Source organism: Sulfuricurvum sp. PD_MW2 (assembly GCF_002633015.1).
Classification (GTDB): domain Bacteria; phylum Campylobacterota; class Campylobacteria; order Campylobacterales; family Sulfurimonadaceae; genus Sulfuricurvum.
In genome coordinates, this window is the sequence record NZ_NSIU01000013.1 from 1 (window position 1) to 53,326 (window position 53,326).

The window sequence follows — 53,326 nt, forward strand, 5'->3', positions numbered from 1 at the left end:
AAATTTATAAGGCTTTTTTTGAAATTTTCATCGTTTATCGTTCTTTCTTCTCTTCCATTAACTCTTTTTGGAGCTGAAGCACCTATCATCACTACTCTCAATCAAGATATGAATACAATAGAGCAATTGGCAGCACAAACGAATCAGAACAGTGACTATCAGCCATTTATTTTATCGATCTGGCAACAAAAGGAACTGATCGCCTTTGGAGCACACACCCTCAAAGACGCCATCATGCTTATCCCCGGTATCGATATGATGGGCGATACCATGAATAATCGTACCCCCGTCATCCGTGGATCAAACCCGTTAGCATACGGTCAGACCAAACTCGCCCTAGACGGGATCATTGTCAATGACCGAACGTTTGATAGCTATAACGGATATTTAAATTTTCCTATCGAATTAATCGAACGTATCGAAGTTGTTCGGGGGTCAGGAAGCTTTATAGAAGGGGTCAACGGCTATTCTGGGTCTATCAACGTGATCACTTATGCCAAAGATGAGAACAAACAACAAAACGGCACTCTATTTGGAAGTTTTGGAAGCGATAACTACCGACAGAGCGGCTTTGCATATACCCACCGTGAATCGCAATGGAGACTCTCAGGTGACTTTTTCTACCAAAATGATGATGCAATCTCTCCTATCGCAGTGACCGATAAATATAATAACAGAGGATATGTTCCGCTCAATAACCGTCAGGTCGCTTTCGGTCTTTCGTATCTCTATGAGAATTTTTATCTGAAAGGACGCTTCAACCATTTTACGACCGGAAGTGCATTTGGTAACTTGAATGCACTTCCAAATATGGAAGGAAAACAAACCTTACCCTCTTGGTTTATAGAGGGCGGTTATCTTATTAACGTATCCGATCATTTTACCCTCCAAACAAAAGTCGGTACCATGGAAGACGGTTGGCATAATGATTCTCGTTCATTACCTGCCGGAACCTATCTAGGAGTGACCTATCCAGATGGATACTGGGCTTATCTCGATTTTACTACTCGCCTTCGCTATGCCGGAGTATCAGCATCGTTTACCGGAATAAAAAATCATAAAATTTCTACCGGTTATACACAAAAATATGAAGACGTTATCAAGATGTCCTCCATCACGACCAATCGTACTACCGGAGGGCCTGATCTGGTCGATTATACACTCACAGCCCCTTTCATAGATGCAGGTTCTGCATGCCGGCATACCTACGAAGTCTATCTCAACGATACCATAGACATTAACGATGAATTGGCACTCTCCCTCAATCTGGGTGGAACAAAAGCATCCAATATCAGTTTTGAGCCCTATGCCAGAGCCGCTTTAGTCTATCAACCCTATCGTGAACATATTTTTAAATTCATGGTTGGAAACAGCTATAGGCTACCCTCGTTTCAAGAGCTCTACACCCTCAACAACCCAGCCCGTATCGGAAATCCTGCATTAGATCCTGAACATGTTGTCTCGTATGAAACACAATATCTGTATAAACCATCCCTTTCAACTACCTTTGGACTTAATTTATTTTATCTAACAAATACAGATCAGATTACCCCAAATACGGTAGACAAAGTCTATCAAAATATCGGACAGCGCAATATTCAAGGATTAGAGAGCGAATTTCGCGGAAACATTAATGACGATGCTATCGCTTATCTCTCCTACAGTTATATCCGAGGCGAAACGATCAAAGGGAGTGCTACAACAGATTTTCTCCCTTATGCTTCGACACATTTAATCAAAGGCGGAATATCATACGCCCTAACTGCAGAACTCAATGCAGCGATTATAGGGCGCTATAACAGTGAAAAGGAGCGCAGACCAGAAGATAGCCGAAAAAACTCAATGGAATCGTTCGCATCGTATGATCTTATCTTGGGATGGGAGGACAATAGCGGTTTTTATATCCAAGGCTCATTAAAAAATGTCAATAATGCTGTTTATCGCTACATATCTCCCCCTTCAACCTATGCGGATGATTATCCGATCGAGGGAAGAACCTTTTGGATTAGAGCAGGATGGAAGTTTTGATGCGAATTATTGCCATTCTCCTGATCACTGTTTATCTTGCATTTGCCAGCGATCCGTTAGTGATAAACGCACATGTACGGATGTTGCCTAAAATCATGGCTCTAGATACCCGTTTATCATCAAAGACCGATACGTCGAAAAAGATTTTTGCGGTTGTCTATGACGGAAACCAAAAATCTGAAGCACAGTCGATAGCCGATGCTATCAACAAAACTCATAATGGGAAAGTATCGACACTCTTATTTAACGCGATCTCTCTTTCTGCAAATGAACTTGTAGATAGAAGAGATATTGCTTTTGTGTATGTTGTTCAAAAAAGTAATCCAAAATCGCTCAAAAAGATTGCCGCATGGGGAGTTGAAAACTCGATACCGACATTTTCGTATGATGTTGCCGATTTGGAATATGGTATTTTAGGATCCATCGCAATTGAGCGTACCAGCATCATTTATATCAACAAAAAAAATCTCAAAGAGGGAAAATACCATTTTGATGAAGCTTTATACCAAATTGCGAGATTCGTAGAATGAATTATTTTAGAAATGCTAGGCTTTCAACAAAACTTTTTCTGTCGATGTTACTTGTCACATCCGTCATTTTCGTTACGATCACACTGGTCACTTTTTCGATTGTTCGAGATTTAACATTAAATTCTCAAAAAGAAAAAGCTTCATTGCTGATCGATACCGTCAATCCTGCCGTCTCTCTCTCCCTTTTTCTAGGGCTTAACGATCTAGGGGAAAAACTCTCTACTATCACCCATCGAGACGAAGTCGTTGAATTGCAAATTTTGGATATACATGGAAAAATACTGCTAAATTATCGCCAACATTCTCCTTTAAAATCATCCCAGATGATCAATGTTACGGAAAATTTAGTGGAACCTTCTTCCCTCAAACCGATCGGTTCGATCACCCTCACCTATTCGGGTGAAGAGTTCACTCAAACGATGAACCGTTTTTATACCCTATATGCCTGGATCGGTATCAGTATATTTAGTATTCTTTGGCTGATGATATTGTGGATCAACCGTTTACTCTTACCGATCACATTGATTGCACATAAAGTACGTAACTATAAGCCCGGTACAAAAATCACGTTCGATTTACCTTATACACAACGCGAATTTACCCATATCAGCCACTCTTTTGAAGTCATGCAAGAGAGCGTTATCAAATATTCTCAAGAGATTGAATCCATCAATAAAAATCTTGAAATGAAAATTGCGGAACAAACGCACAAAGCGACACGGCATCTTTACTATGATAATCTCACCTCTCTTCCAAATCGTATAAAACTGCAAGAAGATTTGCTAGAAAATCCTACCAATACAGTTGCCATTTTAAATATTGATGATTTTAAAGAGATCAATGACTTTTTCGGTATTGATGCGGGTGATTGGTTATTAACGCAAATCGCCCATTGGCTTAATGAGATGAAATTTAAACCCTACCGTATTGGAGGAGATGAATTTGCATTTCGTCTCAAAGAAGGGCAATCCCATATCGAATTTCAGTACGAAATCGAAAATCTTCTATTATCGCTCAATGAAAGACTATTTATGATCGCCGATGAAACGGTTCATGTCCGTGCTACCGTCGGGATCGCCATCGATAGTTCTAAACCTCTCATTCATGCTGATGTGGCACTCAATAAAGCTCGAAGCATGAAACGCCCTTATGCCATTTATGACCGTTCAGAGGGGATTGAGCAACAATACCAAACCAATATTGCGATGTCAGCTCAAATCCGACAAGCACTCGTTGAACATCGAATCGTATGCCAATATCAACCGATCGTATCTTCAAAAAGTGGTGCAATCGAGAAATTTGAAACACTTGTCCGTATTCAAAATGAAGACGGTTCATTGATACCGCCATATGATTTTCTGCCGATTGCGCAAAAAACGAAACTGTACCACCATATTACACAAGAAGTGGTCTATCAGGCATGTAATCTCTTTGCTTCACGGCAAGAACAGTTTTCCATCAACCTCTCTGGAAGTGATATCTTAGATCATAGAACAGTGATGACAATCGAAAACATTCTCCGCCAAACCGGCACAGCCGATCGGATTATTTTTGAAATTTTAGAATCCGAAGGTATCGAAAATTTCGAAGAAGTAGCAATATTCATCACACGGATGAAAGCCTTAGGAGCCAAGATAGCGATTGATGATTTTGGAACAGGTTATTCCAATTTTGAAAATATCCTCAAACTCAATGTCGATATTCTCAAAATTGACGGTTCATTGATAAAATCGATCGATCTGAATCCGCGTAATCGCATCGTGGTTGAAGCCATTGTCGATTTCGCCCACAAGATAGGGATTGATACCGTTGCAGAGTTTGTAGCCTCCGAAGAGATTTTACAACACGTAAAAGATTTAAATATTACCTATGCACAAGGATTTCATACCGGAAAGCCACAATTTTTAAATCAGTAACTGATGTAAAATTTAATCCTTGGCATGGTATAATTCGCAAAATTTTTACAAGGGCTGATCCATGTTAACCGATCGCGTCAATATACTCTCCGAATCGATTACCATAGCTATCTCTACGTTAGCGCAAGAACTCAAAGCACAAGGGAAAAACATCCTTAGCTTTTCCGCAGGTGAGCCCGATTTTGATACACCCCAAGTGATCAAAGATGCCGCTATCAAAGCGATTAATGAAGGTTTCACAAAATACACTGCTGTGGACGGTATCCCCGAACTAAAAGCAGCTATTGCACTTAAACTAAAACGTGACAATGCTCTAGAATACAAACCAAATCAAATCATTACCAATAACGGTGCGAAACATTCACTTTACAATCTCTTCGCGTGTACTATTCAAGCAGGTGACGAAGTCATTATCCCTGCTCCGTACTGGGTAACCTATCCGGAATTGGTCATGTACTGCGGTGGAAGTGTTGTTGAGATTATGACAGATGATTCAAGCGGATTTAAAATCACTCCGGAACAGCTCAAAGCAGCATTGACTCCGAAAACAAAAATGTTGATTTTAACCTCTCCTTCAAATCCGACGGGTGCGGTATACTCACGCGAAGAGCTTATCGCATTGGGCAAAGTTTTAGAAGGTACCAATGTTCTGGTAGCAAGTGATGAGATGTACGAAAAGCTGATTTATGACGGAGAATTTACTTCTGCCGCAGCGGTAAGCGAGGATATGTACCAACGCACTATTACCATCAACGGTCTTAGTAAATCGGTTGCAATGACAGGATGGCGTTTTGGGTATATGGCGGCAGCAAAAACTGAAATCATCCAGGCAACCAAAAAGCTTCAAAGCCAAAGCACATCAAACATTAACTCTATCACTCAAAAAGCGGCTATCGCCGGGTTGAATGGCGATGCGGATGCGGATATCGAAGCGATGCGTGTACAATTCAAAGCACGCCGTGATGAAGCCGTCAAATTGTTCAATGAGATTGACGGACTCTCAGTCCTCTCTCCTGCAGGTGCTTTTTATCTATTCGTCAATATCAAAGAAGTAAGTAACGATTCTATGGAATTTTGTAAACAACTTCTTGAAGAGCAAGGGATAGCCGTTGTACCAGGTGTAGGGTTTGGTTCAGAGGGGTATTTCCGATTTAGTTTTGCAACCGATATTGAAAGTATTCGTGAAGGTATCAAACGGATTGCTGCTTTCGTAGCAACAAAAAAATAATCCAATTTGGACTCTTTTTCCCTCTATTTACGGAGGGAAAAATCTTCGTTATTTAACCGCTTTTAGCGCCTCAATAACTGCATCGATATTACCCATCGGAATATGTACTTTCCACTCAGGATTTTTAGCATCGCCGGATAGCGATATACCAATACTGGCAACACTGTCACTTCCCGCCCCATATGGCTCATCCACTTTACTGATAGAAATAACACCTTTTTTTGTCCCTTCCAAAGGAACCTCTTTAATAATAGTAACGCCTGAACTCATAAAAACTCCTAATAGCTGTAGTTAAAAGAGTTTAGCCGATTTTCACTAAAGCAAGCTTAAAAAAGAGAGAATTAATTTGAACCTTGATTCGCAGCGTTACCATAAATAAAAGCATACATTTTTCGGTAATATCGTTCGTTGCGTGTACGATCTGTAGCGCTAAAGTGGTGATATCGTCCTAATGTCTCCCATGAATAACCAAAACTTTTAACCAATTTCGTCAAAATGGCATTTGCCTGTTCACGTGCCGTAGAATCTTCAAAATATTCATTGAGCATCGGGTTTGGATGATATTTATAATTAATTTGATAAGGGCCAAGATCAAGATTGACGATTCCGCCATCGATTAGGGCTTGTGCTTGTGCCGTACATTGTTCTGTCCCGCCACATTTGATAATATGTCCATTTACCGCAAAACCGGCTGCAGCTGCACGCTGTGCTTCATCGTCAGCATTGATACGAATCACATGCGGGTTGCATCGTCCCCCTTCTTGGAGACATTCACAGTGCTTTATAGCATCAAGAACAATGTCAGGCATCCGAATATCGAAAGAAGAATCACCATCAGCATATAAAAATGCTGTTGCCATGATTAAGCTTACCGCTATTTTTCGCATTCATTTGCCCCTTTTGCTTAAGATTCTAGTATTTTAGCTAATTTTGCCTGCATTTTCAGCCACAATTTATGTTCCATCAACGGAAAGCCGCTGTAGACCCCTTTTTGTATGATACTTTTTGTAACACCAGAGCGTGCTGCCAACGTCGTAAAAGGGGCAATACTCAAATGTCCTGCAGCAGCACTTTGTCCACCCATCACGACATTGCGTCCCAAGGTTGTAGAACCCGCAAGTCCGGATTGGGAGACCATGATTGAGAATTCGCCGACAACACAGTTATGACCTATTTGGACCAGATTGTCGATTTTTGAACCGCGTTTTATCAACGTCGAACCGAACACAGCACAATCGATTGTCGTATTTGCCCCAATCTCAACATCATCTTCCAATACAACATTACCATTTTGATAAAGCTTTACATGCTCACCCGTTTTTGTATGTGCGTATCCGAACCCATCGCTTCCGATCACACTGCCCGCATGAACCATCACCCGATTACCGATGACACAATCACGGTAAATCGTAACATTGGGGTACAAGACAACGTCATCTCCGATTACAGCTTCGGCACCGACATAAACACCGCTCATGATTGTGCAATTTTTGCCGATTTTGACCCCGTTTTCAATGTGAGCGGTTGGATATACTTTGCTCCCCTCACCAATGATTGGTTCGACAGTGCTGCTTTGAATCGGCTTGGAGAATTGTTTAGAAAGAAGAGCTACAGACATATACGGTTCATCCGATATGAGTGCGATGACACCGGATGGCAATAAATGTGCTTTAGCTGCGGGAAGGATCACGGCAGAAGCTTTTGTATCAGAAAGTTCTTTTTCATATTTGGAATCCGATAAAAAAGAAATTTCTCCCTCAACTGCGTCACGAAGGGTATTCATTCCATGAATTTTTGTTGTATCGCTGATCTCTCCACACCCTAAGAATAGTGCAATTTCGCTAAGTATCATATCTTTTATCTCTCTAATGCAACAGAGCCGCTGCGAACAATCTCTTTTGGATGAAACCGTTTGATCGCTTCGAGAAAATGGTTGACTCTCGTCGGCTCATCCGCAACCATAGCTATCATCGTATCACTTCCAACATTCACTATACGGCCATTGTACGCGTGTGTTAATGCTTCGATATCCCCCAGTGACTCACTCATCGGGATTTTGACCAACGCAATTTCTGTTTCAACCAAATCGGCATGTTCATAAACTTTGAGTACGGGAATCAATTTATGCAATTGTTTCGTAATCTGTTCAACAACACGAACCGACCCTGCGGTTACAATCGTGATTCGAGAATATTTTGAATCCGGAATCGGAGCAACAGTCAACGATTCAATATTGTATCCTCGTCCTGAAAATAATCCTACAATTCGTGAGAGTACACTCGCTTCGTTCATGACAATAACGGAAATAACGCGACGTTCTGTTTGTTCCATCATTATTTCTCCTTGTACTCTAACATCATATTAAAGAGCGATCCGCCTGCCGGTACCATCGGAAGAACGTTTTCGAATCGGTTTACGACAACATCGATGATTGCAACGACATTTTTATCGATCGCATCTTTAAGCGCGGCATCGAACTCCTCTTTGGTATTGACACGATACCCTACTCCGCCGAATGCTTCGGCGAGTTTAACAAAATCCGGTTGTGTCGAGAGATCGGTTTGTGAGTGTCGTTTATCGTAAAAGAGTGTCTGCCACTGACGTACCATCCCCAAGAAATTATTATTCAAAATGACATTGATAACAGGAAGTTTATACTCAACAGCCGTCATCAGCTCTTGAATATTCATCAAAATCGATCCATCACCCGTAATATTGATACTGACTCTCTCTGGATCTGCACGCTTCACGCCAAGTGCCGCAGGGAAACCGAATCCCATGGTTCCAAGTCCACCCGAGCTTACCCATTGACGAGGGCGGGTGAATGGATAAAACTGTGCCGACCACATTTGATGTTGTCCGACATCCGTAGAGATATTGGCATTATCACCCAAAAGTTGCCCGATACGTTCAATAACCCATTGAGGTTTTAAACGATCACCCTCTTCTTTATACGATAATGGATGCAATTTATTAAAATTAGCAATCGTATTGTGCCATGTCTCATAACGCTCAGGTTTGATTTGTTCTTTCGCCAAAGGGATCATCTGTTCTAAAACATTTTTGACATCACCGACAATCGGAAAATGAGCATGAACCAATTTAGAAACGCTTGCCGGATCGATATCGACATGAATAATCTGTGCATTTTTTGCAAATTCAGAAAGCTTTCCGGTAACGCGATCATCAAAACGTGCACCTAATCCGATCACCAAATCGGTTTCAGACATTGCCATATTCGCCGCATACGATCCATGCATTCCGAGCATTGAAATCAGCAATGGGTCATCGTAACGAAGCGTACCGCGAGCCATGAAGGTCTCAACCGCAGGGATTTGAGTCATTGTTGAAAATTCACGAACGAGTTCCGCTGCACCGGAACTAATAACACCCCCGCCCAAATAAAGGAGCGGACGTTTTGAGTGAGCAATCGCATCAATCGCTTTTTTAATCTGGCGTGCGTTCCCTTTTGTCGTCGGTTTATAGGTCTCTAATTCAACTTCTTTTGAGTAATCGAATGTCGCAATTTGTGCCGTTACATCTTTTGGGATATCGACATGCACGGGTCCCGGACGTCCAGTTCGAGCGATATAAAACGCCTCTTTCAAAATACGCGGCAAATCTGCTGCATCGGTCACCAGATAATTGTGTTTTGTACACGAACGGCTGATTCCGACGGCATCAATCTCTTGGAATGCATCGGTTCCGATCAATGACATCGGAACCTGACCACTGATAACGACCAACGGAATAGAATCCATATAAGCATCGGCCAAACCGGTGACTCCATTGGTGAATCCAGGGCCCGAAGTGATCATCGCAACCCCAACTTTTCCAGTTGCTTTTGCGTATCCTTCTGCGGCATGGACTGCCGCTTGTTCATGACGTGTCAATACATGCTGGAACGAATGTTGTTTATAAATCTCATCATAGACGTTCATGATCGCCCCGCCGGGGTAACCGAATACGACTTCGACTTCCTCGGCGATGAGTGCTTCGATAACCATCTGTGCACCGCTGATTTGCATGTCGTCTCCTTATTCAAAAAAATATTTTTTACTGTTCTTCGTGAGTATGGAACTGTAAAATGTCAAAAAATTGACGGATTATAGGAAAAAGAAGCTATAAATTACGTTAAATCGAGGGAATAATCTTTATATCTCTTGAAGTTTGATCGGTTCATTCTCCAAAAGGACAATCTCTTGTTCGGCAATCACTGTTTCATCGACTAAATCCGGAAATATTTTGCGTAATGAATCACGCAATTTGATAAGATTAACCGGTTTAAGCAAATACCCGCTTGCACCTGAACGGACAGCGTTTAGAACCATCTCTTCTTGACCATGCGATGTCACCATAATGATTTTTACATCTTTGTCTAGCTTTTTAAGCTCTTTTACGGCTGTAATACCATCCATCTCCGGCATCGTAATATCCATCGTTACCAAATCAGGTTTCAAACGCGTATAAAATACGATCGCTTCATTCCCATCTTTAGCCTCACCTATCACTTTATGCCCTAAGGCTTCAACCATTTTTGTAATATTTCGTCTCATTATCAGAGAATCATCAACTACTAATACTTTAAGCACAATTTTCTCCTTTAAACGGTCCTATAATAGTAAATTCTATGTTTCCATACGGGGTAAAAAGTGATGTAGTTATCATTCCGGTACCCTCCGTATTCAGAATCGATTTTGCATCCTCAATGGTTGAGGGTGGAGTTAATGTAACACCGTATCCTCGATTGGGAAAATCTGTAATCGAATGCCCGATAATTGTATTGGCTATCTCTCCGGCCGCACTTTCACGCAAAGCTAAAAATTCCTCTTTATCTATCTCGCCAAAGATAAATTTTTGCGTCAATTTATCGAGCAACAACTCATCGTACGTTGTATAGAAAAGACAATTAAGTGTTCCGCCGATACCGATAACCGTCGTATATTTTTTCAATTCAATTTTATTCACTGAATGAAATTGACCTTCACACATTGTTTTAATTTCCATTTCGTCATTTAAGAACAATTCAGCCCGATATGTTATGACAGATAAAAGTTGTTCTAAACATTCATCCTTTTTCACTACTGCCCTTATTTAATACCAATTTTTTGAGGAAAACACCAAGCAAGATTTGCAGTGATTTACAAATCTTGGTCATGTTTTCACCTAAAAAAATTACTATTGTTATATTTTAGTAAATTTTGTCTTGGATGAAGCTTGAAGTCTATGCCATAAACTTCTGGCAATTACACTTTGCACCCGCATCCACCAACCATTCCAATAACATAATTATCATTGACTTCGACCAGTTGAAATTCATGCTTACCGCAAAAGTGACCCTGCATATACGCTATTTGTGTTTCTGCAGCTTCAAGCGCCCCTTCTTTTGAATCAAACGTCGTTATTTGAGACATCTCCTCTTTTTTAGCGCAGCTGCATAACTTTTCAATGACAACGTGATGTTCCATGATAAAATCCTTCTTTATTTGAGATAGCAAATTTATTGCATATGCTATTCTCAATTGATTGAAATTTTAAAATTTTGCATTCGGAATGGGATAATTTTCAATCACAAAATCAATGTCTTTGTCACCGCGACCGCTTAGATTGACTAAGATAGTTTTATCTTTGCCTAGTGTTTTCGCCAATTTCATCGCATACGCTACGGCATGGGCAGATTCAAGAGCCGGAATAATCCCCTCTAATTGAGAAAGTTTATAAAACGCATCCACTGCTTCTTCATCATTGCATAATCCTACTTTGGTTCGACCGCTCTGTTTTAAATAGGCATGTTCCGGCCCGACAGAAGGATAATCGATCCCTGAACCAATAGAATAAACCGGGGCGGGTTCGCCATTGGCATCTTTTAGCATGATCGAATTAAAACCATGCATAATCCCCTCTTCTCCATACGTCAAGGTAGCTGCATGATTACCGAGTTCTTCTCCTCTTCCCAAAGGTTCTACCCCATAAAGATCAACGTCTTTGTCATCGATAAATGCAGAAAAAATCCCCATCGCGTTCGATCCGCCTCCGACGCAGGCAACCACGTTATCAGGAAGCTTTCCTTCCATCTCTTCAAATTGCTCTTTTGCTTCAAATCCTATCACCGACTGAAAATCTCTCACCATCATCGGAAACGGATGAGGACCGACAACCGAACCGATACAATAAATCGAATTGATCGGATCTTTGACGTACTCTTCAAATGCTGAGTCGACCGCTTCTTTCAGCGTCTTTAATCCATGGGTGGCAGGGACGACACGGGCTCCCAATATTTTCATACGGACAACATTCGGATGCTCTTTGGCAATATCAACTTCTCCCATATGAATTTCACATTCCAAGCCGAAATATGCAGCCGCAGTGGCAAGTGCAACACCATGTTGCCCTGCTCCTGTCTCTGCAATCACCTTCTTTTTACCCAAATGTTTCGCAAGAATAACCTCCGCCATACAATGGTTCAGTTTATGGGCACCGGTATGGTTAAGATCTTCGCGTTTCAAATAGATTTTTGCGCCGCCACAATGTTCTGTTAAGTTTTTTGCGAATGAAACAGGTGTCGGTCGCCCTTGGTAATGTTTACGAACGTATTTCAACTCATTGATAAACTCCGGCGAGTTTTTTAATTCGTTATACGCTTTTGCAATTTCTGCAAACGGCTCTTCTAATACTGGAGGGATATAGGAACCTCCAAATTTTCCGAAATATCCGTTTTCATCCGGATGAGTTTCTAAATAAGTATTTCCCATATAATGTCCCTTTTTCAATATTTTTTTAAAATGAGACCTTATTATATTTAAAAAAGCGATAAAAAAGCTTTTGATGGTTAAGAAGAAAATGGTGCTATAATTTTTCGATTAATTACACGGATAAGGTAGATATATGGAAAAGAAAGAATCTCAAAGTACTAAGAGTGCTTTGCAAATATCTGCCTTATATCTCGTGTTTGGGATGTTTTGGATCTATTTTTCCGACATGGGAATCTGTTTATTCACAAATGATTCGCATCAAATTTTATTGTGGCAAACCTATAAAGGCTTTTTCTTTATCGGAGTGACCGCTTTACTGCTTTATCTTCTTAGTTATCGGATTTTACATGATAGATATGTCGAATATACACAACGCCTTGAGCAACATAAAAACTCAGAGTTACGTATCGAAAAACAAGAAGCTCTACTAAAAGGATTAGTAGACAGTCTTCCGGATTCAATCTATGCAAAAGATCTAGAGGGACGGTATCTGGTATTTAATCATGCAGCAGGTATTACTGTCGGTATTGATGAAAAAAAGGCTATCGGAAAAACTGATTATGATCTTTTTCCGCCGGAAACAGCTGCTCTATTCGTTGAAAAAAATCAACCCGTACTTCAGAACGGTCAAATTTATCAGCATGAATCCATTATCACTACTGCTGATGGATACCGAAAAAGTATCTTGGCTACAAAAGGGCCCCTTTTCAATGATGAAGGAAAAATGTTTGCTATTTTCGGGATTTCGCGAGATACGACAAACGATAAAATGATTCAAACCCGCCTAGAACAACAAAATTCTCTGCTAAACTCCCTCATTAACGGTTCTCCCGATGCTATCGTGATCAAAGGACTTGATCGACGCTATATTGTCTTCAACAAAGGTGCGTATACCCTTTCAGGGATTGATACCAACGATGCAATCGGAAAAACGGCGGATGAGATTTTCCCCAAAGAAACTGCTGAAATTATCAAACGAATTGATGATGAGTTACTTGCAAACAACTATTTTGTCGAGCATGAAGAGACCATGCTGATGCCGAATGGAAAAACGCATGTCTATTGGGTCACAAAAGGGCTCCTCAAAACGCAAGATGGAGAGATTTTTGGTATTTTCGGAATTTATCGTGATATCACTGCTATGAAACATAATGAGCAGATGATAATCGATGAAAAAGAGCGATATGACTACATGGCACACCACGACCCACTTACAGGGCTTCCAAACCGCTTAAGTTTAATCGAGACACTCCAATTGAAAAGTATCGATACCCTTGATTCTCACTTTGCCTTGATGTTTTTTGATCTAGACGGGTTTAAAGAAATTAACGACTCGTTTGGTCATCGTTTTGGAGATCAGGTATTAATCCAATTTTCAAAGCTCCTAGAAGAAATTTTTCCAAAAGAAACATTGATTATACGGACAGGAGGCGATGAATTTGTCGTTCTATTAGAATCAAAATTTGATCATCACTCCATTCAAATGTATATGGGTAATTTACTGCAAATGTTAAATACCCCTTTTATCATCGACCAGATTGAAGTTTATGTTACGGTCAGTATCGGCATTTCACTCTATCCTGACGATACAATGAATTACGAAGAGCTTCTGCAAAAAGCAGATGCAGCGATGTATAAAGCAAAAAGTCTTGGACGCAATACCTACAGCTTTTACAACGATGGGTTGACGCAAGAAGTTTTGGAGCGAACCACTCTTGCTTCGAATCTCAAAAAAGCCTTATCAAATCGTGATCTTACTTTACACTATCAACCACAAGTCAATCCTTCTTCTGGTAGGATTATCGGTGCAGAAGCACTCGTACGCTGGAAAACAGAGGAAGGGATGGTTCCACCGTCTCTATTTATCCCGATTGCCGAAGAGCGAAGTTTAATTATTGAACTAGGTGATTTCGTCCTCGAAGAAGGATTCAAAGCCGCTGTGCAATGGACTAAAAACGGACTATTCAACGGTAGAGTAGCAATCAATGTATCAGCTAAACAATTGATACACCAAAACTTTTTAACACAAGTTGAAATTCTTTTGCATAAAACGGGATGCAACCCTTCATGGATAGAACTTGAAATCACCGAAAGTTCTATTCTTGAATATCCGGAAAAAATGATCACATTGCTCAGTGTTCTCAAAAGCAAAGGATTCAGAATCTCAATTGATGATTTTGGTACGGGATATTCATCACTCTCGTATCTAAAACATCTTCCGATCGATAAGCTAAAAATTGATATATCATTTATACGCAATATTACAATGGAACCTAAAAATCAAACCATTGTTAAAACTATCATTGCATTGGCAAAAGGGTTAGGTATGACCACCATTGCGGAAGGGGTTGAAACGATTGATGAGATGGAATTTTTACGTTTAAGCGATGTTGACTCTATTCAAGGGTATTATTACTATAAACCGATGGATCAAAATGCTATTGAATCACTATTTATGCAACAAAACACAGGTATGAACACATGAAAGATTTATATAAAGAACATATTGATATTACCAATGAAGTCAAAGAGAGCATTCAAAAATTAAAAGTGGTATTTCCCGCTGAATATAACCGAATCTATTCTGAAAAAGCCCGTTTGCATCAAATTGAGTTAGAACCCGATCAAGTCATTAGTTCCGAGATGTTAGATGAAAAAATGGTTCGTCATCTCATTACACTGTCACAATGCACTGATGATGCAATTCACGCCATTGAAACCGAAGATAAACACTTATTGGCAATGGTTCTTGCCGAAACAAAAGCCCTCCAAGAAGAGATTCATGAACTTCAAAAAATTGTATATGAAGACGGTTTAACCAAAAGCTTTAATCGAAAATGGTTTGAAGACACCGTATGCAGATCCGATCGAATTTCGATCCGTGACAGTGGTACACTCGTCATGGTTGATCTCAATAAATTCAAACAGATCAATGATCAATTCGGTCATGTCGTTGGTGATAAAGTACTTATACATATTGCGTTCAAACTCAAAGAGACCGGGGGACGCGTAGTACGGTACGGTGGAGATGAATTTATCATTATTTTTGATTCTAAAATATCTGAAGATGAAATCCGAGTCAAAATGGAAGCTATTTTATCCTATTGCAATCACGTCCATTTTAAAGTAGACCAAAATGAATTTAAAATCAATTTTGCGTATGGAATTGCTTCTTTTACTCATGGATCCAATATTGATCAAGTCATTGAAAATGCCGATAAAGCGATGTATTGCAAAAAAGCATGTACGCTATAACATAAGGACAAAAAAATCTCCCAAAAGGGAGAAGAAGGACGAATCAATGAAATTAACTTTCCCTGTGCAGGGAAAGAAGACCTTAACGAACAAGGTCGAAGAAGTAGTCGGTTGTAGCAATATTTTTGGTATCTTCATCCAATTGGTCAAGAACTTTGTTCGTGATCCAAGTGAGAAGATTTAACGCACCGTCATATCCGCTGATAGAGTAGCGGTGGAGATGATGACGGTCGAAAATCGGGAATCCGATATAAATCAACGGAGTTCCTGTATCGCGCATCAACTCTTTTCCGTAGCTGTTACCGATCATGAAATCAACCGGTTCAGTGAAGAGAAGTGAACGCATTGCCCACAAATCTTTACCTGCCCATACATGGAGGCTGTCTTTTGCCGGAGATGTATCAAGCAATGCTCTCATTTCAGCTTCCCAGCCGTTCGGTGCATTATGGCAAAGAACGTGAGTCGGCTCAGCACCCATCTCTAGCAAGAATGAAACAACACCGAGAAGGAAGTCAGGATCACCCCAGATAGCGAATTTTTTACCGTGCATGTACGGATAGCTGTCTTGCATTGCATCAACAAGGCGGCCACGCTCAGTTTTAAGTTTTTGCGGAACTTCAGTTCCAGTCAATTCAGCCAATTTCATGACAAACTCATCGGTACCTTTAAGACCGATCGGGTTAGAGCATCCACCTGAATGTTTCCAACGTTTTTCTACCATTTTCATGGTTTTAGACGTTGCGTATTTTTGCAATGAGATCGTTGCACTTGAATTGATACAATCTTTTGCGTCTTCTAGTTTTGTTCCGCCTTGGAACATTTCGTAGTTACCGGCAGGCATATCCCATTGATCAGAGTGGTCACCCAACATGATATAGTCTGTACCAAACGCTTCTACGATGCTTTTTACGGATCGGAGGCTTCCAATATACGTTTCAAAACCTGGGATGATGTTGATACGTTGTTTTGTCTCACCTTTTTGACCTTCAGTGAGTTGGCTCATGATACCGTGCATCATGTTGTCATAACCTGTAATATGGCTTCCTACGAATGAAGGAGTGTGCGCATACGGAACCGGATAATCTGTTGGAAGATACTCTCCTCCGTCTTCTTCTTTCGCTGCAAGGATAAATGCACCGAGGTCATCCCCGATAACTTCTGCCATACACGTCGTTGAAACAGCGATCATTTTAGGTTTATAGACTGCCGCACAGTTTTTAAGACCCTCTTTCATGTTCACCAATCCACCGAATACCGCAGCATCTTCAGTCATAGAGTCAGATACACATGGTGTCGGCTCTTTGAAGTGTTTGGTAAAGTAAGATCGGAAATACGCTACACATCCGTGGCTTCCGTGAACGTACGGCATAGTCCCTTCGAATCCGAGAGCAACCATGACAGCCCCGAGAGGTTGACATGCTTTTGCCGGATTGACGGTAATCGCTTCACGAGCAAGGTTTTTCTCACGGTAATCCCATGATTTAGTCCACTCAGCGATTTCATCTACTTTCGCAGGGTTGATTGCGAGCATAGAAGATTCAAATTGTTTTTTGTTTGCGAGTACTTCTTTGTACTCCGGGCGTTTAAACAGGTCTTTCCCGTTTACGATTTTTTCTACTTCTTGCATCGTCTCAACCTTCCTTTTCCCATGGTGCTTTACTGTGAGCCCATACAGGTGAATTAATAGCTAAATCCATATCTTGTGCGAAAATCGCGAATCCGTCGTATCCGTGGTATGGACCGCTGTAATCCCATGAGTGCATTTGGCGGTATGGGAGACCCATTTTTTGGAATACATACTTCTCTTTAATCCCTGAAGCTACAAGGTCAGGTTGAAGTTTTTTAACGAATGCTTCAAGCTCATACTCATTGACGTCATCGTAGATAACGGTTGAGCGGAAAATCTCTTCTTTTGTACGTTTGTAGTCATCATCATGAGCGAACTCATAACCGGTTCCGATTACTTCCATACCCAAATCTTCATAAGCACCGATAACGTGACGTGGGCGGAGACCACCGACGAACAACATTACTTGTTTCCCTTCAAGACGCGGTTTATATTTCGCGATAACCGCATCGATCATCGGTTGATATTTAGCGATAACTTCTTCACATTTCGCTTGGATGCTCTCATCAAAGAACGACGCGATTTTGCGAAGTGATTTAATAGTTTGGCTCGGTCCGAAGAAGTTATACTCTACCCAAGGAATCCCGAATTCTTTTTCCATGTGACGGCTGATATAGTTCATTGAACGATAACAGTGAAGCAGGTTCAATTTTACTTTTGGTGTCAATGCCATCTCTTTGAGAGTTGCATCTCCAGACCATTGAGCCACAACACGAAGACCCATTTCTTCAAGAAGAATACGGCTTGACCATGTATCACCACCGATGTTATAGTCTCCGATGATCGCTACGTCGTACTCAGTCGGTGTAACGTCGCTTGCATCGATGTGACTAAGATCGCCTTCGAAAACATAGTCACGGATCGTATCGTTCGCAATGTGGTGACCGAGTGATTGAGAAACCCCACGGAACCCTTCACAGTTTACCGGAACGATCGTTTTACCGATTTCTACCGCTTTTACTTTTGCAACAGCAGCGATATCGTCACCGATCAAACCGATCGGACACTCTGATTGGACAGAGATACCGTTGTTGAGTGGGAAAAGTGTTTCGATTTCATCGATACATTGACCCAATTTTTTATCTCCGCCGAAAACGATGTTGTTTTCTTGGAAATCCGAACAGAAGTTCATCGTAACGAATGTATCAACACCGGTTACACCGATGTAATAGTTACGACGACCCGCACGGCTGTATTGACCGCATCCGATAGGACCATGAGAAATATGGATCATGTCTTTGACCGGACCCCATACAACCCCTTTTGACCCTGCATAAGCACAACCACGTTGGCTCATGACACCCGGAACAGTTTTTTTGTTAGAGCGGACATCACCGCAGGTTTTTTGGTTTTCGTCATTCGGAGTACCGACACCAATGTGTTTTTCACGGTTTTTTGCCGCTTTCTCCGGATACGCTTTTAAGATCTCTTCAATGGCCGCTTTTTGTTTGGCTTCTAAAGTTTCTGGACCCATAATACACCTCTTCCTTACGCAACTTCGATGCGGAATTGTTCCATCGTATCGAGATTTTTGCACAATGCCATTGTTTCATCATCACCTGCATCAAGACGTTTTGAAAGCTCTGACATTTGGTAACGGTTCATGTAGATCATGTATTTTTGAGCACGATCCGGGTTCTCTTCTTTGAAATAGTGAACCATAGCTTTGAACAAGAACGTATTTTTGTTCGTGTAACTCAACCACATTTTATCTTTGTCTTTGGTACCCATCAACAATTTGATTTCGTTAACATCGCTAAGATCAACATCTGCCAATTTTTCAACTACTTTTTCATCCGGAACTTTATTCCCCATATCAGCTGGGAAGTGAAAACCTAAAATAAACATCTTGTCTCCTTTTTCTGTTGTTTTCTTTTCATTATTTAAAGATGTTACAGGTCATAGAACACTATGACGACCATTGAAGATCCCTCAAAAGAGGAATCTCCGGGGTTACACTATTACGCTTCGTGAGCTGCTTTACCAACTTGTGATTCATCAACTTCGTCTTCAAGACCAAATTCTAGGAGCAAGTCTTCGAGTTCGTCCATACTGACCGGAGTCGGGATGATTTTCATATCGTTATAAACAATTTTACGAGCAAGCTCTTTGTATTCACGAGCTTGGTCAGAGTATGGGCTGTATTCAACAACCGTCATACGACGCAATTCAGCATGTTGAACGATGTTGTTACGCGGTACGAAGTGGATCAACTGAGTTCCGATACGAGTTGCAAGTTCAAGTGCAAGATCGTATTCGCGGTCTGTCATACGTGCGTTACAGATAAGACCTGCAAGACGTACTCCACCAGTGTTTGCGTATTTCAAAATCCCTTTAGAGATGTTATTCGCTGCATACATCGCCATCATCTCACCTGACATAACGATGTAGATCTCTTGTGCTTTACCTTCACGAATCGGCATAGCGAATCCACCGCAAACAACGTCACCAAGAACGTCATAAGAGACGAAATCCAAACCGTCTTCATCGTATGCGCCCTCTTCTTCGAGAAAGTTAATCGCGGTAATAACCCCACGACCTGCACAGCCTACTCCCGGTTCTGGTCCGCCAGACTCGGTGCAGTTGATCCAGCCGCCCGGAGTTTCACGGTCAAACAAACCTTTACCCCAAAGACGTGCTTGCTCCATCTCAACATCTTCAATAGTTCCCATTTCTGCTGCCAGAGAAAGAATAGTATCTTGTGCTTTCTCATGAAGAATCAAACGAGTTGAATCCGCTTTTGGATCACAACCAACGATCATGATATTTTTACCGAAGTAATGTGACATTGCTGCCAATGTATTTTGAGACGTGGTAGATTTACCGATCCCACCTTTTCCGTAGAACGCGATTTGACGCAAGCTAGCTGATCCAGCCATGTTAACCCCTTGTTTTTGAACTTCGCTGTAACTGTTGCAAGGGGTGTTCTATGGTTTTTTACGACAATTAGCGAAACAAAATGACAAAATGGCATTTCGGTGACAAATTTGTAGGAATGTGAGTTGCAGGGGGGAATATCTAAACTCTATTTGGAATGAAACAATTGATTTTAATGTAGATCAAAACTCTTTTAAAATCAATGTTTCAATAGCATCCAGTGATGCAGGCGGGTAATAATAAAAACCTTGTATCGAATCAATACCGCAATCGCGCAAAAATTCCATCTCATCTATGGTCTCAACCCCCTCAGCCAACACTTCCAGGCTCAATCCCTTCGATAATGCGATAATCGCTTTTACGATCGTTTGATTTTTCGGCTCTCGTGTGATATTACGGACAAATGAGATATCGACTTTTAGTTTATTGATCGGTAAGTTTTTGAGATAGGACAAAGAGGAATAACCCGTTCCAAAATCATCGATCGATACATGAAACCCTTTGTGGCGCAATTCACTCAATATTTCGATCACTTTTTCCGGATTGAGCAAGATAGAGCGTTCTGTGATTTCAAGCTCAATCCACTGCGGATCGCAGTGAGTCTCTTCTAAAATTTGATCGAGCATAGCCAAAAAGCCGCTATGATTAAACTGATGCGCAGAGACATTCACCGCAATTCGACCCACCAATAAATTCATCTCATACCATCGCTTTGCCGTTTTAAAACTCTCGATCAAGACAAATTTACCGATTTCAAGAATCAGCCCGCTCTCCTCGGCAATAGGAATAAATTCAGCAGGCGATATCGAACCCTTAGGAGAAAACCATCTTAATAACGCTTCTGTTCCCACAATAGATTCGGTTATTGGATTGATTTGGGGCTGAAAATAGAGTTCCAACTCATGATTGGAGAGTGCTTTTTTGAGATTTGTCGTAATATGCATTCGATGGAGGATCTCTTCTGTCAAGGCACTATTGTAAAAACTAAACGTATTTTTACCTTTGCTCTTAGCATGGTACATAGCGGCATCAGCGCATTTTAGAAGCTCTTCGGTCGTTTTGGCATCATCAGGATAGATAGCGATACCGATACTTCCTGTGATATAAACATCTTTTTCCTCAATACATAAAGCTTGATTAAACATATCCATCAGACGATTCAATGTCATATTCACAAGAATCTGATCACTTTGCGATGGAATCACAATAACGAATTCATCGCCTCCCGTACGGACGATATAGGCATTTTTTGGAAAGGTATTGATAAGTCTTTTTGAAATTTCTATCAAAAGCTTATCTCCGAATCCATGACCGTACGAATCGTTAATCTCTTTAAACCCGTCCAAATCCAAATACATAAATGCCGATCGGATCTGTTTGGAAAACTCTATTTTCATATGTTCATTAAGACTCAGACGATTCGGTAATTCGGTCAGTTCATCGTAATGTGCCAGATGGTCAAAACGCTCTTTGGCTTCTAGAATACTCCGTTCGTAGTTTTTTCGCTCAGTGATATCACGTACCGTTGCCTGCACAAAAGGCTCTTCATTTTCACTCTCAACACGTGTCAGCAGTACTTCGGCATCAAATAATTCACCGTTTAACCGTTGATGCGTCCATTCAAAAAAATTACTCCCTTCATGTAGTGCGATCGCTAGCATCTCACGGGCTTTATCTTCTGACAAACGACCATCGCTTTGGTACAAAGGTGAAACATTGACAGGACCGATAGCGAGAAACTCTTCTTCCGTGGCGGCACCGAAAAGTTTAAGCGTCGCATTATTCGCTTTTGTAAATTTTCCTATTGCCGGAGAAAACGTCATAAGGGAATCCAAAGAATTTTCAAACAATTTTTGATATTTCATCATATTTCGTTGAGATTCCAGTTCAGAAAGTTTCAACTCCGTAATATCTTGCATGACCCCCTGAACCTTGACAATTTTTCCCTCTTCAATGACGGGAGTGCCCACGGTTCTTACCCATTTATGAACACCTGAAGCCGTAATAATCTCCAACTGCAGATCGTAGGGTTTGCCCAAATGGATCACATCTTCTATCGCTTTTTCGATAATCGGACGTGAAAGAGGAGTATAAAAATCAAGACCTTTCTGTACATCGATGGGCGAGTCTTCCGGAAGATCATGGATGCGACTCAGTTCATCCGTCCACTCCCCTTTGAGTGTAGCAACATCAAAACTCCATCCCCCGATTTTAGCGATATGATTGGTTTGTGCCAAAAGCTGCTCATGAGCTTGTTTACGATATTTTCCGAGTTTAACGGCACCATCTACTCGGGCTATCAACTCACCGCTGTGAAATGGTTTGGACAGATAATCATCCGCACCCGACATCAATCCCTCTGCTTTATCCGCTTCTCCGGCACGGGCTGAAATCAAAATAATCGGTAAAGAATAGGTATATTCAGCCGATCGGATTTTTTTTAAAAATTCAAATCCATTGAGTTTAGGCATCATGACATCGCTCAACACAAGATCGGGTAAATTTTTTTGACATAACTCCCATGCATTTTCACCATCAACGGCCAAAGTGACATCGTATCCGGCATCTTCTAGCATCCGTTTAATAAATTCGCGCATATCAGCATTGTCATCAGCGACTAATATATGTCCTTTTGTGCCTTGTGTTCGGTGCGATGAGGGATTGTTTTTAGTATCATCGCTCCATCGTTGAGCTTCTGCAATATAGGTTTCAGCGTGTTTCGACAATGGCTTGGGTTGAGGCTCTTTATCTAAAGAGATGTTGTGTTTGACTCCTAAAGGCATATAAACACTAAAAGTCGTCCCTTCACCAAGTCTACTCTCAACTTCGATACTCCCTCCTTGAATCTTGACCAGCTCTTTAACCAATGAAAGACCGATTCCGCTCCCTTCGTAGGAGCGTCCCTGCGAATTTTCAACACGATAAAACCGATCGAATAATTTGGGAAGAGCATCGGCTGAAATACCGATTCCGGTATCTTTTACCCGTAAAACAGCTTTAGAGTTTTCAACACCTGTCGAAACATGAATCGAACCCTTATGGGTGAATTTAAAAGCATTGGAAAGCAAATTCAAAACGATTTTTTCCCACATATCCCGATCCACTTCAACCCATTCGTTCATAGGAGGACAATCAATAATCAGTTTTAAATCAGAAAGTTCCGATGCGGATGAAAAATTACTCGCCAAATCTGCTGTAAGTGAGGAAAGATCGGTTGCTTCATAGGAGGCTTTTGTACGTCCGGCTTCGATTCGGGAAAAATCAAGCAACGTATTGACCAGTTTCAACAATCGCAATGCATTGCGATGGATAATTTCGATATTGGATGCTACTCTTTTTGATTCGAGTGTTTCATACTTTGCCAATAACTCTTCTGCAGGTGCGAGCATGAGGGTCAGCGGGGTTCTAAACTCATGCGAAATATTTGAAAAAAATTCGGTTTTTAAACGGTCCATCTCTTTGAGTTTGTCATTGAGTTCTGCCACCTCTTTTTCTCTGGCTTTGATGAGACGATTGACTTCTTTGACTTCATTGGCTCGTTTGAGAACTTCTGCTTCCAGGCGATTGATATGTGTATTTGACAATGGTTCACTGCATTGATTGGACTCTTTGAGGAGTATAAAATCGGTCACATCTTCGACGTTATGGACAATATAAATTACCTCTCCGTCTGTATCCAGGATAGGAGCGTTGATCGGACTCCAATATTTGACTTCAAATCCGTTGCTTCCATCCCGAAGGGGGATATCGTATTTTTGAATCCCCATAATGTCGGTTTTTTTATATCGGACAACACGATCCAAAGAGATGTGCAAATCACTTACGCCACTGACGGATTGATCTTTCGGATTATCAGGAAATACTTCAAATAAAGGCTTTCCGATGACGTTCTCACGGATGATGCCCGTCGCATTAAGATAGTAGTCGTTGACTGCAACTATGGTATACGTTGCATCCGCTTGTAAAATTAAATAGGGATGGGGACTCGATTCGAAGATATGTTGAAAAAATAGTTTCGAAAACTGCATATCCTTCTCCCTAAATAGAGATGTATGCAGCGATTATACTACTGGATAGTAAACACCATCTTTAAACATAAAATAATACAAAAAACCCATATTGCTTGGTTTGAATCCGAGCTTTTGATAGAATTCTATAGCACTTTGATTGCGTTGATCCGCACCGAGTGCTAAACGTTTCATACCCCGCTTATGACACTCATCAATCAAGGCATGAAGCAATTTTTTGCCAATCCCCTGAGCACGGTACGCTTTGGTAACTACAACATCTTCAATCAACCCGACATAATCACCCATCGCAGTTGAAACGAATTTTTGAACCGTCGCCATTGCGATGATGTGATTATCGATTTGTACTACAAAAGCTACACTATCAGGCATTTCGAGCAAAAGTTTCAGCCCATTCATCTGCTTCATGCTATCAATGACAAAATCATCTTCAATCGCAAAAAGCTCTTCCAGTAATCCCACCATAGCGGGGATATCACTCTTTTTTGCTTGCCGAATAATCATCGTCCGTTTTTCATCCGTTCTAAAATTTCTCCCAGTTTATCATGACGGAGCTGAATGAGGCGTTCAATCTCATCGTAATCAAACGTACCGAAGTAAGCCATATCAAAGAGTCTGAGAAGAGCTGCACGACAACAACTCTTATCACACCCAGTGACCAGCTTTTTGGCTTTTTTATACGGCAAAGAAGTTTCTTGAAAAATAATAATTGCTTCGGCAACACTCTTACCTCCGCATTCACAAATTTCAAGTGCTAATACCTCTTCTTTGGTTGCCATACTGCTAATCTTTATAAAGAATGCTCTTTTTTATACGTATTTGCCGCTTCAACGGCGTTATACAATTTTTCGGCCAATTCAGGCATTTTGACATGATTCGTCCAAACCGTATCTTCGACGATATCATGGATTTCTGAAGCAATTTCTACCGCAAAACGTTTGAGTTTTGCCAACTCTTTTTTATGATCAATCTCTTGTGACATTATTAACTCCTTTTTAATGATACATGCATATCATGTTCATAATGAAAATGCATAAATATTTTCGAATTTGATATCTCTCGGTTCACCATAACTCATATGGATAAAACTCCCTTTTTTCTGAAAATGGTATTTCTCAAATAAAGCAACCGCTTTCGTATTCCCCATCGGGATATCGGCAAAGACTTTTTTGAGCCCTCTAAAATACAGAACCCCTTGCATCATCTTCTCCGCTTCCTCTTCAAATCCCTCGCGACATTGCCACGGGCCCAGATAAACGCCACGTGCATTTATAACACTAGAGTGTTGAAAAGAATTAGCCAACGCAAATTTGAGCGAGCTGTTGCGTTCCATCTCGCCTTCCATAAAGCTCATCCGATTTTCGCTGAACGTTTCATAATCGATACGACGAATAATCGCATCAAAATTACCACTGTCAAGTTCTTTTGCCTGGGCGTTGGTAAAACTAAACGGCGGTACTTTTCCTACGTTGAGATAACGCCCTACCTCCATGACTGAAGTAAACCCATACCCTTTGAAAAAAGGTTCCAATGCTGGATTGGCGTGGAGATATAAGGATGGATGGTCTGCATTTAAAACACCAAATAGAGTGTCAAAAAGACGTTTACCAAGCCCCTGATTTTGATGTGATGGTTTGACCATAAAATATTTGATCATTGCGGAGGTTTCAAACTCTATTGCCATCACTGCACCCACCAATGCACCCTCCTCATACACACCGTAGCACAAATGAGGAGAATGCATCATCATGAGTTTGACATGGTACCCATCCAATAACCAACCTACTTCTTCGGCAATTTTGGTAAGTTCCGCCACATCGGCGTATTTGAGCCAACCTATAAACACGCTGCATCCTGATAAAGAGATTTGAGTTCATACGTCTCTAATACCCGCTTACGAGAGGTGACGATTTCACGTATTTTAGGGAGAAGATCGCCAAGAATCGAATTATCCGCACGGATTCCCATCCGTGCCAAATGGTAGCGGATTGTTGCACTTCCCGAATGCTTTCCGATAGGGAAAGAGCTTTGCAATCCCACCTCACTTGGTTCATAAGGTTCATACGCATGAGAATCCTTCATCATTCCGCTCGCATGAATACCGCTCTCATGAGCAAAAAGACGCTCACCCACGATAGGGGCATTCGGCATGAGAGGCATATTAGCAGCATAAGAGACGCTCAGGACCAGTTCGCGAATTGCCATCGGATCAATCGTTCTATGCTCACCGTATAGATGTTTGAGTGCCATCAAAATTTGCTCAAACGAGGCATTACCCGCCCGTTCACCCAACCCGATCACCGTCGTATTCATCGAAACGGCTCCCGCATCGATCCCACTTAGGGCATTGGCATTGGCCAAACCAAAATCGTTATGCGTATGCATCTCGATAGGTAGCAGATCCAAATCACACAACGCTTTGATCACATCATACGTCTGTGTCGGTGTCATAATTCCTACCGTATCACAATAACGGAAACGATCCGCACCGCATTCACGTGAAAGGCTCATAACATCACGAATAAAGTCTAAGGAGCCGCGCGAACTGTCTTCTCCTCCGATACAGACAAAAAGACTTTCCCGCTTAGCTGCTCTGACAACCCTCTCTACTTCACGGAGCATAGAGGATTTGTTCCCTCCAAATTTAACATCGATCAGTAAATCAGAAATCGGTATTGAGAGATCAACTGCCTGCACTCCACATGAAAGAGAAGAGTCCAAATCCTCCATTTTCATCCGGTTCCACGTCATCATACGTGCGTTCAGTCCAAGTCCCAGCAACTCTTTTATATCCTCACGCTCTTTGACACCCATCGCCGCGATACCGATTTCGAGTTCATCCGCACCACACACATCGAGCAAAGTCGCTATCCGGACTTTTTCGGCGGTATTAAAAGCTACGTAGGGAGCCTGTTCCCCGTCGCGTAAAGTAGTATCATTGATGAGCGCCATGATAGGCTCCTTAGTTTGCTTCTAACTCTTCCGGCAAATTGAAATATTTGCGTGTCGCTTTGAGTACCGATGCTTCGATCGGTTGATACGCATAATCTTGATCAGCAACAATGCCGGCTGCAGCCAGATCCCCCTGAGGACATCCGCCGATTTTTGCCGTGAGGATCAATTTTACATCTTTGAGACGATCCAAAATCGGTTGCAACGGATTAGTTCCATCGGGTCCGGCGCAGTATTCGGCTTCCACTTTGCGATGGTGGATAAAGCGTATTCCCTTATCCCCCGCTTCGTAAATCAAAAACTCTCTTACACTTCCGAAGTGTTGGTTAATCATCCCCTCGCCTGCCGTCGTCACAGCTACGAGAATTGTATGACCGTCACTGCTAAGCTCGGCTTTTTCTTTGCGGACACGCTCATTGGCTTGATCGAGGAAAAATCGGAACTCTTCGATTTTTGCCTGAGCCTCTTGACGCGCTTCAAGATCGTATTTGATTTGCAGTTCATCAAAACTAAGCCCAGAAAACGTATCTTTGGTAAATTCGGCTCCGCGATCTTCACCGATCAATCCTACCGCATCGGCGCGGCATTGACGGCAGTGCTGCATTAGTTTCATATCCATACCGCACGCTTCTTGCACTTCCATTTGCTGTTGATCGGTTGCGCTTGGAATACCGTCAAGAGCGAATTTGGTTCCGAACTCCGGTTCGGAGAGGATCGGCATAATGTTATGCAAAAATACCCCGATCTCTTTGAGCTTTTTGGAGACTTCAGGGAGATGTTTATCGTTGATCCCCGGAATCAAAACCGAGTTTGCTTTTATCAAAATCCCTTTTTCTGCACATAGACGCATCCCCTCTATTTGGCGTTCCAAAAGGATTTGCGCCGCTTCACGTCCGTAATAGCGTTTGTTGTTATAAAAAATCCAAGGATAAATCTGGCTTCCTATCTCACCGCTCTCATCAACGCTATTAATGGTCACGGTAACATGATCAATATTGTATTTGACTAATTCATCGATATAGCTTGCGAGTTCCAATCCGTTTGTCGAAAGGCATAGCTTCAGATCGGGAGCAAATTTACGTACCAAGGCAAACGTCTCAAATGTTTTGAGCGGATTAGCTAACGCATCTCCCGGACCAGCAATCCCCAAGACACTCATCCGCTGTACTTCACCGCCGACGAACATCACTTTTTTCGCCGCTTCTTCGGGAGTGAGACGCTCCGAGGTAACCCCGGGACGGCTTTCGTTGGAACAATCGTATTTTCGGTTGCAGTAGTTACACTGAATGTTACATGCGGGTGCTACCGCAACATGGATGCGGGCATAGTGGTGATGTGCCCCTTCTGAATAACATGGATGATTATGAATCTTATCTTTGATATCATCGGGCATAAAAGCTTCGCTATGGCTTGACGAACAGCTCATTGTATCTCCTTGAGAATAGATCAAATGATTCTTGGCCTCATCCAGCACGTAATCATTTTCTTAACAAGACAGATGCAACTGATGTTCTAACGGATTAAGAGAAACTGTCGTACTCAAAACAGACAAAGTAAAACGTTTTTGTCTGTTTTTGAAAGGATCCGAGAAGCGATGTAGTTTTTAGAGAATATCAGGAGAAGGGATGGAGAAAAGATAACCCTGCGAATAATCAACACCCAATTCCAAAAGGGTATTAAAGATTGGATCGTCTTCGACGAATTCCGCAATGGTTTTAATCCCTTTCTTCTGGGCAAAAAAGAGGATACTTTGCACTGTAAAGAGATGATCGCTGTCACGATTGACATTTTTGATCAATGAACCGTCAATTTTGATGTAATCGACATCGAGTTTACTCAAATAGCTAAAGTTCGAATACCCCGTTCCAAAATCATCAATCGCGATCTTACACCCAAACGGTTTGACCGTTTTGATAAATTCGATCACCTCTTCATAATTGACAATACCCTCGGATTCAACGATCTCAAAAACGACACGGGAAGCCGCTTTTGAGCTTTCGAGCATTTGATAAACATACAGACGGGTCTCTTCCGAAACGATATCGGACATAGTCAGATTTAACGAGAATTCAAATTCAAGATTTTCAAACATTGCAAACGTTTTTGCAATCATAATTCGGGTCAATTTATCATAAAGCTTTGCTTTTTTAGCATGTTCCAAAAACCAAAACGGGGTCAATACTTTTCCATCCGGCTCTATCAGACGAATCAATGACTCGTATTTGACGATTTTACGTGTTTGATTATCGATTATTCCCTGAAAATATGGGACGATGCGATCCTCTTCGATTGCCGATTTTATTTTATCAAACATCCAGATATTATTACGGGCTTTTTCGGCCAAAGCGGTATTGTCATTGAAGAATATGAGTTTTGAGCGCTTCTCTTTGGCCTCTTTGAGCGCCATGTGAGCTAGATTGTATACATCCGTATAGGTAGCGTGCGCAATTCCAGCAGAAACACTGATCGAAATATCATGCCCCGCAATCTGATATTTATAATTTTCAAGTTTATTGATATGCTCAATCAAATGGCCTCTCAATAACTCATCAAACTCTCTTTTCCCACATATAATCGCGAATTCATCTCCGCTGATACGGTAAAGATAGTCATGTTCGACCGTCTCTTCGAGCCGACGCGCAAATGCTTTAAGCAACTGATCGCCGATCGAATATCCGAAATAATCGTTGATCGTAGAAAATCGGTCGATATTGAGAAGCACCAATGTCGTCTCCTCTTTACCGTTCTCCAAATCCCCCAACAAAGCGGTACGGTTTTTTAACCCGCTGAGATTATCGATCAACTGACGACGGATAATCATATCTTTAGCCACGAGTTCCGATACATCCACACGAGATGCGATGAACTCTACTACATTTCCCCTATCGTCAAATATCGGAGCGATTACCGATTTAACATAATATTCTTGACCGCTTTTTGAAAGATTTTTAAAGGTCTCTTTCCAAACATGCCCCTCTTTGATCGTTGACCAGAGCTCTTTAAAGAGCTCCTTCGGGGTATCCGGATGACGAACCAAATTGTGGTTTTTCCCGATTAACTCTTCTCGCGAATATCCAGAATTTTTGCAAAATGCATCATTAACGTACGTAATAATACCGCTTGCATCGGTTTTGGAGACAATGGAGCTTTCGTCCAAAACCATTTTGTATTGATCGAGGATTTTAATACTGTCATCCAGTTCCCCCTGCGTCGTATTGACCAAATGGGTCAACGATTTGAGCATCGTATGATTGTGCTGATGCGTTGATTCTTGAAGTTTATTTTGATTTATCTCTTTCGATTCGCTCAAAGAGAGGGTTGTCGTCGTGATATTAAGCAGCTGATTACCGGATGGAGAGTGAAAAAATTCGCCATACGTGAACATACCGGCTGTCGGTGCGATTTCGTTGATTAATCCGAATTCGTAGTTCAACTGATCTTTTAAAAACAGTTTGCGCACCGAACACGAATAGATATAGGTCGCTTCTACAGGTGTAGAAGCGATATCTTGTCGCAAACTATTAGCCTGATCGAGTATCTCTTCGATATTTCCGATCGCAAAACGGACTTCTTCTCCATCATGAAAGTGCCCGGCATAGACAAATCCGCCATCTTCGCTCTGCGCAATCATGGATCGGGCAATATGAACTCCGTCTTCCACTTTGATCAAAGGAAATTCGATCGCACTGGCAGGAATCTTTGCGATTGTCTCTTCTCCGAGATAGTGAGTATAGAGCTCTTTTACCGATCGACCGTCAATTTCGTAGATAATATTTTTCAGAGCACGGGTGATTGTCATCGATTTACCGATCATTGTCCAGTTGAGCGAATAGGTAGGATGAACTTCAAGCACTTCACTTTGTAATACCGCGATAACTACACCGTCTTCATAAAGAGTCCCCTCTTTACAAATATAGGTGCGGCTAAATGTCAAATCATCCCCTGCATTTCCACCGGCAATGACAATATCGTTTCGAACAGAAGTAAACCCGTTCAAAAAGGATTCAGAATCACTTTTAAGCCCTTCACTAAGAACAATACACGCCTTTGTATCTGGCGTAAGAATCTCTTGTGCGGCACGTACACCGTGGTCATAATCGGATCGAGGAAAATAGAACGTTTTAACAACCGTAGAATCAAATAATGACGCAGAGATGATAATCTGTCCTGTTGTCATCATACCATCAATCACCTCGCCGGCTGTCGTAGCTCCGATAAGCAGGGCATGAGGAAGTTTGGAGGTGATCAGTTGAAGAATGGGTTCTATCTGTTTTCTATCGATCACACCGCTAAAAAGCTGTATAAAGACCGATCCTCGGTGAGAGAGAATATGGTCGAGAAATATCTGGAGGTCTTCGACCGTATCATAGCGATGATTGATCAATCGCATATAAATTCCCCTTTTTTTCACCATTTAGTTATATTGTATACAAGAATAACTGAATTTAATTAAGTACTATCACAAAAGTTAGTTCAAGAATAAAAATTGCATTTCCTATTCGAGAGTAAAAGGAGTTTCGATCATGATCGTTGCCATACCGCTGGATGCAAAAGAGAGAGTCTATCATAACAATCCGTGTGCGTGTACGATGTTCTCTTTGTACGAAGTGATCGGAAATCGCAAAGACATTCGGTATCGTCACATCGAAACACGTCTCAATCCATGGGAAAAGTATGCCGGTGATATGGTCAAAGATCCAAAAATGATGGCGTGCGAATGCGAAAGTACATTGGCTCAAAATCCCCACCATATCAGCGAACACTACACACTGCTACAGGCAATCGGCAAATGCAATACTCTCATCGTAGATCAATATTGTCTCAATACCCTCTATGCGATGAAAAATGTCGGAATCAAACTCCATAAAATTCCCCCTTTTATCAAAACAGCTACTGCAGCGATCGAGCATTTCGTGATCGGAACGGAGATTGCCGAGCATCTGCGTTACATCCATCCGGCATAAAGGAGCCATCCATGCGCATTATCCATCAATCGAGTGTTTTAGAACTGTGTGATTTGCCCCTCGACATCGGCTACGCATCTGAAAAAGTAAACCTCAAGGATTACACGGGAACCATTGTCACAATCGGCGGTCAAAACGGGACAACGCAACTCCTCATCAGCGCACCCTTTATCGATGACGCGCTCCTTGCTCAGGTTAGCGAGATCGATACGCTCCTCTCTCTCAATGCTCTGGATTCGATCACAAAAGGGATCATCGTTGCTTCCGATACCCATCATCTGCCACATATAAACGGCTGGCTGTGCGGATACGATGTTGACGAAGCATTCGGAGACTATTACGGTGTACGGATGAATAATGATACACTCGCAAAAACTCTCTTTATCCTCTCTAAAGACGGAGCGGTGTTTTACCATGAAATCCTCAAGGATCTTGATGCACCCTTCAGCATCGAAAAAGCTCTTGCCAAAATCGTTGCGGCACAAAGCTGCTATACCGGCAAAGGGTGCCACGGATAAACGAAGGTGACATTTTTGTCCCTTCTGTGTTAAGAATGCAAAATGCAATCCTCTTTCCAAAGTTCCCAAAGGGGTCACGATGGACACCATGATAGAGACAATCAAAAAAGAGTTGCGTAACCAAAGCACCATCCCCTACTTCGGTTTGGGTGTGTTTGAGGGAATAACGACAAAAGAGGGAGAAAGCGTTCCACATGACAGCGATTCCCTCATATTGGCGATGAACGCTGGCAGAGCTATGGCACCGCGTCTGATGTATGAATACTCACGTGCCGCAATGCATTTGGAACAGCGTCGTGGGGTTGAGTATATGACCCAGCTTATCAACCACATCTATACCAAACCTTTTGAGCCGACCCCCCTTCACAAGGCGATCATCGATATGTCCCCGCGCTATATCATCGATACCAACCGCGATACTTCATTCCAAGAACTTCTCGCCTATACACCGCATTGTCTCATCATCGGGAAATCGCGCATCATGGGCAACGATTACCGCTATGAGGTGTATGAATACGACGTCGAAAACCAAAAATACTTTTTGGTAGACGAAGAGGTATTGGAGACTGCCCAAAAAATCCTCTTTAAACCGATGGGTTCCCCGCTCCCTAATCCCAGCTTTGTTATTAGCGATGCCGACTATGTCGACTGGCTCACCGAAGCGATGGGGGGATTTGCGGTGCCCAAAGTGCTCAAAACCTACCGAAAAGCAAAAAAATACCTCTTTTTAGGGACATTTTTCGATCGTGATACCGACCGTATGGTGGCAAACGAACTCTCCCTTGATTTGGAGGGGGGATACGTCATTACTGACAAAGAACTCGGAAAAAAAGAGAAAAAGTTCATCGACAAACACCATCTCGAGGTGATTCAGATGTCATTACCCGAATTTATCAAAGCATTCATCTAAAAGGAGATTTTTATGCCGTACATCCCTACCGTCAAAGATGTTTCCCCGCGTGGAGAGCGTTATTTCGATCTCTTCTCCAAACTTCTCGGAGACCGTGTCATCGTCATCACCGAAGCGATCGACGATCACATGATGGGCGTTATCGTCTCTCAGCTACTCTATCTGGAGGCGATGGATTCCGAAGAGCCGATCCACATGTACATCAGCTCCCCCGGAGGTTCGGTCATGGCAGGGCTTGCCATCCTCGATACGATGAATCTCATCAATGCTCCTGTGCATACCTACGCCATGGGTCTCGTTGCGTCAATGGCGGCGGTTCTGTTTACCTGCGGAGAAAAAGGGCATCGCTACATGCTCCCCAACGCTGAAGTGATGATCCATCAGCCGCTCGGAGGCTATTCAGGTCAGGCGAGCGACATCGAGATCCACACCAAACATATTCTCAACCTCAAACGCCGTTTGTATCTCATCCTCTCCGAAGCGACAGGTCAGAGCACCAAGGTGATCGAAAAAGAGTCCGATCGTGATAACTATATGGAAGCCGAAGCCGCCATCAAATTCGGTCTCGCCGATGAGATCATCACTAAATTCAGTGCCAAGGAGTAAAGGATGAGTACCAGTGAGAAAACCTGTTCGTTTTGCGGACGCCCTCAGAGCGAAGTGAAAAAAATGTTCTCCTCCGAGACAACCCACATCTGCAACGAATGTGTCACCACCTGCTCCGCGATCCTCCAAAAAGAGGTGCGCTACGAGCAACGCTCCGCAATGCAGCAGCAGCTCCCCGTCCCTGAGAAGATTGTCGAGTTTTTGGACAAATATATCATCGGTCAGGAGGATGCGAAAAAAGTGCTCGCAGTTGCACTCTACAACCACTACAAACGGATCGAAAATCCTATCTACAACAACGTGGAACTCGAAAAGTCCAACATTATGCTCGTAGGTCCGACGGGAAGCGGTAAGACGCTTTTGGCAAAATCGCTCTCTAAAATCATGCAAGTGCCGTTCGCTGTCGCCGATGCGACCGCATTGACCGAAGCAGGTTATGTCGGTGAAGACGTCGAGAGTATCCTCAGCCGCCTCCTCGCCGCCGCCAACTACGACATCGACCTGGCACAGCGCGGTATCATCTACATCGACGAAGTGGATAAAATTGCCCGTAAGGGTGAGAGTTCGACGATGGGGCGTGACGTATCGGGTGAGGGGGTACAGCAAGGGCTATTGAAGATTTTAGAGGGTGCGGAAGTGTATGTTCCGATCAAAGGGAGCCGCAAAAACTCCACCACTGAGACGGTACTTTTTAACACCTCACACGTCCTGTTTGTCTGCGGCGGTGCGTTTGTAGGACTCGTCCCCGATACCCACACCAAAAAATCCAACAAAGTGGGATTTGCGAAAAGTACAACGGATAAAACCGCCAAACCTAAAAAGATCGATGCCAAAGCGCTTGTCCATTACGGGATGATCCCCGAGTTCATCGGTCGTATACCCGTAGTAGCACAGCTGGGAGAACTCACCAAAGATCAGATGATCCAAATCCTCACCGAGCCGGACAACGCCCTCATCAAACAGTTTCAGGCGTTTTTCGACATGGACGGTATCGAGCTGAACTTTGACAATAAAGCCCTCGAAGCAGTAGCTCAAAAAGCGATTGATCGAGGAGTCGGAGCACGTGGATTACGGGGAATTATAGAGGAAGCGATGTTACCGTTGCAGTACAGCTGCCCATCGAAGAAAGATTTGCAAAGTGTCACAATCACCGATGCGGTTATCGAAGACCCGAGCAAAGAGCCGATCTACACCTACAAATCAGATAAAGAGCAAGAATAACTGCTCTTTATTGTAACTTCTGCATTACCAGATCATTGACAACTTGAGGATTTGCTTTTCCTCCGCTCACTTTGAGTACCTGCCCGACAAAGAATCCGAACAGTTTTGTATTACCCGCTTTGTATTTTTCGACATTGTCGGGGTTTTTTGCCATGACATCATCAATGATCGGCAAGATGATCGCAGGATCACTGATTTGCACCAGTCCCTGTGCTTCGACGATTTGAGCCGGGTTATCACCGCTTTGCACCATCGCTTCAAATACCTGTTTGGCGATTTTGTTGGAGATGATCTCCTCATCGATCATTTTCACCAACTCAGCAATCTGCGCAGGGGTGAATTTCAGCTCATTAGCCTCTTTTTCTTTGAGTTCACGCGCCACTTCGTTGGCGACGATATTCGCGATGGTAATCGGGCTGTTATGGATAGAAAGAGCCGCTTCGTAAAAGGATGAGAGTTTCTCATCGCGTGCAAGAGTATTCGCCACTTCACTATTGAGTTTCAGTTCATTTGTGTATTTGTCAAATCGAGCCTGTTCTGCTTCGCTCATCGGGGCTACTTCACCCTCGATATGGACTTTTTTCTCCGGTGCTTTGCGCTCTGTTTTGGCTGCACCCTCGTCCGCTTTGTTCTTTTTGTTCCATGAGTCTTTGAGTCCGACAATTTTGTTGAATACCGGATGTTCGTCCGTGTAATCGATCGGATCGGCATAAAAATACCCCTGACGCTCAAACTGGAAACGGACGTCCGGTTTCTCGGCGATGAGAGCCGGCTCAACCAGAGCATTTTTGATGATTTTGAGCGACTCAGGATTGAGATCTTCGATCCCTTCCGGTGCTTCGCAGGTATAGAGACGATCATAAAGTCTGACCTCGACCGTTTTAGCGGTAGTTGCTTCGACCCATTGGATTGCACTTTTGACCTTGATACCGCTCGTATCGGAACCGCTTTTGGAGTCGGGATGGTACATCGCGATGATCTCGGTGATATTTCCCTGTTCGTCTTTGATCACCTCTTTGCAGGTGATGATATAGGCGTGTTTGAGTCTTACTGGCTGTTCCGGTGTGAGGCGGTAAAAGCCTGCTGGCGGATTCTCGCTGAAATCGTCGCGCTCGATGTAGATCTCACGGGAGAACGGAAGTTTTCGTGAACCCTCTTTCGGTACGTCTTCAGGGTAGTACGAAGCGTCTAGTTCTTCGTTCCCCTCGTAATTTTCAATCGTCACTTTGAGCGGGTCGAGGACACACATGACGCGCGGTACTTTGGTGTTCAGATCATCGCGGATGCAGAATTCGAGCTGTGCGACATCGACCATCGAGTTGGCTTTCGCGATACCGATTTGATGACAGAAATTGAGGATCGATTCGGGGGTATACCCGCGTCGGCGCAATCCCGCGATGGTCGGCATTCGTGGGTCATCCCATCCACTGACGTAGTTTTCGTTGACCAGTTCGAGGAGCTTTCGTTTACTCATGACGGTATAGTTGATCCCCAAACGTGCAAACTCATGCTGATACGGGCGCGGTGATGTCAGCCCCAGCGTATCGAGTACCCAGTCGTAGATGTCGCGATTGTTTTCAAATTCGAGGGTACAGATCGAGTGAGAAACCCCCTCGATGTAGTCGGAGAGGCAGTGTCCGTAATCGTACATCGGATAGATATGCCATGCATCCCCCGTGCGGTAGTGATGGGCGTGACGGATGCGGTAGAGGAGCGGATCGCGCATCTTCATGTTCGCCGCACTCATATCGATCTTGGCACGCAGGACGTGCTCTCCATCTTTGAATTCACCGTTTTTCATCCGCTCCAGCAGATCGAGATTTTCTTCGACGCTCCGCTCGGCATAGACACTGCGGCGACCGGGTTCGGTCACCGTTCCGCGATATTCACGGATCTCCTCTTCGCTCAAGCTGTCGACGTAGGCTTTGCCCATTTTGATGAGCTGTTTTGCGTATTCGTAGAGTTCAGGGAAATAATCGGAGGTGTAGCGAACATTCCCCTCCCATTTGAAGCCAAGCCATTCGACGGCGTCTTTGAGTGCTTCGACGTAGCGGGTATCTTCGGTCGTCGGGTTGGTATCGTCCATCCGCAAGTTACAGTGACCGTTGTAGTCGCGTGCGATACCGAAGTTGATCGCGATCGATTTGGCGTGTCCGATGTGGGGGAAGCCGTTTGGCTCAGGGGGGAAGCGTGTCACGACCTCGTTATATTTGTGTGCTTTTATATCTTCTTCGACGATGGTGCGTAAAAAATCTTTGCTCTCGTTCATTGCTCTAAAACCTTCTGAATCGTTTAAAATCGTATTTTATCAAATAAGTCCAATTATAACGATACTATGCACTCAATTCACGAAAGATAGTGGTGAAAAAGTCAGCAATAATGTTAAAAGGATATTCTCTATTCTCTTCACTGACGAAGATCACGCAAACGCGTGATACGACTTAATTTCACTTAGAATTTTATTTTATTTAGTACCAGGTAATTTTCTATTTTTAGTAAAATAACCAGACAAAGCAGCAGCAATAATCAAGTATGGAAGAGCCATCATCTCTCCAGTTGATTGGGCACTATCTGCATATCCCGATAATCCCATAACAAAACCTGTAATCATAAGAGATAAGAACCAAAAAACAAAAGTCCAAAAAATACCAAAGAAAACAAGAGCCATCGTAGATTTTTTGGTCACTAAATGCTGTGGAGCACCGCAATGAGGACACATTGGTGCTTCTTCATGAATTTCTTTTCCACATCCTCGACAAAATACCATGTTCATAGCAGACCTTTAAAAATATTTCTTAACAATAATAACCGCTAAATTCTTAAAAGCATTTGTATTCTACATTCCCCGTTATAACTACTAACAGATTGCTATAATACGCTTCAAACCCACAGAAAATAAAAGTATCATTGAAATACATCCTACAGATAGGTTATAATCATTGCATGAAACGACAAGACGTACTTAAAGTATTAGAATCGTACAAGCAACATCATGCCGATGAGTTCGGGATCGTCCGAATTGGTGTATTCGGCTCTGTTGCACGCGATCAAGCAACGGAGCAAAGCGATGTTGATGTCGTGATCGAAACCAAACAACCCAATCTTTTCAGACTTTCCCGCATCCGTCTCGACCTCGAAGAGCTTATGCACACCCATGTCGACCTTATCAGCTACCGTGAAAGCATGAATACGTTTTTAAAAGAACGAATCCAAAAAGAAGCGATCTATGCCTGAAAAGGCTCTGCTGATCGAAACCCTCACTCAGATTCACGGCGCTACTGAGCGCATCCTCAAACGCTTCGAGCCTATCCGATCTCCCGATGATTTTTTAGAAGATGAAGCGGGTCATGAAAAACTTGATGCGATCTGTATGCAGTTGATCGCTATCGGCGAGAGCCTCAAAAATGTCGATAAAATCACCGATAAAAAACTGCTACCGAACTATCCTGCAGTTGATTGGAAATCGGTCAAGGGGATGCGCGACATTATCAGCCATCACTATTTCGATCTTAATGCCGAAGCGGTATTTGATGTATGCAAAAATGATATTCAAACATTAAAAAAGACTATCGAACAGATACTTAGCGATATTAAGTAACCTGTCCTTTTTCCAGTTAATTATTAGGTTGCTAAATGAATGAGTTACACAACAAACTATTGAAGAGTACCGCTGTTGTAACAGCAAAAATGGAATCTACTATTTGTCAATCGTGCACTGCTAATAACTGGAAAGCGATGCAAGGTATTTATTATCAAGACTTAACTCACTCCAAATATCGAGAATTAGATGTTTGCGCAACACAAAATTGGGAATATACCTCAAATGATAATCCAAAGGAAACAATAAAAGTTGCTATTAATATCTTAGCTGAGGTCAAAACAATGGCTGGCTATCATTTAGTTTTTGATAGTTTAGACGCTGATACATTACCTTTTTTCCAATCAGATTATTGCGACTGGGTAGGCTATAGAATCCATAATCAGAAGGAAAAAATTACACATATACTTGCAAATGAGGGAATTAATCAAAATGATTTTCATGCAATAATTGATGAACTTTATGCTGCAGGCTATCCAGATGGCAAAATGAAACTTTGGCCTCTTCTTATACGTCCAAGCAAAGTAAAATATTTATCTGGTAGTTTTCGAGAAACAAATATTGGGAGTGAAAAAGAATTAGACAATTCCGTACTCTGGAAAGCTTGTCAATCTTTATGGTCTTCAATTGAATCATTTGTTGATAAAAGGTTCCAAGTTTTTTTGAGCGATCTTGAAGTAGAAGCTTCAGTAGCGAGACAAACAGAAAATCAAGAATCATGGTTTGAATTATCTATAGACCGTCATTCATCATTTGCATCTCTTTTCCATCCAGTTGTTGTAACAGAAGCAAAATTATGGAAACTTGATTCTTCTGGAGAAAAAATAGAACAGATTGATTCGACAAGACTGTTTTTTCGAGATCATTATGGACATACTATTAGATGGTTTGATGTCGTGAATATAGAAGCTTTTGACTCTTGGATAGCAGACACGACAAAGCAATATGAAGATGAACTAATTAAAAGAGGTGGAAAACGTAATTTTCTTTAATTGTATACTCGAACAAATCTTGCATTCTCTCCTCATACTATCCGAACAATAATGAGGACTACCATATGAAACGTGTTTATCTCGATAACAACGCCACTACCAAACTCGATCCAATCGTAAAAGTAAAAATGCAGCCCTTTTTCGAAGAGCTCTACGGCAATCCGAACTCTCTTCACCAATACGGTATGGAAGTACGACCCTACCTGAATGAAGCGATGGGGTACATGTACGATGCGCTGAACGCTCCCGATCCCGATGACATCCTCATCACCTCGTGTGCGACCGAAAGCAACAACACCGTCCTCAAAGGGGTCTATTTCAAACATATCCTCCGTGACCCGTCCAAAAACCACATTATCACCACTGCTGTCGAGCACCCTTCCGTCTTAGAGACCCTCCACTTCCTCGAAGAGAACGGCGCGGAGATCACGTTCGTCGATGTGGATGAAAACGGCTACGTCAGTGCGGAGCGTATGGCCTCTGCCATCACCGACAAAACGATCCTCATCTCGATGATGTGGGCGAACAACGAAACGGGGATGATCTTCCCGATCGAAGAGGTCGCCGCTATCGCCAGAGAAAAAGAGATTTTATTCCACACCGATGCGGTGCAGGCGATCGGCAAAGTCGCGATCGATCTCACCAAAACCCCCGTCGATTATCTGACATTTTCGGCGCACAAATTTCACGGTCCAAAAGGGATCGGTGGGTTGTATGTCAAAAAAGGTTCTGATCTTCCGAATCTATTGCACGGCGGCGAGCAAATGGGGGGCAAACGTGCGGGAACGCTGAATGTCGCTTACATCATCGGAATGGGTCTGGCGATGAAACAATCAGTCGGACACATCGAAAAGATGAACAGTGACGTAAGAGCGCTCCGTGACCGTCTCGAAGACGCCCTCGCTCTTATCCCTGAGACGATCATCGTCGGAGATAGAAACAGCCGTACTCCGAACACGATTCTCATCTCTATTCGCGGTATCGAAGGCGAAGCGATGCTGTGGGATCTCAACCGCGCAGGGATCGCCGCCTCCACAGGGAGCGCGTGCGCCTCTGAGTCACTCGAAGCCAATCCCGTCATGAGTGCTATCGGTGAAGACCCTGAACTCGCCCACACCGCGATTCGTCTGAGCCTAAGCCGTTTTACCACGAGCGAAGAGATCGACTACACCATCGACGTATTTACCAAAGCGGTCGAACGCCTCCGCGCAATCTCCTCGACTTATGCCTACACCAACGAGGTGAACTGATCGATGAGACGCTATCGCAATATCAGCGACCAAGAGCTCAAATCACTGGGTGCCCTGATCGAATGGGACACGCAAAAGGTATTATCCGCATCCGTCCCCTTCGAAGTTTTGTGGGTACATACCACACGCGAAAAATTTCACCGCCTCGATCCTCTCGATACCCGTCTCATCAAACGGCTCACCGTCACACGAATACAAGGGGAGGTTCTCAAAACCAATTTCGGCAGTTATGCCCTCAGTACGGGGAAAAATATCTTCCAAGCATGCGGGTGTAAACGGTTCTGCGACTGTTACGGACAGCTCTATTTACTCACATAATCAAATCAAAAATAGCTATTGAACGCTATTTTTTGTTTCACCTATGTTATTATTATCTAATTAAATTTATTGAATGAGTGCTGATGTCTGTATCAAACAATCAATCTTTTATCTCCGACGAAAACGATATTTGTCATAAACTCTTTCAAGCCGCGATCGATGCCCAGTCGAATTTGATCGTTTTGATGTACGATCATGCTCCGATCCTTTTTAACAAAGCGTTTCAAGAGTTTACAGGAATGCCCAATGTCAAAATGTTTTTACGTGAGTTCGGCTCACTCCCTAACCGTTTTGTTCCACACGATGCCTATTTTCATGCCGGAAAAGCCTCCGATCTCGATCAGTGGACCTCTTCGTTGATGGAACTCCCTGAGAGTGAGCGTATCGTGAGCATGATCAACTATCGTGCGGAACCGTTTGCGTTTTCGGTTACGGCCGAAACACCTGCAGAGGGGTATAGCATTGTCTCGTTTGTTGACATTTCTCAAGATCTGATCAAACGGATCATGATCGAAAACGATGTCAGTATCGACAAAGAGAGCGGCGCATTTAATAAAGACTATTTCGTCCATACGGCAAAAAGTTTCCAAAATGCCGCCCTCTTCAACGAAAAAGCGATCGGTATTACTATGATTCAACCGACCAATGTTGATAACAATGCCTCTTTGCATGATTTTGTCTCCACGATCAAAAATCATATCCGCCAAAGTGATATGCTTGTTCGTTGGGAAAAAAATATATTTTTACTCGCCTATCTCGTCGATTCATCGGAAAATGCAATGAAATGCAGCCAAAAGCTATGTAGTGTTGCTACAAATGTACGGATCGGTACTGCCGTTCAGCTCGAGCATGAGAGTATGAGCACTATCATCCAGCGTGCTCATGATTCACTATCCGCTCCTCTGTAATTAGACGTCGTATTCCTCTCCCAATTCCGAACGGGTAAGACGTAAACGTTCTGCCAAGACGGCCGCGAGACTCTGCATAAAATGGAGCGCCGTTTTTTTATGATGAAGTGAAAACTGTTCAAACGCATCACGGCTGATACTGTATAACTCCGTATCACTCGCAGCAACCGTATCGGTATAATGAGGCGCCCCCTCCAAAAAGGAGAACTCACCGAAAAAATTGTTTCTTCCGATGGTATTGAGATGGACGCTTTTACGTCCTGCATACGGGAGCATAACCCGCACCGATCCTCGTCGGATCAGGAAAATCTCTCCGTTTCCTTCCCCTTCTGAGTAGATGGTCTCCCCTTTTTTATAGCTTTTTACCTCTACCAGAGTGCGTAGTTCCTCGATGGTTTGTTCTTTTCGACCTTCGAAAAGATCAAACTCACTCAGATCCAAAATCTCTTCGCTATTTGTTACAACCATCCCCTCTTTGATGATTTTGTTTTCTGCCCATTCAATCGCATCGTCCAAATCATCGAAGACTTTGATCGGGCTCAAGTGTTTAAGCAATCCGACATGATTGAAATAACTCTCCATATCGTCCCCTGTCGGGAGTTTATGCGGAAGCCGACAAAGCAGAAGATATCCGTCACGTTCATGGAGTATGTCTTTGATCTGTAACAATATATGCGCTGCCGTGAGATCGACGTTCTGAACCCGTTTCATATCCATGATGATGTATTTTTTGTGTTGCAGATCTTCTTGAAGCATCGTATAGAGCTGATTGGCCGTACCGAAAAAAAGGCTTCCGTGAAGCTCGTAGACCGAGAAGATTTCCCCTTTGTCGCATAACAGCATCTCCTCTTCTTTGCCGCGAACTATTTTGCTGCGTGCTTCGGTTCCGTCTTGATAACGATAGACAACGGATGCTCCGATTTGCTGAATGATATATAACACTACCGCAAGCACAAGCCCTACTCCCGCAGCCGCGATCAAACTAACCGAGAGTGCGGTGATCGCTACCGAGACAATAATAAAAAAGTCCAACATCGTTTGTCGTGAACGGAGCAGTTTTACGCTGTGTTTATCAATCATCCGAAACCCGATAACGATCAAAATACCCGCAAGCGAAGCAACCGGAATCCATGCGATAAAACCGGCTAAAACGACAAAGGCGACTACCGCCATGATCCCCTCGATCAATCCCGAAAGTCGGGTTTTAGCACCGCTGGAGATATTGACCATTGTCGCTCCCATCGTCCCGGAACCCGGCATACCGCCGATCAAAGCCGAAACCACATTCCCCGATCCTTGGGCAATCAATTCACGATTTGAGTTATGAAACGAATGGGTCATAGAATCGAGGATAACACAGGTTTTCAACGTATCGATCGAGAGCAATGCCGCCAACGTCAATGCCGGAAAAAGCAACAAAGTGATATCATCGATATTGAGATAAATAATCGTTTTGAACCGTCCGATAAACGAGTCGATAAAATTGATCCCGCCCGTTCCTCCGAGTTCTCCGATGACAAAAGGGTTGTTGGCATGAAACAAAAGCGGATCTACCAACCCCAAAGCACCATAAGCTATCATCCCAACGATCAATGCGGTGATAACGGCAGGGATTGAGCGCATGATTTTATTGGCATAGATCATGGTGATGATCGTGATAGCTCCGACCACAATACTCTCCCATTTCCATCCGGATACGAGTTCAAATGCGTCCCAAAAATGGGTCCCTTGCGGAAGTCCTAGAAAAATCGGCGATTGGGCGGCGATGATATAGAGACCTACTCCGCTAAGATACCCACTGACCACGGGAAAAGGCATGTATTTGATCAGTCTTCCCAATCCGATGACCCCAAAGAGGACCTGAAAAACGCCCGCCAACAATGCGACGATCATCAACATGGAAAAGACTAAATCCGCACCGATATCCTGAGCAATATAGTGCATGGCGAACGCAGACAATACTGCTGCTGCAGGAGCACTCGGTGCTGAAATAAGCCGATCGGTTCCGCCCATAAGAGAAGCGACGACTCCCATCGCCGCAACCCCCAGAATACCCGCAATTGCCCCATACGCACCGTAGTGCCCACCGATATTGGCATAGATGGTGACTCCAAATGCGATAGCTGCCGGGAGTGCCACCAGCATTGCTGCCGTTCCACCCCAAAAATCTCCTGAAAGATTGTCTGTTTTAAACATTCACTATAATCCAATACATCTTTGAAACTGTTAGTATGTTTATTGTATCCAAAATAGGTTTGTGTTGCACACGATTGTGTTTTACATGATACAATCACGCCATGATTTCATCCTCTGCCAATACCCGTCGCGGCATACTTTATATGCTTTTCGCTTCGTTTTTATTTGCCCTTACTATGGTATTTGCCAAACTGCTTTCAGCTTCTATGGGCTCGGTTGAGGTCACTTTTTGGCGCAATGCGATCGGATTGATACTCATCGGAGTGTTTATCCTCAAAAAACCTATCCAAAATACCGGAGGTAAACCGCTAACGCTTGTTTTTCGAGGCGTTATCGGAACCATCGCTTTGCTCGCATTTTTCTATACGGTTGGGGCTACCTCCCTTTCAAATGCTATTGTATATGCCAAAACAGAACCTATTTTCACCGCTATTCTCGCCTTTTTCGTATTGGGAGAAAAACTCAAATCGAACGCTATGATTGCGGTTTTGATAGGATTTATCGGGGTTGCTATGCTCAGTGGTATGGAGATGGGGTATCTGCATGTCATGGGGATACTGTGCGGTTTTCTCTCCGCACTTGCCTATACGAGTGTCCGAAGCCTCAAAGCCTATTACGATGAACGCACAGTCGTCCTATCATTTATGCTATCTGGAGTAATTATCCCTGCGATCTTGATGGTTGTTGCCAACTATGTTACATCAGATATTTTCGCATTTGCCTTGAGCCCGTTTGTTATCCCGGCGGGAACCGATTGGGTATGGATTGTTCTCATGGGTGTTGCTGCCGCATACGGACAGATCTATATGACCCGCGCATATTTCTATGCCAAAGCCGGCATCGTGAGTACCATCAGTTATTCGGTTGTTTTATTTGCGACACTTTTTGGGATTTTACTCGGAGATGTACTTCCGACACCGATGGTAATCGGAGGTGGAGTGATGATTATTCTCAGCGGAATCTTACTCTCACGAACCAAATAAATTAGAGCTTTATATATTTGCTGATCGTGTCACCTAAACGTTCCAAAGGCATTTTCTTATCTTCGGAAGTCTCTTGTTGTTGAGATTCAGAAACACTAATATTATTCTCCTGCCGTATTGGTTCTGTTTTTGGTTCAGGTTGTACCGGCGCAGGAGATGAGATATTGTTCTCTCCTGAGATGTTATTCTCTATATTCTTAGTGTAATGTTGAGCGATATAATCATCAAAAAAAAGTGCTTTAAACACTAAAAAAACAATAGCAAAAATAAAAGCATACTTGATTACTTGCATTGTGCTTTTGCCTTTGAGCAGTATAGTTATGATGTATTTTATCGTATTTTGTTAATCATACCTATACAAACAGTTTCTCACCCTACTTCTTGCAATGCATCAGGCTCTTCTTGAACCAGTTTGCCTACCCCTCGATCACAAAGGGCGATATCTTCCCGATAGCTTTTTTCTTTGTATATCGGTGATTTAAGTGTTCCCTCTTTGCTAACACCGAGTTTGTAGATGGTTTCGTTACGAAAATGTTCATCAAAAGATGCTATGAAAGGCATATCCCACGTAATACATCCGATACTCGGACAAATCGCAGCACACTGAGGATCATCGTAAATGCCGACACACTCAACACATTTTTCTGGTTGAACGTAATATTGTTTTTTCCCGATCGGATTTGCGAAATCATCTACAATAGCATTGACAGGGCATTGCTGCAAACACGCATCACACGTAATACAAGTATCGTTGATAATAACAGCCATGAGTTACTCCTTATCTTTGGAAGTGTGAACAATACGCAACAGCCACGGCGGCGGATTGCCCAATAATAGTTCTTGGAGCTTTGTGACCGTTTCATCGATTCGATCATTGTCTCCCGAACGCATCGGATGTATTTTAGATGCCAAGACCATTTTTGAAGCGGTCGGTCCGATTTGTGAACAGTACAGTATGTCCGCTTCTTTGATCGTATCGATCTTGTAGGCAAGTTTCTCATGCTCATCGGCGATATCATCTGCTGAACTGTCTAATGTTTTGATATATTCAGCACACTCGGCCGTGATTCGATATAACTCAAAACTCTTGGACCAGCCGAAATGCTGATTGATATGAGAGCCATCACTTGATGCGAATGCGATAAGCACGATACAATCCTTTTAGACAACTATTGCTTCGCGTGCTTCACGTGCCGCAATCGAGATATCTTCACGAAACGTCTGCGGAGCTACTTCCGGAGTCAATACACCCCGTTTTTTCGATTCTCCGATAACATATTCTGAACTGTTGACATAATAGTCATTGAACTCTGCCGTATACGGCATATCCCAAACAATACACCCCTCTGTTGGACATTCTGCAGCACAGGCCGGAGTCTCTGCATGACCCACACACTCAATACATTTTTCCGGTTTGACATAGGTATATTCCCAATCTCCGCGCGGTGAATCCCCTTCGCTCACGATAGCACCTACAGGACACACTTCGATACAAGCATCACAGTTAATACATAAATCCGTAATCATTACAGCCATTTTTTACTCCTTACGTGGCTTTGTATAATCTCTCTGTGCATTTTTCGTACGAGGCAGTATCCAAAAGCGGGGTAAGCTTGATATCGACCGCTCTGAGCAACAACGTCACATTGCATCCCTCGCACAGCTCCATCCGCTCGAATGCATCGGTCGTAATCAGCGAGTTGAGTTTCCCGCAAGGGGTTTCAACACTCACTTCACTCAGCACACTACCCTTACGAAAATGTTGCAATTCTCCGCTGATGTGATTTTCGATCGAAACACTCCCCTCTTTGGTTCCGGTACAAATCGCAATGGCCGCTTCTTGGATACTGCATTCGACCTCATCGCCTACACGAAGCCATTTAGGCGATTTAGTCTTGAGAAGTTTTAAATCCATATTATTTGCCCGAACGGTAATACAGCTGAAAAACTCATCGCTTTTGATCGCTTCGACTTTTGCACTAAACGTATTCATGAAAGACTCCTTACCAGAGATAAATCACAATTTTTTTATCTATAACACTCTCAAATTGCTCTAAAATCATCCCAGCCGTCGAGGTGGGTCCCAAATGACATCCCGAACATGCACCCAAATAACGAAGCCAAATCTCAGGGGTATCACCACCGATATAGTGCACCAATTCTACCCCTCCGCCGTCACTGGCAAGAATAGGTGCGAGATTTTCAGTAATGATCGATTCGATCTTGGCACGTTGAGATGATTCATCCATCATTCGAAATGCGACATTTATGTCGTTCGCCGTCGATTGATTGCTCACATAGGTCAAAAGCGAATGCGCTTGGGACTCTCCTGCATGCGCAGCACGGATCATCCATTTCATCGATTCATACACATCATCGTTTCGGAGTAAAATTCCCAATTTGAGCTGAGCGGTTGGCATATTCGCCTCAGCGGCAACAGTGTAATAGCGGATCGATTCTGATTTGGAAGCATTGACCCCAATAGCGTTTTCATACATCCCGCCCAGATAGAACGATGCTACTTCATGCCCTTGTTCAGCAGCACGGTTAAATAGCGCAAATGCCGTTTCTATGTTTTTCGCTACACCGAAACCTTTGACGTACATCGTCCCCAGATTGACCATCGCATCGGTATCGGTACTACTCAGCCTCTCCCAAATAGCTTTGGCTTTTGGATAATCTTTTGCATCGTAAGCGAGAATCGCCGTCTCCATCAATGATTGTGCTTCCATCTTCTTCTCCTGATACCGTTTTAAATTGTTTCGCAAATCGGCCATAGCTTCATCATAAGTTTCTCCGAACCCCTTTACTTCAGGGATATCGCAGCTGTATATCTCATAGCCGTCTCCCTCTTCATTACTGAAATAGTGATAATGCGTTCGTAATTCATCCATGGGTATTCGCTTTCAATTTATTTCAAAAGAGTGCAAAGAGCGTTCTAAGGGTAAGAATGGAAAATGCATTCAGAGGATACTTTGTCTGCATAAAGGAGCAATAATGATTGCTATTCCGATCGAAAAAGGGACACACGATTCGATGAGTACAAAACTCTTCGGTAATGCACCGTTTTTTGCACTGATCGATCCGCATACCAAAATACCGAAAATCGTCTCCAACGAAGGATGCGGGAACGGTATCAAAACAGCAAATTTTCTTGTACAGCTTGGAGCAACCTCAGCACTTTATGGCTATTTGGGCGATGGCCCCTTTTATGTCATGGTACGTGAGGGGATGCGCGTCTATTGGCTGGGAAAAGAGCCTATGCCTCTAGAGCAAGCGATCACCATAGCACTAGAGGGTAATTTGATTCAGGTAACTCCCGACAACGCGTCTGCCTATCTCGATCCCGGAACCAGTTCCGGCGAATGCGAATGCGGATGTTCCCATGCGTGAAATCATCACCGGCGAAATGGAAGAGATTCGCAGATTGATCCTTGAAACCGTAGCCAAGCGTAATGCGTTGAAAACTGAAATGGCATATTGGTATGAGACCAATGCGACACGTTTCAATCGGAGTAACGAACTCATTACGCTGGATTCAACCCTCAGTGAGCTCGACAGCCATTATAAACGGCTCTGGGACTACCACAACACAACCAAAGCATCTTAGGAGCAACTCATGAATGAAAACATCCGAAACGATATTTTAAAACAGGCAAAATCGGCATTTGAACGGGCATGCACATTACGCGAAAATGAACGGCTCGAAGTCTATCTCTATGACGGTGTCGTCAAAACGAGCGATGTATTGAGCGAAGATGAAAAAATGCTCTACAGCCCCAACCGCATTCTTTGCTATCAAGTGTGGGGACATGATTACCTAGAAGAGGAGATCCGCGCATGGATAGATCAAGCCCGTCTGGAGATGAATCCAAAACCGCTCGAAGAGAGTATTGTTGAAACCGCTGCCAAAGTGGCTGTGGCAAAAGGACTAACCCCCGAAGAGATCAGCTCATATGAAGTGTTTGCAAATTTAACGATGGATCAGTTAGAACAGATCGAGCATGCAATCATCGAATACTGGTGGGACAACAAAGAGATAGAAAATGCCAAATCATTGGCACTCCATCAAATCAACGAAGCACTTCAATCGTTGAATTAAAAGAACAGCCAGATCAGCAAGGCTGTTCCCAAAACGAGATTGAACCAACTCCCTCCATCTTCAAACAGCATCACCAACAAATCGCAATAGGATTTCTCCAATGATGATGAGGCATGCAATAGAGTCTCTTTGGCATACGCCGTAATCTGGGCACCCCAAATAAAAGCGATGATCTCGGGAACAATGAAAAAAAGGATCACACCGAAAAAACCCCATAGCGATTTTTCGGGTTTTAACGATACTAAGGCTTTTTTCGTAGCAGGATTTTGGGCAATTTGACGTATTTTATGTTTCATAGGCTTTATATCGGGTTTAAATAATTATCTCTATTATACAAACCCTTCGTTTAAAACGAAAAGACAAGGTCTCTTTTCGTACCGATAGTGATATAATTCAAAGCAAAGCGTATTATTAGGAGTTTTTTTATGTTTTTAAAACATCCCCTCTCTTTGAGTCTGATATTTTTTACTCTCTTTTTGGGAGGGTGCACTACAGTTGTTCCAAAACCGGAGGCATCGCTAAAACATGCTCTGAAAAAAAGTTTTGACTCAAACGGATACAACTACACCTCGACAACCCGGATCACGAAACTGACACTCCCAAAATCCGATATAAACGACACCAATCCCTATGCAGTACGCGATTCGATCTATTTGCAAAAGGGGATTGATGTGATCCGAGGTTTTTCACTCGCGATTGATGGAGCGGTCGATTATTCTCAAGCCGTCAAATCCGAATCAACCTACGATTTTCACTACAATCGCGACAATGTGGAAGTCTCCGTAAAACTTCCCTTTTTGTTCGAATACTCTTCCAAAACCCTCTATATGGGTAAAACATTTCTCAATACGATCTTTCCGATGAAAGAATCGGATGAGGGGAAATTGATTCGGTTTAATTTAAACGACTCCCTCCTTAGCACCGTTTTGGGAGAAGAATCCCTCGCACAGTTTGATGAGAAAAAAGTACGAAGCATCAATAAAGCGATGAAAGAGGGAGTTTTCAAAGCATTTAGCGATCTCAATGGATCACAATACAGCTACATTCCGCTAACTCCAAAAGAAAAATTCTCCGGTACAGTCCAAAAAGTCCATCTGTCACTGGATAAAAATCAATCGATAACGTTTCTCTTGAGTATCACCGATGCAATCGTCCAAAAAATGTATACCGAAGCAATGCTCGCCAAAGAATCGTACGGAGCCTATATGCTCTTGAGCGATCCTAAACAACTCGGGGCCCTTATGGAAAATATGAATCTACATCTCGATTTTGATTTCGGTATCGATCATGAGGGATATATCGGATTGATTCACACCACAATTCATGCTTCGGATACAGAGGATACATTTGCACTAGGGGTCGAAAACACCACTCTCCTCAACAGTTTCAATGCTCCTCAATTTACCATCGATCCGAAAGCATCAGGAAGCATTGATTATATGGAAGTCTTTCAAAATTGGACAGAGGTTTTCCCTTCAAATGCGCCTACCGAGCCGATGGATGAGGACACTATCGATTTAAATGGGAACAATGAGAACCGAGTAAGCTAACTTCCATGTTAGAGTGAATAATGATAGTATATAAAGTAATTTTTTAACCGTTATGCGCTTATAATTTATAAAGTATCTCGAGAGGAGAAGGTTCAATGATCAATTATCATGAAATAGGTCAACAAGTGATAAATCTCCATAACCAACTGCGTATTGAATGGCCACAGCTTAGACGCATAGCGCTTGCTCTTTATGATAAACAAACTGATGAACTCTATACCTTTGTGAATGCTACTATAGGACAAAAAATACTACCGCATTACACGAAAAGACTTGCCGATGTTCCCAGTTTAGAACAACTTGCAAAAACTGGTGAAACGCGTATTATCGATGATTTAAATATTTTTGCTTCAAACGCGACACCGCATTCTGAAGCGATATTGCAATCAGGTTTTCGATCGAGTTTTACCGTACCGATGATTGCAGCGGACAATACCCTGCAGGGATTTATTTTTTACGATGCTGACGAATCTTCTTTTTTTACCCCCTCAATGCAAGAGCATTTAGAGCTTTATTCGGAATTGATTCATTCACTCGTTATTGCCGATCTATTACCTGTAACAATGCTGCAAGCAGCTGTCAAGATTTCTCAGACCGTTACCCATTACCGTGATGAAGAGACGGGCGAACATATCGCCAGAATGTCCCATTACGCACGCTTGATTGCTCTTTCTATGGCCGATAAATGGAAGCTAAGCGATGCATTTTTAAACTATATTCTCCTTTATGCACCTCTGCATGATATTGGAAAAATTGCTATTCCGGATACCGTTTTACTGAAGCCGGGTCCATTGGACGAATCAGAAATGGTGATCATGAAAACACATGTTATGAAAGGTACCGAAATTATCGACAAACTGATCCATGAATTTGGATTAGGCGACGCTTTTCATACGTCTATTCTAAAAAACATTGTTGCCTATCATCATGAAAAAATAGATGGCAGCGGTTATCCCTATGGTTTAAGGGGAGATGCTATCCCTTATGAAAGCAGAATTGCCGCCGTTGCGGATGTTTTTGATGCCCTCACATCGGACCGAAGCTACCGTCAAGCATGGACGATTGAAGAAGCTTTTCATTATCTTTCATCCAATAAAGGTACTCTTTTCGATGCTGATTGTGTTGATGCATTAATTTCTCGTCGATCAGAAGTCTTAACTATCAAAAATCTATTTTGTAAGAAGTCTTACTGCCCTAAAGAATCAAATTAATCATTGATTGCTTTTATGGGGTTTTAAAGCGTCTCTCAACTCTTGATTAAGTTCAAACCAATGTGACAAAAACAGCATCTATATCTTTAACAATATTTAGATCAATTTCATTTTTATATGCCATCTCATGCATTATACTCATCGCTTTATTATGATTCATTCCATCTCTATAAGGTCTGTTTTCACGTAATGCTTGATAGATATCTATACATGTCAATAAACGTTGTTCAAAACTAAGGTCATCACTTTTCAATCCAAGAGGATAACCGCTTCCATTGAGTTTTTCATGATGTGTGTATATCCATTGTTTGATCTCCTCGTCAAATCCCAGTATCCCGCGTAACATAAAATATGCAAGATACGGATGAGTTTTAATTTGTTCATACTCTTCATCAGTTAGTTTTCCAGGTTTGTCGATAATTGCATTTGATACAGCTAATTTTCCAAGATCATGAAGGGAAGCAGCGATTTTCATTTTAGAAATTTTTTCTTGATAGTATTTATAATAATTTCCCATAATCTCAGATTTTTCTATGATTCCATGGGTGTGGAGTGCAGTTGATTTGGATTTTGCATCAATAATTTTTGAAAAGATATTTGTAATTTCAAAGATATCACTGTATTCTAAATCCAAAGAAATATCAGGCAATAAATCCGTTAATGCATGATCTATATAGGGCTCTTGCAGATCAAGCCAAAAACTTGTTTGTTCCATGAGTTCTAAAAAAACATGGGCTATTTCTGGATCATGAGTTTTCCCTGCAATTTCTTTTGTAGCCATGTTTCCTCCTTCATAAAAAATCGTT

Annotated in this window: 55 protein-coding genes; 23 read left to right on the top strand and 32 right to left on the bottom strand. The window is 42.6% G+C overall.

The features are described from left to right. The 4 genes from CJD30_RS07165 to CJD30_RS07180 form a co-directional block, all read left to right on the top strand. On the top strand, positions 1–2,028 hold a 2,028-nt coding region (locus CJD30_RS07165; RefSeq protein WP_294917855.1), incomplete at its 5' end, for a TonB-dependent receptor. Continuing rightward, positions 2,028–2,558, top strand: a complete 531-nt coding sequence (locus CJD30_RS07170; protein ID WP_294917857.1) for a hypothetical protein — start codon at positions 2,028–2,030, stop codon at positions 2,556–2,558. The genes CJD30_RS07165 and CJD30_RS07170, both read left to right, overlap by 1 nt. A 44-nt stretch (positions 2,559–2,602) precedes the next feature. Next, positions 2,603–4,474, top strand: a complete 1,872-nt coding sequence (locus CJD30_RS07175; protein ID WP_294917859.1) for a GGDEF domain-containing phosphodiesterase — start codon at positions 2,603–2,605, stop codon at positions 4,472–4,474. A 61-nt stretch (positions 4,475–4,535) separates the two neighbouring features. Continuing rightward, positions 4,536–5,702: a pyridoxal phosphate-dependent aminotransferase gene (locus tag CJD30_RS07180; RefSeq protein WP_294917861.1), complete on the top strand. Its 1,167-nt coding sequence runs from the start codon at positions 4,536–4,538 to the stop codon at positions 5,700–5,702. Between the two features lie 48 nt (positions 5,703–5,750). Here the strand turns inward: CJD30_RS07180 and CJD30_RS07185 are convergent, their stop codons facing one another. The 9 genes from CJD30_RS07185 to trpB form a co-directional block, all read right to left on the bottom strand. Next, on the bottom strand, positions 5,751–5,972 hold the full coding sequence (locus tag CJD30_RS07185) for a hypothetical protein (protein ID WP_294917863.1): 222 nt from the start codon (positions 5,970–5,972) through the stop codon (positions 5,751–5,753). Positions 5,973–6,043: 71 nt separating this feature from the next. Further along, on the bottom strand, positions 6,044–6,589 hold the full coding sequence (locus CJD30_RS07190; protein WP_294917865.1) for a hypothetical protein: 546 nt from the start codon (positions 6,587–6,589) through the stop codon (positions 6,044–6,046). 17 nt (positions 6,590–6,606) lie between these two features. After that, positions 6,607–7,554, bottom strand: a complete 948-nt coding sequence (lpxD, locus tag CJD30_RS07195) for a UDP-3-O-(3-hydroxymyristoyl)glucosamine N-acyltransferase (RefSeq protein ID WP_294917866.1) — start codon at positions 7,552–7,554, stop codon at positions 6,607–6,609. Positions 7,555–7,559: 5 nt separating this feature from the next. Further along, the gene (ilvN, locus tag CJD30_RS07200) at positions 7,560–8,036 is read right to left on the bottom strand and encodes an acetolactate synthase small subunit (protein WP_294917868.1); all 477 of its coding nucleotides are present in this window, start codon (positions 8,034–8,036) and stop codon (positions 7,560–7,562) included. After that, positions 8,036–9,730 (bottom strand): acetolactate synthase large subunit, encoded by a 1,695-nt coding sequence (locus CJD30_RS07205; RefSeq protein WP_294917870.1) that lies wholly within the window; start codon positions 9,728–9,730, stop codon positions 8,036–8,038. Before CJD30_RS07205 ends, ilvN begins: the two co-directional genes overlap by 1 nt. Positions 9,731–9,856: 126 nt before the next feature. After that, positions 9,857–10,294: a response regulator gene (locus tag CJD30_RS07210; protein ID WP_294917872.1), complete on the bottom strand. Its 438-nt coding sequence runs from the start codon at positions 10,292–10,294 to the stop codon at positions 9,857–9,859. Continuing rightward, the gene (locus tag CJD30_RS07215) at positions 10,287–10,709 is read right to left on the bottom strand and encodes a chemotaxis protein CheX (protein ID WP_294917874.1); all 423 of its coding nucleotides are present in this window, start codon (positions 10,707–10,709) and stop codon (positions 10,287–10,289) included. The genes CJD30_RS07210 and CJD30_RS07215 overlap by 8 nt, the downstream gene beginning before the upstream one ends. Before the next feature lie 239 nt (positions 10,710–10,948). Beyond that, on the bottom strand, positions 10,949–11,170 hold the full coding sequence (locus CJD30_RS07220; protein WP_294917876.1) for a hypothetical protein: 222 nt from the start codon (positions 11,168–11,170) through the stop codon (positions 10,949–10,951). 66 nt (positions 11,171–11,236) lie between these two features. Beyond that, positions 11,237–12,454 carry a tryptophan synthase subunit beta gene (gene trpB / locus CJD30_RS07225; RefSeq protein ID WP_294917877.1) on the bottom strand — a complete coding sequence of 406 codons (1,218 nt, stop codon included), beginning with the start codon at positions 12,452–12,454 and terminating at the stop codon, positions 11,237–11,239. 133 nt (positions 12,455–12,587) lie between these two features. Here trpB and CJD30_RS07230 point away from each other — a divergent pair, with 133 nt between their 5' ends. Together CJD30_RS07230 and CJD30_RS07235 are read left to right on the top strand one after the other, a co-directional pair. Continuing rightward, entirely contained in the window at positions 12,588–14,939 is a 2,352-nt protein-coding gene (locus tag CJD30_RS07230; RefSeq protein WP_294917879.1) for an EAL domain-containing protein, read from the top strand. After that, on the top strand, positions 14,936–15,709 hold the full coding sequence (locus tag CJD30_RS07235; protein ID WP_294917881.1) for a GGDEF domain-containing protein: 774 nt from the start codon (positions 14,936–14,938) through the stop codon (positions 15,707–15,709). Before CJD30_RS07230 ends, CJD30_RS07235 begins: the two co-directional genes overlap by 4 nt. A gap of 82 nt (positions 15,710–15,791) precedes the next feature. Here the strand turns inward: CJD30_RS07235 and nifK are convergent, their stop codons facing one another. The 12 genes from nifK to CJD30_RS07295 all read right to left on the bottom strand — a co-directional run bounded on the left by nifK (position 15,792) and on the right by CJD30_RS07295 (position 31,583). Beyond that, positions 15,792–17,336, bottom strand: coding sequence for a nitrogenase molybdenum-iron protein subunit beta (gene nifK, locus CJD30_RS07240; protein ID WP_294917883.1), 1,545 nt, complete (start codon positions 17,334–17,336; stop codon positions 15,792–15,794). A gap of 4 nt (positions 17,337–17,340) precedes the next feature. Next, positions 17,341–18,810 carry a nitrogenase molybdenum-iron protein alpha chain gene (gene nifD / locus CJD30_RS07245; protein WP_294917885.1) on the bottom strand — a complete coding sequence of 490 codons (1,470 nt, stop codon included), beginning with the start codon at positions 18,808–18,810 and terminating at the stop codon, positions 17,341–17,343. A gap of 14 nt (positions 18,811–18,824) precedes the next feature. Beyond that, entirely contained in the window at positions 18,825–19,184 is a 360-nt protein-coding gene (locus tag CJD30_RS07250; protein WP_294917887.1) for a hypothetical protein, read from the bottom strand. Positions 19,185–19,297: 113 nt separating this feature from the next. Then, entirely contained in the window at positions 19,298–20,215 is a 918-nt protein-coding gene (nifH, locus tag CJD30_RS07255; RefSeq protein ID WP_294917889.1) for a nitrogenase iron protein, read from the bottom strand. A 180-nt stretch (positions 20,216–20,395) separates the two neighbouring features. Continuing rightward, a complete protein-coding gene (locus CJD30_RS07260; RefSeq protein WP_294917890.1) occupies positions 20,396–24,241 on the bottom strand; it encodes an EAL domain-containing protein in 3,846 nt (1,281 codons plus the stop codon). A gap of 33 nt (positions 24,242–24,274) precedes the next feature. Next, positions 24,275–24,745, bottom strand: a complete 471-nt coding sequence (locus CJD30_RS07265; RefSeq protein WP_294917892.1) for a GNAT family N-acetyltransferase — start codon at positions 24,743–24,745, stop codon at positions 24,275–24,277. Next, complete coding sequence (locus CJD30_RS07270; RefSeq protein WP_294917894.1) at positions 24,742–25,020, bottom strand: hypothetical protein; 279 nt, start codon at positions 25,018–25,020, stop codon at positions 24,742–24,744. Before CJD30_RS07270 ends, CJD30_RS07265 begins: the two co-directional genes overlap by 4 nt. 11 nt (positions 25,021–25,031) lie before the next feature. Beyond that, positions 25,032–25,223 carry a CCE_0567 family metalloprotein gene (locus CJD30_RS07275; RefSeq protein WP_294917896.1) on the bottom strand — a complete coding sequence of 64 codons (192 nt, stop codon included), beginning with the start codon at positions 25,221–25,223 and terminating at the stop codon, positions 25,032–25,034. A 36-nt stretch (positions 25,224–25,259) separates the two neighbouring features. After that, positions 25,260–26,087, bottom strand: coding sequence for a GNAT family N-acetyltransferase (locus tag CJD30_RS07280; RefSeq protein WP_294917898.1), 828 nt, complete (start codon positions 26,085–26,087; stop codon positions 25,260–25,262). Next, positions 26,078–27,193, bottom strand: coding sequence for a homocitrate synthase (nifV, locus tag CJD30_RS07285; protein WP_294917900.1), 1,116 nt, complete (start codon positions 27,191–27,193; stop codon positions 26,078–26,080). Before nifV ends, CJD30_RS07280 begins: the two co-directional genes overlap by 10 nt. Positions 27,194–27,203: 10 nt before the next feature. After that, the gene (gene nifB, locus CJD30_RS07290; protein WP_294917902.1) at positions 27,204–28,619 is read right to left on the bottom strand and encodes a nitrogenase cofactor biosynthesis protein NifB; all 1,416 of its coding nucleotides are present in this window, start codon (positions 28,617–28,619) and stop codon (positions 27,204–27,206) included. A 177-nt stretch (positions 28,620–28,796) separates the two neighbouring features. After that, positions 28,797–31,583, bottom strand: coding sequence for an EAL domain-containing protein (locus CJD30_RS07295; RefSeq protein ID WP_294917904.1), 2,787 nt, complete (start codon positions 31,581–31,583; stop codon positions 28,797–28,799). A gap of 133 nt (positions 31,584–31,716) precedes the next feature. On the opposite strand from CJD30_RS07295, the gene CJD30_RS07300 reads away from it, so the two are divergent. The 5 genes from CJD30_RS07300 to clpX all read left to right on the top strand — a co-directional run bounded on the left by CJD30_RS07300 (position 31,717) and on the right by clpX (position 35,412). Beyond that, entirely contained in the window at positions 31,717–32,157 is a 441-nt protein-coding gene (locus tag CJD30_RS07300; RefSeq protein ID WP_294917905.1) for a hypothetical protein, read from the top strand. Between the two features lie 11 nt (positions 32,158–32,168). Then, the gene (locus tag CJD30_RS07305; RefSeq protein ID WP_294917907.1) at positions 32,169–32,675 is read left to right on the top strand and encodes a hypothetical protein; all 507 of its coding nucleotides are present in this window, start codon (positions 32,169–32,171) and stop codon (positions 32,673–32,675) included. Between the two features lie 79 nt (positions 32,676–32,754). Continuing rightward, positions 32,755–33,585: an SIR2 family protein gene (locus CJD30_RS07310; RefSeq protein WP_294917909.1), complete on the top strand. Its 831-nt coding sequence runs from the start codon at positions 32,755–32,757 to the stop codon at positions 33,583–33,585. A 12-nt stretch (positions 33,586–33,597) separates the two neighbouring features. Next, positions 33,598–34,191 carry an ATP-dependent Clp protease proteolytic subunit gene (locus tag CJD30_RS07315; RefSeq protein ID WP_294917911.1) on the top strand — a complete coding sequence of 198 codons (594 nt, stop codon included), beginning with the start codon at positions 33,598–33,600 and terminating at the stop codon, positions 34,189–34,191. 3 nt (positions 34,192–34,194) lie between these two features. Further along, positions 34,195–35,412, top strand: coding sequence for an ATP-dependent Clp protease ATP-binding subunit ClpX (clpX, locus tag CJD30_RS07320; protein ID WP_294917913.1), 1,218 nt, complete (start codon positions 34,195–34,197; stop codon positions 35,410–35,412). A gap of 7 nt (positions 35,413–35,419) precedes the next feature. Here clpX and CJD30_RS07325 read toward each other — a convergent pair whose 3' ends face one another. Both CJD30_RS07325 and CJD30_RS07330 read right to left on the bottom strand, forming a co-directional pair. Further along, positions 35,420–37,681, bottom strand: coding sequence for a glutamine--tRNA ligase/YqeY domain fusion protein (locus CJD30_RS07325; protein ID WP_294917915.1), 2,262 nt, complete (start codon positions 37,679–37,681; stop codon positions 35,420–35,422). Positions 37,682–37,876: 195 nt separating this feature from the next. After that, a complete protein-coding gene (locus CJD30_RS07330; RefSeq protein ID WP_294917917.1) occupies positions 37,877–38,185 on the bottom strand; it encodes a hypothetical protein in 309 nt (102 codons plus the stop codon). Between the two features lie 170 nt (positions 38,186–38,355). Here CJD30_RS07330 and CJD30_RS07335 point away from each other — a divergent pair, with 170 nt between their 5' ends. The 6 genes from CJD30_RS07335 to CJD30_RS07360 all read left to right on the top strand — a co-directional run bounded on the left by CJD30_RS07335 (position 38,356) and on the right by CJD30_RS07360 (position 42,478). Then, positions 38,356–38,646, top strand: coding sequence for a nucleotidyltransferase domain-containing protein (locus CJD30_RS07335; protein ID WP_294917918.1), 291 nt, complete (start codon positions 38,356–38,358; stop codon positions 38,644–38,646). Beyond that, entirely contained in the window at positions 38,639–39,010 is a 372-nt protein-coding gene (locus tag CJD30_RS07340) for a DUF86 domain-containing protein (protein WP_294917920.1), read from the top strand. Before CJD30_RS07335 ends, CJD30_RS07340 begins: the two co-directional genes overlap by 8 nt. A 35-nt stretch (positions 39,011–39,045) precedes the next feature. Further along, the gene (locus CJD30_RS07345) at positions 39,046–40,002 is read left to right on the top strand and encodes a hypothetical protein (RefSeq protein ID WP_294917922.1); all 957 of its coding nucleotides are present in this window, start codon (positions 39,046–39,048) and stop codon (positions 40,000–40,002) included. 65 nt (positions 40,003–40,067) lie between these two features. Then, a complete protein-coding gene (locus tag CJD30_RS07350; RefSeq protein ID WP_294917924.1) occupies positions 40,068–41,252 on the top strand; it encodes a NifS family cysteine desulfurase in 1,185 nt (394 codons plus the stop codon). A gap of 3 nt (positions 41,253–41,255) precedes the next feature. After that, a complete protein-coding gene (locus CJD30_RS07355) occupies positions 41,256–41,570 on the top strand; it encodes a hypothetical protein (protein WP_294917926.1) in 315 nt (104 codons plus the stop codon). Between the two features lie 83 nt (positions 41,571–41,653). Next, on the top strand, positions 41,654–42,478 hold the full coding sequence (locus CJD30_RS07360) for a hypothetical protein (RefSeq protein WP_294917927.1): 825 nt from the start codon (positions 41,654–41,656) through the stop codon (positions 42,476–42,478). On the opposite strand, the gene CJD30_RS07365 is transcribed toward CJD30_RS07360, so the two are convergent. Then, a complete protein-coding gene (locus CJD30_RS07365; RefSeq protein ID WP_294917929.1) occupies positions 42,479–44,674 on the bottom strand; it encodes a SulP family inorganic anion transporter in 2,196 nt (731 codons plus the stop codon). Between the two features lie 101 nt (positions 44,675–44,775). Between CJD30_RS07365 and CJD30_RS07370 the strand changes: the two genes are divergently transcribed. Further along, positions 44,776–45,657, top strand: coding sequence for a DMT family transporter (locus tag CJD30_RS07370; protein ID WP_294917931.1), 882 nt, complete (start codon positions 44,776–44,778; stop codon positions 45,655–45,657). 1 nt (position 45,658) lies between these two features. Here CJD30_RS07370 and CJD30_RS07375 read toward each other — a convergent pair whose 3' ends face one another. From CJD30_RS07375 to CJD30_RS07400, 6 genes are all read right to left on the bottom strand, one after another. Beyond that, positions 45,659–45,949, bottom strand: coding sequence for a hypothetical protein (locus CJD30_RS07375; RefSeq protein ID WP_294917933.1), 291 nt, complete (start codon positions 45,947–45,949; stop codon positions 45,659–45,661). A 77-nt stretch (positions 45,950–46,026) separates the two neighbouring features. Further along, on the bottom strand, positions 46,027–46,425 hold the full coding sequence (locus tag CJD30_RS07380) for a 4Fe-4S dicluster domain-containing protein (RefSeq protein WP_294917935.1): 399 nt from the start codon (positions 46,423–46,425) through the stop codon (positions 46,027–46,029). 3 nt (positions 46,426–46,428) lie between these two features. Continuing rightward, positions 46,429–46,806, bottom strand: a complete 378-nt coding sequence (locus tag CJD30_RS07385) for a NifB/NifX family molybdenum-iron cluster-binding protein (RefSeq protein ID WP_294917937.1) — start codon at positions 46,804–46,806, stop codon at positions 46,429–46,431. A gap of 12 nt (positions 46,807–46,818) precedes the next feature. Beyond that, positions 46,819–47,193 carry a 4Fe-4S dicluster domain-containing protein gene (locus tag CJD30_RS07390; RefSeq protein ID WP_294917939.1) on the bottom strand — a complete coding sequence of 125 codons (375 nt, stop codon included), beginning with the start codon at positions 47,191–47,193 and terminating at the stop codon, positions 46,819–46,821. A 10-nt stretch (positions 47,194–47,203) separates the two neighbouring features. Then, positions 47,204–47,650, bottom strand: a complete 447-nt coding sequence (locus CJD30_RS07395) for a TOBE domain-containing protein (RefSeq protein ID WP_294917941.1) — start codon at positions 47,648–47,650, stop codon at positions 47,204–47,206. Between the two features lie 10 nt (positions 47,651–47,660). Then, positions 47,661–48,551 carry a NifU family protein gene (locus tag CJD30_RS07400; protein WP_294917943.1) on the bottom strand — a complete coding sequence of 297 codons (891 nt, stop codon included), beginning with the start codon at positions 48,549–48,551 and terminating at the stop codon, positions 47,661–47,663. A 103-nt stretch (positions 48,552–48,654) separates the two neighbouring features. On the opposite strand from CJD30_RS07400, the gene CJD30_RS07405 reads away from it, so the two are divergent. From CJD30_RS07405 to CJD30_RS07415, 3 genes are read left to right on the top strand one after another with little or no spacing between them, the layout of a single operon-like run. Beyond that, positions 48,655–49,050: a NifB/NifX family molybdenum-iron cluster-binding protein gene (locus CJD30_RS07405; RefSeq protein ID WP_294917945.1), complete on the top strand. Its 396-nt coding sequence runs from the start codon at positions 48,655–48,657 to the stop codon at positions 49,048–49,050. After that, a complete protein-coding gene (locus tag CJD30_RS07410) occupies positions 49,043–49,267 on the top strand; it encodes a hypothetical protein (protein ID WP_294917946.1) in 225 nt (74 codons plus the stop codon). Before CJD30_RS07405 ends, CJD30_RS07410 begins: the two co-directional genes overlap by 8 nt. A 9-nt stretch (positions 49,268–49,276) precedes the next feature. Beyond that, a complete protein-coding gene (locus CJD30_RS07415; RefSeq protein WP_294917948.1) occupies positions 49,277–49,759 on the top strand; it encodes a hypothetical protein in 483 nt (160 codons plus the stop codon). On the opposite strand, the gene CJD30_RS07420 is transcribed toward CJD30_RS07415, so the two are convergent. Then, on the bottom strand, positions 49,756–50,055 hold the full coding sequence (locus CJD30_RS07420) for a hypothetical protein (RefSeq protein WP_294917950.1): 300 nt from the start codon (positions 50,053–50,055) through the stop codon (positions 49,756–49,758). The genes CJD30_RS07415 and CJD30_RS07420 overlap by 4 nt on opposite strands. A gap of 129 nt (positions 50,056–50,184) precedes the next feature. On the opposite strand from CJD30_RS07420, the gene CJD30_RS07425 reads away from it, so the two are divergent. Continuing rightward, on the top strand, positions 50,185–51,309 hold the full coding sequence (locus CJD30_RS07425; protein ID WP_294917952.1) for a hypothetical protein: 1,125 nt from the start codon (positions 50,185–50,187) through the stop codon (positions 51,307–51,309). Between the two features lie 95 nt (positions 51,310–51,404). Continuing rightward, the gene (locus tag CJD30_RS07430) at positions 51,405–52,520 is read left to right on the top strand and encodes an HD domain-containing phosphohydrolase (RefSeq protein ID WP_294917954.1); all 1,116 of its coding nucleotides are present in this window, start codon (positions 51,405–51,407) and stop codon (positions 52,518–52,520) included. Positions 52,521–52,572: 52 nt separating this feature from the next. On the opposite strand, the gene CJD30_RS07435 is transcribed toward CJD30_RS07430, so the two are convergent. After that, positions 52,573–53,301: an HD domain-containing phosphohydrolase gene (locus CJD30_RS07435; protein ID WP_294917956.1), complete on the bottom strand. Its 729-nt coding sequence runs from the start codon at positions 53,299–53,301 to the stop codon at positions 52,573–52,575. Positions 53,302–53,326 lie beyond the last annotated feature (25 nt).

What these genes read in the sequence shown, in the direction of transcription:
- CJD30_RS07170 (WP_294917857.1), top strand. Translation starts at nt 2,028, where the DNA reads ATGCGAATTATTGCCATTCTCCTGATCACTGTTTATCTTGCATTTGCC.
- CJD30_RS07175 (WP_294917859.1), top strand. Translation starts at nt 2,603, where the DNA reads ATGTTACTTGTCACATCCGTCATTTTCGTTACGATCACACTGGTCACT.
- CJD30_RS07180 (WP_294917861.1), top strand. Translation starts at nt 4,536, where the DNA reads ATGTTAACCGATCGCGTCAATATACTCTCCGAATCGATTACCATAGCT.
- CJD30_RS07185 (WP_294917863.1), bottom strand. Translation starts at nt 5,972, where the DNA reads ATGAGTTCAGGCGTTACTATTATTAAAGAGGTTCCTTTGGAAGGGACA.
- CJD30_RS07190 (WP_294917865.1), bottom strand. Translation starts at nt 6,589, where the DNA reads ATGCGAAAAATAGCGGTAAGCTTAATCATGGCAACAGCATTTTTATAT.
- lpxD (WP_294917866.1), bottom strand. Translation starts at nt 7,554, where the DNA reads ATGATACTTAGCGAAATTGCACTATTCTTAGGGTGTGGAGAGATCAGC.
- ilvN (WP_294917868.1), bottom strand. Translation starts at nt 8,036, where the DNA reads ATGATGGAACAAACAGAACGTCGCGTTATTTCCGTTATTGTCATGAAC.
- CJD30_RS07205 (WP_294917870.1), bottom strand. Translation starts at nt 9,730, where the DNA reads ATGCAAATCAGCGGTGCACAGATGGTTATCGAAGCACTCATCGCCGAG.
- CJD30_RS07215 (WP_294917874.1), bottom strand. Translation starts at nt 10,709, where the DNA reads ATGGAAATTAAAACAATGTGTGAAGGTCAATTTCATTCAGTGAATAAA.
- CJD30_RS07220 (WP_294917876.1), bottom strand. Translation starts at nt 11,170, where the DNA reads ATGGAACATCACGTTGTCATTGAAAAGTTATGCAGCTGCGCTAAAAAA.
- trpB (WP_294917877.1), bottom strand. Translation starts at nt 12,454, where the DNA reads ATGGGAAATACTTATTTAGAAACTCATCCGGATGAAAACGGATATTTC.
- CJD30_RS07230 (WP_294917879.1), top strand. Translation starts at nt 12,588, where the DNA reads ATGGAAAAGAAAGAATCTCAAAGTACTAAGAGTGCTTTGCAAATATCT.
- CJD30_RS07235 (WP_294917881.1), top strand. Translation starts at nt 14,936, where the DNA reads ATGAAAGATTTATATAAAGAACATATTGATATTACCAATGAAGTCAAA.
- nifK (WP_294917883.1), bottom strand. Translation starts at nt 17,336, where the DNA reads ATGCAAGAAGTAGAAAAAATCGTAAACGGGAAAGACCTGTTTAAACGC.
- nifD (WP_294917885.1), bottom strand. Translation starts at nt 18,810, where the DNA reads ATGGGTCCAGAAACTTTAGAAGCCAAACAAAAAGCGGCCATTGAAGAG.
- CJD30_RS07250 (WP_294917887.1), bottom strand. Translation starts at nt 19,184, where the DNA reads ATGTTTATTTTAGGTTTTCACTTCCCAGCTGATATGGGGAATAAAGTT.
- nifH (WP_294917889.1), bottom strand. Translation starts at nt 20,215, where the DNA reads ATGGCTGGATCAGCTAGCTTGCGTCAAATCGCGTTCTACGGAAAAGGT.
- CJD30_RS07260 (WP_294917890.1), bottom strand. Translation starts at nt 24,241, where the DNA reads ATGCAGTTTTCGAAACTATTTTTTCAACATATCTTCGAATCGAGTCCC.
- CJD30_RS07265 (WP_294917892.1), bottom strand. Translation starts at nt 24,745, where the DNA reads ATGATTATTCGGCAAGCAAAAAAGAGTGATATCCCCGCTATGGTGGGA.
- CJD30_RS07270 (WP_294917894.1), bottom strand. Translation starts at nt 25,020, where the DNA reads ATGGCAACCAAAGAAGAGGTATTAGCACTTGAAATTTGTGAATGCGGA.
- CJD30_RS07275 (WP_294917896.1), bottom strand. Translation starts at nt 25,223, where the DNA reads ATGTCACAAGAGATTGATCATAAAAAAGAGTTGGCAAAACTCAAACGT.
- nifV (WP_294917900.1), bottom strand. Translation starts at nt 27,193, where the DNA reads ATGGCGCTCATCAATGATACTACTTTACGCGACGGGGAACAGGCTCCC.
- nifB (WP_294917902.1), bottom strand. Translation starts at nt 28,619, where the DNA reads ATGAGCTGTTCGTCAAGCCATAGCGAAGCTTTTATGCCCGATGATATC.
- CJD30_RS07295 (WP_294917904.1), bottom strand. Translation starts at nt 31,583, where the DNA reads ATGCGATTGATCAATCATCGCTATGATACGGTCGAAGACCTCCAGATA.
- CJD30_RS07300 (WP_294917905.1), top strand. Translation starts at nt 31,717, where the DNA reads ATGATCGTTGCCATACCGCTGGATGCAAAAGAGAGAGTCTATCATAAC.
- CJD30_RS07305 (WP_294917907.1), top strand. Translation starts at nt 32,169, where the DNA reads ATGCGCATTATCCATCAATCGAGTGTTTTAGAACTGTGTGATTTGCCC.
- CJD30_RS07310 (WP_294917909.1), top strand. Translation starts at nt 32,755, where the DNA reads ATGGACACCATGATAGAGACAATCAAAAAAGAGTTGCGTAACCAAAGC.
- CJD30_RS07315 (WP_294917911.1), top strand. Translation starts at nt 33,598, where the DNA reads ATGCCGTACATCCCTACCGTCAAAGATGTTTCCCCGCGTGGAGAGCGT.
- clpX (WP_294917913.1), top strand. Translation starts at nt 34,195, where the DNA reads ATGAGTACCAGTGAGAAAACCTGTTCGTTTTGCGGACGCCCTCAGAGC.
- CJD30_RS07325 (WP_294917915.1), bottom strand. Translation starts at nt 37,681, where the DNA reads ATGAACGAGAGCAAAGATTTTTTACGCACCATCGTCGAAGAAGATATA.
- CJD30_RS07330 (WP_294917917.1), bottom strand. Translation starts at nt 38,185, where the DNA reads ATGAACATGGTATTTTGTCGAGGATGTGGAAAAGAAATTCATGAAGAA.
- CJD30_RS07335 (WP_294917918.1), top strand. Translation starts at nt 38,356, where the DNA reads ATGAAACGACAAGACGTACTTAAAGTATTAGAATCGTACAAGCAACAT.
- CJD30_RS07340 (WP_294917920.1), top strand. Translation starts at nt 38,639, where the DNA reads ATGCCTGAAAAGGCTCTGCTGATCGAAACCCTCACTCAGATTCACGGC.
- CJD30_RS07345 (WP_294917922.1), top strand. Translation starts at nt 39,046, where the DNA reads ATGAATGAGTTACACAACAAACTATTGAAGAGTACCGCTGTTGTAACA.
- CJD30_RS07350 (WP_294917924.1), top strand. Translation starts at nt 40,068, where the DNA reads ATGAAACGTGTTTATCTCGATAACAACGCCACTACCAAACTCGATCCA.
- CJD30_RS07355 (WP_294917926.1), top strand. Translation starts at nt 41,256, where the DNA reads ATGAGACGCTATCGCAATATCAGCGACCAAGAGCTCAAATCACTGGGT.
- CJD30_RS07360 (WP_294917927.1), top strand. Translation starts at nt 41,654, where the DNA reads ATGTCTGTATCAAACAATCAATCTTTTATCTCCGACGAAAACGATATT.
- CJD30_RS07365 (WP_294917929.1), bottom strand. Translation starts at nt 44,674, where the DNA reads ATGTTTAAAACAGACAATCTTTCAGGAGATTTTTGGGGTGGAACGGCA.
- CJD30_RS07370 (WP_294917931.1), top strand. Translation starts at nt 44,776, where the DNA reads ATGATTTCATCCTCTGCCAATACCCGTCGCGGCATACTTTATATGCTT.
- CJD30_RS07375 (WP_294917933.1), bottom strand. Translation starts at nt 45,949, where the DNA reads ATGCAAGTAATCAAGTATGCTTTTATTTTTGCTATTGTTTTTTTAGTG.
- CJD30_RS07380 (WP_294917935.1), bottom strand. Translation starts at nt 46,425, where the DNA reads ATGGCTGTTATTATCAACGATACTTGTATTACGTGTGATGCGTGTTTG.
- CJD30_RS07390 (WP_294917939.1), bottom strand. Translation starts at nt 47,193, where the DNA reads ATGGCTGTAATGATTACGGATTTATGTATTAACTGTGATGCTTGTATC.
- CJD30_RS07395 (WP_294917941.1), bottom strand. Translation starts at nt 47,650, where the DNA reads ATGAATACGTTTAGTGCAAAAGTCGAAGCGATCAAAAGCGATGAGTTT.
- CJD30_RS07400 (WP_294917943.1), bottom strand. Translation starts at nt 48,551, where the DNA reads ATGGATGAATTACGAACGCATTATCACTATTTCAGTAATGAAGAGGGA.
- CJD30_RS07405 (WP_294917945.1), top strand. Translation starts at nt 48,655, where the DNA reads ATGATTGCTATTCCGATCGAAAAAGGGACACACGATTCGATGAGTACA.
- CJD30_RS07410 (WP_294917946.1), top strand. Translation starts at nt 49,043, where the DNA reads ATGCGTGAAATCATCACCGGCGAAATGGAAGAGATTCGCAGATTGATC.
- CJD30_RS07415 (WP_294917948.1), top strand. Translation starts at nt 49,277, where the DNA reads ATGAATGAAAACATCCGAAACGATATTTTAAAACAGGCAAAATCGGCA.
- CJD30_RS07420 (WP_294917950.1), bottom strand. Translation starts at nt 50,055, where the DNA reads ATGAAACATAAAATACGTCAAATTGCCCAAAATCCTGCTACGAAAAAA.
- CJD30_RS07425 (WP_294917952.1), top strand. Translation starts at nt 50,185, where the DNA reads ATGTTTTTAAAACATCCCCTCTCTTTGAGTCTGATATTTTTTACTCTC.
- CJD30_RS07430 (WP_294917954.1), top strand. Translation starts at nt 51,405, where the DNA reads ATGATCAATTATCATGAAATAGGTCAACAAGTGATAAATCTCCATAAC.
- CJD30_RS07435 (WP_294917956.1), bottom strand. Translation starts at nt 53,301, where the DNA reads ATGGCTACAAAAGAAATTGCAGGGAAAACTCATGATCCAGAAATAGCC.